Raw genomic sequence first — 57,671 nt, 5'->3', positions numbered from 1 at the left:
AGGGCTATCCGGTCGCCTATCCGCCCACGCACACCATCGCCGCCGCCCGGCGCACACCGCAGGGCACCACGGTGCGAGTCTGCGGACGACTGTTGCGGATTCGCGACTACGGCGGCGTCAGCTTCGCGCTGCTGCGCGACTGGTCCGGCGACATCCAGCTGCTCATCGACCGCGGCCGCGTCGGCGCGGCCCGCGGCGCCGAGTTCGACGAATTCTTCGACCTCGGCGACCTCGTCGAGGTCAGCGGGCAGATCGGGCGCAGCCGCCGCGGCGAACTGTCCCTGCTCGCCGCCGACTGGCGGATGATCGGCAAATGCCTGCACCCGCTGCCCGACAAGTGGAAGGGTCTGGCCGACCCGGAAGCGCGGGTGCGGCAGCGGTACGTCGACATGGCCATCAACACCGACATCCGCGAGATGATGGCCAAACGCAGCGCCGTGGTGCGGTCACTGCGCGACACCCTGCACGGCTGGGGCTTCCTGGAGGTGGAAACGCCGGTGCTGCAACAGGTGCACGGCGGCGCCAACGCGACCCCGTTCACCACCCACATCAATGCCTACGACCTCGACCTGTACCTGCGCATCGCCCCCGAGCTGTACCTGAAACGACTATGCGTGGGCGGCATGGAGAAGGTGTTCGAACTCGGCCGCGTCTTCCGCAACGAAGGCGTCGACTACAGCCACAACCCCGAGTTCACCGTGCTGGAAGCCTATGAGGCGCACAGTGATTACGAGCGCATGATGCACACCTGCCGTCAGCTCATCCAGGAGGCGGCGGTGGCCGCCAACGGGAAGATGGTCGTGCTGCGCCCGAATTCGGACGGCGGGCTGGACGAGGTCGACATCTCCGGGGAATGGCCGGTCAAGACCGTGCACGGCGCCATCTCCGCCGCCATCGGCGAAACCGTCACGCCCGGCACCGAGGTGGAACGACTGCGCATCCTCTGCGACAAGGAGGGCATCGGCTACCAGCCGGGCTGGGACGCCGGGCAGATCGTCCTCGAAATGTACGAGCACCTGGTGGAATCGGCGACCGAGGAACCCACCTTCTACATCGACTTCCCCACCTCGGTGTCGCCGTTGACCCGGCAGCACCGGCACATCCAGGGTGTCACCGAACGCTGGGACCTGGTCGCCTGGGGTGTCGAACTGGGCACCGCCTACAGCGAGCTGACCGATCCGGTGGAACAACGCAAACGTCTCACCGAACAGTCCATGCTCGCCGCGGGCGGCGATCCGGAAGCCATGGAACTCGACGAGGACTTCCTGCAGGCCCTCGAACACGCCATGCCGCCGACCGGTGGGCTCGGGGTCGGCGTCGACCGCGTGGTCATGCTCATCACCGGTCGCAGCATCCGCGAAACCCTGCCGTTCCCGCTGGTGAAACCCCGCACGGGACAGGGCGATTCGCGCTGAGCGGCAAGCGAACCCCCGGGATGCGGAACTCGCCATAGTGGATTCGGAGGGTGCCGTTAACAGCCTGAGCTGTGGGAACAGCCATGTTCACCGCCGAGCGCAACACGCTGTGCGGCACCGAATGTCGGGCTAATCTGATTTCTCCGGGCCCTGGGAGGAGGGCCGCCGAACGCTCTCGATTGGGGAATGCGATGTATCTCGACCTGCTGACTCAGGTTCCGCTGCTCGACCATCAGGTGTGGGCGAGCCAGGACACCTGGAACACCGCGCTGGATCTGGCCGCGAAGAAGAAGTCCAAGGGCAAGGGCGGCGGGTTCTGGATCTTCGCCGCGGTCTGCTGCATCGGCATCATCGTGCTGATCCTCGGCATTGTCTACCTGATGCGGAAGAAGAAGAGCCAGTAGTTCGGGACGGCCCACCCGGCGGGGTGGGCCCGTGGTGCGGCATTGTGGACGTGTGCAGTTGATTCTCGTCCGCCATGCCCAGCCCGAACGCGTCGCCGGAACCAGCGGTCCGGCCGATCCGGCGCTCACCGAGATCGGGGTGCAGCAGGCCGGGCGGGTACCGGCCGCGCTCGCGGCGCATCGCATCGCGCGGGTGGTGAGCAGCCCGCAGCGGCGGGCGCGCGAGACCGCGCGGCCCACCGCCGACAAGGCCGGGCTCGAGGTCGAGATCTTCGACGGGCTCGCCGAATACGATCGGGACCTGCCGGTCTACATCCCCATCGAGGATGCGAAGCAGGATTTCCAGGCCGTCTACGAGCGGATCAAAGCCGGGTGGCTGCCCGAGCAGATCGACGGGGACGCCTTCAAGGCCCGTGTGCTGGGCGATATCGCCACCATCGTCGCGGCCACCGAACCCGCCGACACCGTGGTGGTCTTCGCGCACGGCGGCGTGATCAACGTGCTGCTGCAGGATGTGCTCGGGCTGGAACGGCCGCTCACGTTTCCGATCGACTACTGCTCGATCACCCGGATCCTGTACTCGCGGACCGGGCGGCGGACCGCCGCGACCGTCAACGAGAACGGGCACGTCTGGGAATTGCTGCCGCGCAATCTCTGAAACAGTTCGAAAAGGCCGAAGGCCGCCCCCCGACTGGGAACGGCCTTCGGTGCGCCAACTGTCTCAGATGGAATTCGCGATGTAATTGTGCATCCAGGTGAGAGCCGTCTGACCGCCGCCCACCGAGTAGAAGCCGTAGCTGGTGTGCGTGCCCGTGCGGAAGAACTGCTCGAACTGCTGCGCCCGCTGCTCGTTCGCGCCCTCGGACAGCTGCGCCTGCAGGGTCGGGATGCCGCCCTGTGCCATCAGATCACTGATGATGGTGCCGACCTCGAGCTGGTAGCGCCACAGGTTCACCGGGTTGGGATCCGAAGCCTGCGCGAGGAATCCGGCGAAACGCGTGACGAAGTCGGAGTCCTCGGTGGAGCAGTACAGGTCGCCGATGGCGCAGATGGTGCGCACGCGATCACTGATGAAACCGAAGCCGCCGGTGCGTGCGCCGCCCGCACCCGCGCCGGGCGCGATCGGCCCGACCTGGATGTCGGTCGGGGAACGCCGCGGATCGGAGATGAGGGCGACGGCCGAAATACGGTCCGGCGGAACGACACCGAGGCCGGTGCCGATCTCGGCGGCCAGCTCGCCGGCCGCGTCCGCGCCCTGGCTGTAGCCGGTGATGGCGATCTTGGTGCCGGGGCAGGCCGCGCCCATGGCGGCGACGTAGCCGCGCGCGTGCTCGACCGCTTCCTTCTTGGAGGCGCCGTAAACGTCACCCTCCCAGGGGAATGCGGTCGCCGCGTAGGTCACATAGTCGACCCGGCCGGGTAGCCCGTCGGTAACCGTGGACAGCATGCCCGGCTTGGGATCCTTCTCGTGGCCGGTCTCCCAGGTGCCGGGGACGGCCACCGTGTAGAGGCTCGGGCACGCCGGGTCGGCCGAGGCCGTCGTAACGGAACCGCCGCCGAGGACGATTCCCGAGATGAGAACGCTCGCCGCTGCCCCCGCAGCCGCGACAACACTTTTCAACCGCATACTGCTCCAGTTCACGCCTGCCCGGGACGTGATCGTCCCGTTATTTCCGAAACTCATGGTGCGGTCGCCGGATGACGAACGGGGTGCACTCGTGGTTAACCGAAGTAACCAGCCCCTATGAGATGCGCGAACCGGACCACCTCGCCGAGATCGGCACCACACCGCCGATAAGGATAAAGGGGGCTTTCCGCCGCCGCCACGCGACTCCGGAATGACGTCCGATTCCCGATATTTATAGTTCGCGTGCCCCGTGATCATCCGGTGACCTACACAACATAGCCATTCAATAGCTATTCGTCACTACCTTCAGGGAAATTTGTCCCAGACAGAAGGTGATCTTCAGAAACGAGAGATGCCCACGGACCGTAGTCCGTGGGCATCCGCCGTCTTCGGGTCAGCGCGTCAACGCTGGGCGACCATGGTGGGGGTGATCGGGGACGGGAGTGCGGTCTCGCCCTCGAGGAACTTGTCCACGGCCGACGCCGCGGCGCGGCCCTCGGCGATGGCCCACACGATCAGGGACTGGCCGCGGCCCATGTCACCGGCGACGAAGACGCCGGGGACGGTGGTCTGCCAGTCGTTGTCGCGCTTGACGTTTCCGCGCTGGTCGTAACCGACGCCCAGACCCTCGAGCAGGCCGTTCTTCTGCGGGCCGACGAAGCCCATGGCCAGCAGCACCAGGTCGGCCTCGAGGGTGAAATCGGTGCCGTCGACCTTCTCGAAGCGGCCGTTCACCATCTTCACCTCGTGCGCCTGCAGGCCGGTGACCTTGCCGTTCTCGCCCACGAAACGCTCGGTGTTCACGGAGAAGACGCGCTCGCCGCCCTCTTCGTGCGCCGAGGAGACGCGGTACATGAGCGGGTAGGTCGGCCACGGGGTCGAGCCCGCGCGCTCCTCCGGCGGTCGCGGCATGATCTCGAACTGGTGGATCGACTCCGCACCCTGACGGTGCGAGGTGCCCAGGCAGTCCGCGCCGGTGTCACCGCCACCGATGATGACGACCTTCTTGCCGCGCGCGTTGATCGGCGGCAGCCCGTCCTCGTCGGTGATCTGATCGCCCAGCTGCACGCGGTTGGCCAGCGGCAGGAACTCCATGGCCTGGTGGATGCCGTCCAGGTCGCGACCCGGCACCGGCAGATCACGCGCGATGGTCGCGCCACCGGCCAGGACCACCGCGTCGAACTGCTCGCGCAGCTGCTCGGCGGTGATGTCCACGCCCACGTTCACGCCGGTCTTGAAGATGGTGCCCTCGGCCTCCATCTGCGCCAGACGGCGGTCGATGAAACGCTTCTCCATCTTGAATTCCGGGATGCCGTAGCGCAGCAGGCCGCCGATGCGGTCGTCACGCTCGAACACGGTCACGGTGTGACCGGCCCGGGTCAGCTGCTGGGCGGCCGCCAGACCGGCGGGGCCGGAGCCGACGACGGCGATGCGCTTGCCGGTGAGGCGGGTCGGGTAGACCGGGGTCACCCAGCCCTCGTCGAACCCGTTCTCGATGATCTCGACCTCGACCTGCTTGATCGTCACCGGATCCTGGTTGATGCCCAGGACGCAGGACGCCTCGCACGGAGCCGGGCACAGGCGGCCGGTGAACTCCGGGAAGTTGTTGGTCGCGTGCAGGCGGTCGAAGCCTTCCTTCCACGCGCCCTTGAACACCAGGTCGTTCCACTCGGGAATCAGGTTCCCGAGCGGGCAGCCGTTGTGGCAGAACGGGATACCGCAATCCATGCAGCGGCTGGCCTGCCGCTGCAGCGTCTTGTGGTCGAAGTTCTCCTCGTAGACCTCTTTCCAGTCCATGAGGCGAAGCGGAACCGGACGGCGCTTCGGCAGCTCCCGGGAGGTGTGCTTCAGGAAGCCTTGTGCGTCACCCATTTACGATCTCCTGACCAAAACAAACAGTCTGCGAAAGCATGTCAGGCACGAGCTGCCTCCATGATCGCCTCGTCCACGTTGCGGCCGCTCTTCTCCGCCTCGGAGATGGCCAGCAGGACCTTCTTGTAGTCGCGCGGCATGACCTTCACGAACTTGGCCGACTCGTTGGCCCAGTCGCCCAAGAGTCGTTCGGCCACAGCGGAACCGGTCTCGTCGCGGTGCTGCGTGATGGTGGACTGCAGCCAGGCCGCATCCTCGTCCGACAGCTTCTCCAGGTCGACCAGCTCGGTGTTGAGGTTCGACTCGAAGGTGCCGTTCGGGTTGTAGATGTAGGCCACACCGCCCGACATGCCGGCGCCGAAGTTGCGGCCGGTCTCGCCGAGGATGACCACGCGGCCACCGGTCATGTACTCGCAGCCGTGGTCGCCCACGCCTTCGACCACCGCGGTCGCGCCCGAGTTGCGGACGGCGAAGCGCTCGCCGACCACACCGCGCAGGAACGCCTGGCCGTTGGTGGCGCCGAACAGGATCACGTTGCCCGCGATGATGTTCTGCTCCGCGACGAACGACTCGGGGGCGTCGGCGGACGGGCGCACGGTGATGCGGCCACCCGAAAGTCCCTTGCCCACATAGTCGTTGGCGTCGCCGACCACACGCAGGGTGATACCGGCCGGGACGAAGGCACCGAACGAGTTACCGGCGGAGCCGGTGAACGTGATGTCGATGGTGTCGTCGGGCAGGCCGACGCCGCCGTACAGCTTGGTCACCTCGTGGCCGAGCATGGTGCCGACGGTGCGGTTCACATTGGTGATCTTGGTGTCGATCTTGACCGGCTTGCCGCGCTCCAGCGCGTCCGCGGACTTGGCGATCAGCTCGTTGTCCAGGGCCTTGTCCAGGCCGTGGTCCTGATCCTTGGTCCGGCGGCGATCCTGGAACATGAACGCCGTCTCGACATCGTCGAGGATGGGCGACAGGTCCAGCTTCGCGGCCTTCCAATGTGCCTTGGCGGCAGCGGTATCCAGCAGGTCGACGCGGCCGATGGCCTCGTCGAGCGTGCGCAGACCCAGCGACGCCAGCAGCTCACGCACCTCTTCGGCGATGTAGAGCATGAAGTTCTCGACGAACTCCGGCTTACCCGTGAAGCGTTCGCGCAGTACGGGATTCTGCGTGGCGACACCGACGGGGCAGGTGTCGAGGTGGCAGACGCGCATCATGATGCAGCCCGAAACCACCAGCGGGGCGGTGGCGAAGCCGTACTCTTCCGCGCCGAGCAGCGCGGCGATCATGACGTCGCGGCCGGTCTTCATCTGACCGTCCACCTGCACCACGATGCGGTCGCGCAGGCCGTTGAGCAGCAGGGTCTGCTGGGTCTCGGCGAGGCCGAGCTCCCAGGGGCCGCCCGCGTGCTTCAGCGAGGTCAGCGGCGAGGCACCCGTGCCACCGTCGTGACCGGAGATGAGCACGACATCCGCGTGCGCCTTGGACACACCCGCGGCGACGGTGCCGACGCCCGGTTCCGCGACCAGTTTCACGTGAATCCGCGCCTGCGGGTTCGCGTTCTTCAGGTCGTGGATCAGCTGCGCCAGATCCTCGATCGAGTAGATGTCGTGGTGCGGCGGCGGCGAGATCAGGCCCACGCCCGGCGTCGAATGCCGGACCTCGGCGACCCACGGGTACACCTTGTGCGCCGGAAGCTGGCCGCCCTCACCGGGCTTCGCGCCCTGCGCCATCTTGATCTGGATGTCGGTGCAGTTGGTCAGGTAGTGCGCGGTCACGCCGAAGCGGCCGGAGGCCACCTGCTTGATCGCCGAGCGCCGCCAGTCGCCGTTGTCCTCGACCTCGAAGCGGGCGATGTCCTCGCCGCCCTCACCCGAGTTGGAGCGACCGCCGAGCCGGTTCATGGCGATGGCGAGGGTCTCGTGCGCCTCGGCCGAGATGGAGCCGTAGCTCATCGCGCCGGTCGAGAACCGCTTCACGATCTCGCTCGCGGGCTCGACTTCCTCGATCGGAATCGGGTTGCGGCCCTTGGACTTGAACTTGAACAGGCCGCGCAGCGACGCCAGGCGCTCCGACTGATCGTCGACGAGCTTGGTGTACTCCTTGAAGACCTTGTACTGGCCCGAGCGGGTGGCGTGCTGCAGCTTGAACACCGTGTCCGGGTTGAACAGGTGGTACTCGCCCTCACGCCGCCACTGGTACTCGCCGCCGACCTCGAGCTCGCGGTGCGCGCGCTCGTTGCGGTTCTCCAGGAACGCGACCTTGTGCCGCTCGGCGACCTCACCCGCGAGATCGTCGAGGCCGATACCGTCCAGCGGCGAACGCAGACCGGTGAAGTACTCGTCCACCAGCTCCTGCGCCAGGCCGATGACCTGGAACAGCTGCGCGCCCCGGTAGGAGGCGATGGTGGAGATGCCCATCTTGGACATCACCTTCAGCACGCCCTTGCCGGCCGCCTTGTTGTAGTTGTAGACGGCCTTCTTGAAGTCAGCCGCGTGATCGCCGGTGGAACCCGGCATGGTCAGCTGACCGCGCTCCAGCATGTCCTCGATGGACTCGAACGCCATGTACGGGTTGATCGCGGCCGCGCCGAAACCGACCAGCAGGGCCATGTGGTGCACCTCACGGGCGTCACCGGCCTCCACGACCAGGCCGACCTTGGTGCGGGTGCGCTCGCGCACCAGGTGGTGGTGCACGGCGGCGGTGAGCAGCAGCGACGGGATCGGCGCCAGCTTCTCGTTGGACTCGCGGTCGGACAGGATGATGATCCGCGCGCCACCGTCGATGGCCGCCGACACCTGCTTCTGCACGGCCTCGATGGCCTTGCGAAGTCCCTTGCCGCCCTTCTTGACCGGGTACAGGCCGTGGACCACGACCGAACGCAGGTCGGGACGCGACCCGTCGTCGTTGATGTGGACCAGCTTGGCCAGCTCGTCGTTGTCCAGGATGGGCTGGGTCAGGGTGATCTGACCGCAGGACTCCGGTCCCGGGTTCAGCAGATCGGCCTCGGGACCGACCATGCTGCGCAGCGAGGTGACGACCTCTTCGCGGATGGCGTCCAGCGGCGGGTTGGTGACCTGCGCGAACAGCTGCGAGAAGTAGTCGAACAGCAGCCGCGGCCGCGAGGACAGCACCGCGATCGGGGTGTCGGTGCCCATCGAGCCGAGCGCTTCACCGCCGGTCTGCGCCATCGGCGAGACCAGCAGGTTCAGTTCCTCGGTGGTGTATCCGAAGATCTGCTGGCGGATCAGCACGCGGTCGTGCGACATGTGCACGTGCGGACGGTCCGGCAGGTCCGACAGCTTGGTCGGGCCGTTGTCCAGCCACTGCTGGTACGGGAACTGTTCCGCGAGAGACTGTTTCACCTCCTCGTCGGAGATGATGCGGCCCTGCGAGGTGTCCACCAGGAACATGTGGCCGGGCTGCAGGCGCTTCTTGTACACGACCGTCGCGGGGTCGATGTCGAGCACGCCGACCTCGGAGGCCAGCACACACAGGCCGTCCTCGGTGACCCAGATGCGGCCGGGGCGCAGACCGTTGCGGTCCAGCACCGCGCCGACGACGGTGCCGTCGGTGAAGCAGACCGAGGCCGGTCCGTCCCACGGCTCCATCAGGAACGAGTGGTAGCGGTAGAACGCGCGCTGCTCGGGCGTCATGTTCTCGTTGCGTTCCCACGCCTCGGGAATCATCATGAGCACCGCGTGCGGCAGGCTGCGCCCGCCCAGGTGCAGGAGCTCGAGCACCTCGTCGAAACGAGCGGTGTCCGAGGCCCCCGGGGTACAGACGGGGAAGATCTTCTCCAGGCGGTTGTTGCCCTCGGAGTCGGTGCCGAACACGTCCGAGTTCAGCAGCGCCTCACGCGCCCGCATCCAGTTCTCGTTACCGGAGACGGTGTTGATCTCGCCGTTGTGGGCGACGCGCCGGAACGGGTGCGCCAGCGGCCACGACGGGAAGGTGTTGGTGGAGAAGCGGGAGTGCACGATACCCAGCGCCGACTCCACGCGATCGTCCTGGAGGTCCAGGTAGAAGGCGCGCAGCTGCGGCGTGGTGAACATGCCCTTGTAGACGAAGGTCTCGCCGGACAGGCTCGGGAAGTAGACCGATTCCTTGCCGGTCGCGCCTTCACCCGCGCCCGCCTTGCCGAGCTCGTGCTCGATGCGCTTGCGGACGACGTAGGCGCGACGCTCCAGGTCCAGGCCGGAGAGCTGCTCGGCACTGTCCTTGGGCGAGGCGATGAAGATCTGCCGGAAGGTCGGCATGGCGTCGCGGGCCAGCGCGCCCAGCGACGACTCGTCGATCGGGACCTCACGCCAGCCGAGGACCTCGAGGCCCTCCTCGCGCACGATCTTCTCGACGCGGTACCCGGCACGGGCCGCCTCACGGCGGGCCTGCGGGAGGAAGGCGATGCCGGTGGCGTAGGAGCCCTCGGCAGGCAGCTCGAAGTCCACGATGGCCCGGAAGAACTTGTCCGGGAGCTGGATCAGGATGCCCGCGCCGTCACCCGAGTTGGGTTCGGCGCCGGCTGCGCCACGGTGCTCCAGGTTGAGCAGCGCCGTAATAGCCTTGTCGACGATGTCGCGGCTGCGGCGGCCGTGCATATCCACGACGAATGCGACACCACAGGCGTCGTGTTCATTCGCCGGGTCGTACAGCCCGCGGGGTCCAGGGGACCTGTGGCCAGGAAGTTGCGTCATGCCTCTGCCTTCACAAAAAACAGGCCTTCGAAGAATTGCGGCCTTCTCGAACGCCTCCGTCTAGACTGCGCCCGGACGTTTCGGAGACCAGCTGCGCTGATGGTCCTCCCGTGCAGTCGCTCTCCAGTTGTCCACCCGCTCTGGTTAGGTAGTCGGGTGCTCGGTGGTAACTCAACCCTCACAAGTTGGTCACCTACCGCGCCTTGTCGCCCGCTAGGCTGAGCGCCTGGTGGGCCTCTGACCGTATGGGGAGATATGCCGAGCTTGTCGAGTTCGGCGTTAAGAGCAAACGATAAGTCAGGACGAAAGCCCAACCAACTTAGGTTGCACTAATAACAGCTTCTAGCTGGGCTTCTTCATCGGTCCTCCACTACCTGCGCGTTCTCCAGTGTAAAGCAGGGGTGCAGAGCTGTTTCAGTTGAGTTCACCACTGAACGCGTGTTGAACGGTCACGATTCGATGCCGCCTCGATCGAACGTTGACATGCCCTCTCACCTGCAATGAAACAGATTTCCCCGCAAGGGGTTCCGGCAAACCGGGCGAAAGACGGCTAACTTTCCGGACTTGGCGAACTCACACCGCGAGCGTCCTGGGCGTGCGGGACGTCAACCTGCCGACCGTACGGAATCTTTCCTGGTTGTGGACTCGAGCACACCCGCAGCAAACGCTCGGTATGCGCTGGATCACCGAAAATCCCGATATCCGCGCCGGTCCGGGCGTGATCAAAGCCACGTCACACGCCGGAAACAAGCCACTGTGAGGCTGGCCACATCCCAGCCGCCGCAGTCGGTGGAAACCGGCTCGGAGTGTCACGCTGGGACAACGAACAAGCGACGGTTTCGGCAGGGGGAACCACACCATGCCCACCGGTGGAATCGGAGATCTGCTGCCCTGGCTCGGCGGCGCCCACCCAGAACTCGTTGACCCGCACGAACGCGGGGGTTATTCGGTCACCGGCGCGATTGTGGCGCTGTTCGCGGCCATATCCGGAGTGATCACGGCACTCGCCACGAGCGCCGCCGACTGGCCGCTGCTCGCGGTCGTCGTCGCCGCGCTCCTCACAACAGTGTTGGTAGGGGCAGTATCTCGCGCCATCGCGACGGCGTCGACACCCGCCCGCGATGAATCCCGGCGTGCGCGAGCCGAATTCGGCGGACGCATCGCCGTGGCCGTCGCCGTCGGCGTGCTCGTCGCCGAATTGGCCTGCACCGTACTGTTCAGCGGCACCATCGACCGGCTGCTCGACGAAACCGCCCAGCGCGGAGCCGAATCCGCGCCCGGCGTCGTCACCGCGCGCACCGAACTCGACCAGGCGAAGAACAATCGCACCGCGCTCGATCAGGCAATCGCCAAGGCGCAGACCGACGTCGACGAAGCACTGATCATCGCGCGCTGCGAATTCAGCGCCGCCGCCGAATGCGCGCGGCAGCCGATAACCGGCGTACCCGGACGCGGCCCCGAGGAACGCACCGCCAACCAGATGTTCGAGGACGCCCGCACCCTGCTGGCCGCCGAACGTGCCAAGATCGGCGGACTCGACCAGGCCGTCACCGACAAGGACCAGGCCCTCACCGCCGCCCGCGCCGCCGCCTACACCGACGGCGACCGCGGACTCGGCGCCCGCTGGGTGGCCATGAACGGTTACACCACAGACCATTTCGGTGCGTTCGCCCTGCGACTCGCGACCGCGCTGCTGATGATCGTGCTGGCCCTGCTGCCCCTGCTGCTGCGGTTCTGGCGCGGCGAGACCTCCTTCGACCGCGCGGTCGCCACCCGCACCGCCACCGGCCGCATCGACCAGGCCGCCACCACCGCCATCGCCGTCAAAGCGGCCGAGGTCCGCGTCGAAACCGAAGCGGTACGAGCCGAACAGCAGCTCACCGCGGTGAAACTCGAAGCGCACGCCGACACCGCCATCGAAGGGGAACGGCAGCGCAAACGCATCATCGCGTCGATCGGCAACTTCGAGATCGGCGTCACCGAACCCGCACAGCGCGCGGTCGCCGAATTCGACCGCGCCGCACAGCATGAACTACCCGCCGGCGCTTCGGCCGGCGGACAGTCTCAGGAGGGGAACTTGACTCAGTCGCCGAACCTGCCCGCCCAGCTCATGCCCGGGGTCGTCACCCCGGTCACCGCGGGCGGCGCCCTCGTTCCGGCACCCGCGCCCGCTCCGGCGGCCGCCCAGCAGGTACCCGCCCAGAAATCCGGTGGCGGCCTGGAACTCCCGATCATCGGCACGGTCCCGTTCACCGATACCGCCGCCCGCTGGATCCGCCCCCTGGTGCCGTCCTTCGTCGCGAACGCCATCGACACGGCGACGCATCCCCTGCGCACCGTCCGCCAGGCTTTCGAAGAGGCCGAGGAGATCACCTTCACCCTGCGCCGCACCCGCAAGGTGACCGTCGACTCCGAGGATTCCGCCCAGCCCCAGCAACAGCAGCAGGTCTACGCGCAGCCCCAGCAGGTCTACGCCACCCAGCCCCAACTCGGTTACCAGCTCCCCCCGGGCGCACAGCACGTCTACTCCGAGCGCGTCCCCACCCCGGCCCACCCCCAGCCGGGCTACTACTCGCCGCAGTACTACCAGCAGCTCCCCCAGGCCCCCGTGGTCGACCACGGCTACGGCCTCCCCCAGCCCCCGTCTCAGGACGAACTGACCGCCCGGCAACAGCAGGAACTGGGCCGCCGCGCCCAGCGCGAACTCCCCCCGGGCAAGCCCCAGAACTGACCCCGGACACGACTGCGGCCCGGCATGTTTCACGTAGAACACGGAAACTGCCGGGCCACAGCGGTTTTCAGGGGCCGCCGCGCGTCCCGATCGCCCGATTCAGGCCGCTATATACGTATACGAGTACGTACCCTGGAAGCATGCTCGATCCGATCAGCCTCGTCGTAGGCGCCGGACTCGTCGGCCTGGGCTGGGCCGCCGGACGATTCGGCCGCCGCTCGAACCAGCCCACCCCGGCCCCCGCCGTGTGCGGCTGCGGCCACGACCTCTCCCTGCACGATCGCAAAGCCGGGGAATGCCACTTCGAATCCCCGCGCAAGACCGGATGGGGAATGACCGTGTGGGCCCGGTGCGGTTGCCGCACCTACACCGGACCCACCCCGCTGGAGGACCTGCTCACTCCTCCGGTGCTGCCGCCGCTGCACGACGACCGCTAGCCGCGCGGTACACCACATAGGCGGTGACCAGCAGGATCGCCGTCGTGCCGGTCGCCGCGAGATGGACGCCCTCGACGAAGGCGGTGTGCGCCGCCTCCAGCAGGGTCGTGGCCGCGGGTTCGTGCAGGGTGCGGGCTGTTTCGACCGCGCCGCCCAGGGATTCGCGGGCCGCGTCCAGTTGGCCGGACGGGATCGAGGCCGGGTCGAGGCCGTGGCGGTAGGTGGCCATGACGGCGCTGCCGAGGGTGGCGACGCCCAGGGCCACACCGGCTTCGAGGGCCGTTTCGGAGATGGCGGCGGCATTGCCCGCGCGTTCGGCGGGGGCGGTGCTGACGATCATGTCGGACGAAACCGTCAGGGCCACACCGACGCCCAGGCCGATCAGCAGGAAGCCGATGATGAACGGGAGCACGGGGGAACCGGGGTTGGCGCCCAGCATCCAGAACATCAGGGCGCCGAGGGCGGCCGTCACCAGGGCGCCGGCCAGGACCGAGACCGGACGCCAGTGCCGGACCAGCCACGCCGCGAACAGCGCGCCCGCCATCGAGCCGATGGTGCCGGGGATCAGCAGCAGACCCGCCGCGAGCGGGGCCTTGCCGAGGACCAGCTGGAGGTATTGGGAGCCGAAGAACAGCACTCCCGCCAGGGCGAAGACCGACAGCAGGTTGGCCAGGACCGCTGCCCGGAAGGGCGGCAGGCGGAACAGTTCCAGGTCGATCAGCGGGGCTGCGAGGGTGCGCTGACGGCGGATGAACACGACACCGGCCAGCACACCGACGATGGCGGCGATCAGCGGCGTCACGGCCGGGCCGTGCGCGGCGAATTCCTTGACCGCGTACACGATCGGGATCAGCGCCAGCATGGACAGACCGGCCGAGACCAGGTCGAAGCGGCCCGGGTTCGGGTCACGCGACTCCGGCACCAGGAACGGCGCGAGCACGATCAGCAGCGCCATCACGGGCAGGTTCACCAGGAACACCGAGCCCCACCAGAAGTGCTCGAGCAGCCAGCCGCCCAGCAGGGGACCGACCGCCGCGCCGGAACCGGCCATCGCGCCCCACACCGAGATGGCGAGGGTGCGCTCGCGCGCGTTCTGGAACATGGAGCGGATCAGGCCGAGGGTGGCGGGCATGAGGGTCGCGCCGGCGACACCCTGCAGCACGCGTGCGGCGATGAGCATTTCGGGGCTCACCGACCAGGCGGCCACGGCGGAGGCGATGCCGAATCCGGCCGCGCCGATGATCAGCAGGCGGCGGCGGCCGATGCGGTCGCCGAGGGTGCCCATGGTCACCAGCAGGCCGGCGAGGACGAACGAGTAGACGTCGATGATCCACAGCAGCTGCGGTGTGGTGGGCGCGAGGTGGCTGCTGATGGAGGGTACGGCGAGGTCGAGCACGGTGGCGTCGACGGACACGAGGAGCAGTGCCAGCGCGAGCACACCCAGTCCGGCCCAGTCACGCGGGCGTGCCTTGGGCGCGGCGACGTTCGAGGTCGAAGCGATCGAGTGGGTGGTCATGAGGTTTCTCTTCCAGGGGTTCTTGAACCGTCCAGACGGTACAGTAACAGACCAACCGTCCAGACGGTACAGTAATTCCCGTGACCACCCGTGATCCGTCCGGAACCCGCGACCGGATACTCGACGCCCTCGAAACCCTGCTCCTCGACAAGGGCCTCTCCCAGGTGACCCTCGAGGCCGTCGCCGCCACCGCCGGCGTCTCCAAAGGCGGACTGCTCTACCACTTCAAGAGCAAGGACGCCCTGCTCGCCGGACTCGTCCGCAGACTCGAATCCCGTACCACCGAACAGCTGAACACCGCAGTCTCCCAAGGCAAATCCGTCGCCGAGTGGTACCTGCAGACCCCCCACCCCGGCGACGAATCCGACGCCGTGGAACTGGCCCTGTACCGATCGATGCTCGCCGCCATGCGCACCGTCGACGGCCCCCACGACACCGACGCCGACGAAGTCGACCGCGCCCTCAACGAGGCCTTCGACGCCTACCGCACCGCCCTCGACAACGAAATCCCCGACCCCGTCCAGGCCGAGATCGTCCGCCTCGTCGGCGACGGCGTCTACCTGCGAGCACTGCTCGGCATGCCACCCACCGACCCCGACCTCTACCGCCGAGTCGTCGCCCGGCTGCTCGGGCAAGCGACCGGAGATCGGTAGCGGGCAGTACAGCGACGGAAGGCTGAACTGCGATTACACTCGGCCACGTGTTGCCAGCCGCCGCCGACAATGTCGGCAAGGCGACCGGTGCGGTGGGGGAGACACTGCTTTCCGAACCGTCGCCGGTGCCGATCCGTCCGATGCAGTTCCGGGAACTGCTCGATCTGCCGTTCGCGCTGATCCAGCCACGGGTCAAGACCTTCGGCGCGGTATTCGGGGTCGGCGTGCTGGTCGCCTCGGCGATCGCCGTGGGGATCACCGTCGTGGGTTCGCTGGCCACCGGAGACGACAAGGACGGCACCCGCTGGTCGGCCGTCATCGGCACCCTCGTCTGCGCCTGGCTGCTGCGACTGCTCGTGCGCGGCGTGACCGTGTCCATGGGCTTGGCCGCCGTGCGGCAGCAGGCCGTGACCTGGCGATGGGCGCTGCGGCAGATGTCCTCGGAAGCCGCTCCCCTGCTGGGGTATTCGGCCATGTTCACCCTCATCGGCATCGGGGTGCTGGCGCTGGGGACGCCGCTGATCATCACACTGCCGCTCGCCGCGATCTGGCTGGCCTGGCTGCGGGCGCGACGGTTCACCACCGTGCCGATCATCTTCGACGAATCCGCCACCTATCGGACCGCGACCGCACGCGCGAAAATGCTCGTGCAGGGCACGGAATGGCAGATCGTCGGGGTCTGGCTGTATCTGCGCGGGCTGATGCTGGTGCTCATGGTTCCGCTGCTCGCCGTCCCCGGATTCCTCAGCGGCATCACCGGAACCCGGCGATGGACCGTCACGGTACTGCTCATCTCGGTATCGCTGCTCATGATCGCGTTCGCGGAAATGGTGGAATCCTCCGCGCAGGTCGTCGCCTACGTGGACCGCCGGTGCCGCCGTGAGGCCTGGGATATCCGCGTGCCCCCGGCCGGAGGACAGCGATGACACAGCCACCCGCACCACCGCGGGAAAACCCGGCCACCGGCCCGGGCGGCCACGGAACCGTGCCGCCCACACCGGATCTCGGCCCCGCCGCCACCCACCGCGCCGCCGCCGAATTCGCCGCGCAACGGCACGACTTCGCGACCGCGCTGCGCGAGCGATACCGCGCCGTCACCCGCGGACTCGAACAGCACGGCGTCCTCGAGGAACAGCGCGGCCGCACCGCCCGCGAAACCGCGCGGGCCGCCACCACCGCGCTACCGGCCGACGCCGGTGAACTGCCCTCGGCGGCACACAGTTTCGACGAAATCGTCTACGGCGGACGAACCGCCACCGAGGACGAATACCGCCGACTCGAGCAGGCCGACCGTTTCTCGGTCGCGCCCGCCCCCAAGGACGCCCCCACCGAGATCGCCGAAAAACGCCGCAAGACACGGCAACCCAGAAAGAAGCGGGAAAAGCGCGAGCGCGGACCCGTGGAAATGCCCGCCTTCCTGAGCGATTGGCGATTCTGGGCGGCCGTCGGCGGCGCCATCGGCGTCATCCTCGTCGTGTGGCTGCTCATCAAACTCGGCACGCCCACCGTGCCCGACCCGCCCGATAAGCCCGACCTGCCCGACAGCCCGCCCGACGCTCCCGACATCGACGAACCCGACTACGGCGCGGGCGACGACTCCATCTTCGCCAACGGCGGCTGGGCCGTCTTCGGCGGATTGCAAGCCTTCATCGCGTGGCTGATCATCCTCGGCTGGCGCGGTCGCCGGCGCGGCACGGTCGTCGCCGAACCCCATCCGGTCGAGGCCCCCGCCAACGAACTGCTCGACGGACAGGCCGGGCTCTACCGCAAATCCCGCGACTACGACCACATCGCGGCCAAACTGCGGGCGGCGACCCTGCGACGGCTGCGGCCCGTCCTCAACGTCACCGCCGACACCACACCCGACGTGGTGACCCTCGCGGTCAGCACCCGCACCGGAGCCGATCCGGCGCAGGTGCACGCCGCCCTCTACGACCCGGTCGCCGACCGGGTCACCCTGGAAATCGTGGCCGCACAACTCGAATGGATCGAATCGGAGGTCTTGTGACCACAGTGGACACCAACCACGACGCCCCGACCGCCGAACAGGCCCAGCAGGCGCTGCTCGCGCTGCGCGCCGAAATCGGCAAAGCGGTCGTCGGCAACGATCAGGCGGTCCTGTACCTGGTACTCGGACTGCTCTGCCGCGGCCACGTCCTGCTCGAAGGCGTTCCCGGCGTGGCCAAGACACTGCTGGTCCGGGCGCTGGCCACCGCCCTGGCCCTGGAGCACAGCCGCATCCAGTTCACACCGGACCTGATGCCCGGCGACGTCACCGGCTCGCAGATCTACGACCCGCACTCGGCGGAGTTCACCTTCCGGCGCGGACCGGTGTTCACCAATCTGCTGCTCGCCGACGAAATCAACCGCACCCCACCGAAAACCCAGTCCGCGCTGCTGGAATCCATGGAGGAGCGGCAGGTTTCGGTGGACGGCGTACCGCAGCCGCTGCCCGACCCGTTCATCGTCATCGCCACCCAGAACCCCATCGAGCAGGAGGGCACCTACCCGCTGCCGGAGGCGCAGCTGGACCGGTTCCTGTTCAAGGTCGACGTCCAATTGCCCGGGCGGGACGACGAATTCCGGATTCTGCAGCGGCATGCCGCCGGATTCGATCCGCGCGACCTGACCGCGGCGGGGCTGCGGCCGGTGGCCGGACCCGCGCACATCGCGGCCGCCCGGCAGGCCATCACGCAGGTGGCCATCAGCCCGGAGGTGCTGGCGTACACGGTGGACCTGTGCCGCGCCACCCGGACCTCCCCCGCCGTCGCGCACGGCGCGTCCACGCGCGGCGCGACCGCGCTCATGGCGGCGTCGCGGGCCTTCGCCTGGCTGAACGGGCGTGGCTACGTCACCCCCGACGATGTGAAAGCCGTTGCGGTGGCAGTACTCCGGCACCGCCTGCACCTGCGGCCCGAACACGAGGTGGAGGGCGTCACCGCCGAGGGCGTGCTGACCTCGTTGCTGATGTCCGTCCCCGTCCCGGTGTAGCCGTGGTCGTCACCGGCCGGCTGGCCGTTCTGGCGGGGCTCGCGGCGCTGTTCGTCGCCCTGGTCATGCCGTCGTGGGCGGGCGTGGGCCTCGCGAGCGGAGTCCTGCTGGCGCTGGTCGCGGCGGATCTGCTCGCCCTGGGTTCGCTTGCGGCGGTGGAGCTCTCGCGGGAGCCGCTCACCACCGTCCGCACCGGACGCAGCGCCGAGGTGGAATTGACGGTGCTCAACGCGGGCGCGCGCACGCTGCGCGCCACGCTGTGGGACGACTGGCCGCCCAGCGCGCACGCCCGGCATCGCACGCACACGCTGAATCTGCCCGCCAACACCAAGATTCGCCTGCATACCGAACTCACTCCGGCCTACCGCGGCGACCGCGCCGCCGGACCGGTGACCATCCGGGTGACCGGACCGCTCGGCCTGGCCGGACGCCAGGTGCGGCGCGCCGTGCCGGGACGCCTGCGCGCACTGCCGCCGTTCCGCAGTGAACGCCTGCTGGCCTCGAAGGTGAAGCAGCTGCAGCACCTGGAAGGCCGCAACACCACCACGATTCGCGGCCAGGGCACCGAATTCGATTCCTTCCGTGAATATGTGGCGGGCGACGACGTGCGCACCATCGACTGGCGGGCCACCGCCCGCGCCAGTGACGTCCTGGTGCGCACCTGGCGGCCGGAACGCAACCGGCACGTGGTCATGCTGCTCGACACCGGCCGGGTGAGCGCGGGCCGCGTCGGCGACGGCACCCGCCTGGACGCCACCATCGAGGCGGCCCTGCTGCTGGGCGGCCTCGCCGCGGCGGGCGGCGATTCGGTGGACCTGCTCGCCTACGACCGCCAGGTCCGCACCGAGGTGCGCGGCATCGGCGGAAAACGCCTGCAGCTCAAGCTCATGCACGCACTGGCGGGCGTCTCCCCCGCTCTGGTGGACACCGACTACCAGGGCCTGATGCGGGCCACCCTGCAGCGCGCCCGCCGCCGCAGCCTGGTCGTCTGGTTCACGCACATGGACGCGGCCACTGTGCAGGAGGGCCTGCTGCCCGTGCTCCCGGTGCTGACCGAACGCCACCGCGTGCTGGTCGTCTCGGTCACCGATCCCGAGGTGGCCGCCGCGGTCACCCGCCGCTCCGGCCTCGAGGACCTCTACCACGCGGCCGCCGCCGAGAACGTGATCGCCGAACACGCGGTGGCCCGGGAGATCCTGCGCCGCAGGGGTGTTCGCGTGATCACTGCCGCGCCCGATCAACTCCCCGGCGCGCTCGCCGACGAGTATCTCGAGCTCAAGCGCACGGGCGCACTGTAATTCGCGTCGCCGATTCCACAATCGGCCGCGTCGTCTACCGGGCTCCGCGAGTTACCGGGCCAGGGCCTGTGGGCGGATGTTCGGCAGCCCCGGCTGCGGCTGGGGTAGCGGCGGGAGCGCGCGGCGCTGTCGTTCGGCCAGGACCGCACCGAGGATGTGGTACGGCGGGTAACCAGTGGGCGGGGTGATGGCGAGGCGGGCGCTGACGGCGGCGAGCAGTTCGCGGCCGAGTTGATCCTGCACCGACGGGGTGAGGGTGCGCAGGCGAATCAGATAGCGGCGCACCGCGAGCGCGAGATCGTCGGGCAGGCCGGACAGATCCAGTTGCCGCGACCAGTCCATGAGCCACGGCGGCGGCACCGCGAAGGAGGGCCACGGCAGGCGGCTACGGTCGTGGACGACGACGGTGCCGGCCAGTACGTCGCCGACGCGGCGGCCGTTGGGTGAGCACAGCGAGGTCACCACGGCGATGAAGCCGGTGCCCATGGACCAGAAGTCCACGATGCCGGACAGCCCGCGCGTGACGGCGTGCCGGAAGTCGATGGGCCCGCCGTCGGCCCGCACCACGCGCAGGCCGAACATCATCTTGCCGATGGACCGCCCGCCCGTGAGCGTCTCCATCGCGACCGGATATCCGATGAACGTGATCACCAGCAGCGCCACGAATACGGCTTCCGCCCAGGCGATATCGGCGTCGGCCTCTTCGAGCGCCACGAACGTGAGGAAGGCGAGCGTCAGCCCGAGGATGATCTGCATGATCAGGTCGACCAGGAACGCCGCCGCGCGGGTGGGTATTCGCGCGATGGGGAGTTCGACGGCGACAGCCTCGCCCGTGGTGAACAGAGCCATGGTCCCCCCGATTCTTCCCAGCTCCGGCGGCACTGGCAACCGCTGCGCCGGTTCTCGCACCCCCGGTATCCGTCGGTCCGGACGGAAGTCGGTGCCGGTGGCTAGCATTCACAGTAGTCGCACGATGGGGAGGGCTTGATGGATCTCGACGCGTACACCTTCCTGCACAAACGGGCCTGGGATCGGCTGGAGCAGCTGGCGAGCCCGGGTAAGCGCCTGACGGGCGCGGAGGCCGACGAGCTGGTGCGGCTGTACCGGCTCACCTCGCAGCAGCTGGCGCGCCTGCAGAGCCGCAACGCCGATCCGGAGACCATCGCGGGCCTGTCGGCGGTGCTCACCCGGGCGCGGGGCAAGGTGCTGGGTGCGCAGGTCGACAATATCGGCGAGATCGGCCGCTTCTTCTCGCACCGCTTCCCGGCCGCCGTGTACCGGGCCTGGCCGTGGTGGGTGTCGGTGGCGGCCCTGTTCCTGCTGGTGTCGACGGCGCTGGCGACCTGGGTGGCCGAATCGGAGGACGCGCGCCGCAAGCTGGGCCTGGACACCGATACCGAGGCGCTCACCAAGCCGGGCGGCGCGTTCGAGACCTACTACTTCGAGCATCCGAACGACGCGTTCGCCGCCCAGGTGTGGACCAACAATGCCCGTGTCGCGGCCATCGCCCTGTTCACCGGCGTCCTGATCCTGCCCGCCGTGTGGGTGATGGTGATGAACGCGCTGAATCTGGGTGTGAGTGCGGGCCTGATGGCCGATGCCGACCGTCTGGACTCGTTCTTCGGCTTCATCCTGCCGCACGGAATGATCGAGCTCACCGCGATTTTCATCGCCGGTGGCGCGGGTATCAAGCTGGGCTGGACGCTGATCGATCCGGGCCGCGAATCCCGTCCGCAGGCCCTGGCCCGGCAGGGCCGGGCGACCGCGGTGGTCGCGATCGGCCTGGCGCTGACCCTGCTGGTGGCCGGTCTGCTGGAGGGTTTCGTCACGCCGAGCGGGATGCCCACCCCCGTGCGCATCGGTATCGGCGCGCTCGTCGAACTGGGTTTCCTGGCCTATGTTTTCGTGCGTGGCCGCCGGGTGGCGCTGGACGAAGACGCACAGGCGGCGTTGGCGGCCGGTGAGCACATGCCGGGCTATTCGGTGGGAAGTGACCTGGAACCTGTTGCGGGAGCGGCGGCTTCGAAGGCGCCGGCAACGGCCGGGATTTGATTTCCACTGGCCGCAGCGAGTCCTGCTCAGCTGCGGCCAGCGTTGCCGATGACTCTACACAATCGTTATGGCTACGCAACCTCCGACTTGCCCCGCGGGCGTATAAGTCGACCAGGCGAAATGTCCGTTCCCAGAAGGCAACCCGCCAAGATCGCTATTTTCCAGCTTCCCCTTTGCGGGCGGTCTGCGGAGGCGGTCGAAACCTTCCACGTGGTACCGATTTCGACCCCGTTTCGACCCCTCGCGCGCGATGCTCCGCCGGCCCGGTCGAGAGGTTTGCCGAAAACTCGCGCGACCACCGGGAATCGACGGTTCAACCCCCGTTAACCTGGTGTTTCGCCCCTGGTCGCAGCCATAGCCCGGCGGTCGCCCATTCTGAAACAAACTCGAAGTTTGTTTACCTTAGTTTTGACTAAACGGACATCAGGCATAACTCGATGAAAATCGGGCGCATACCCGATGCGATACCTTCCGGCAATCGAATTTCAAGCCCGGAAGACCACTTCCGGGACACCCGGCAACGCCCCGGCCGAAGGGTTCGCCACCCCCGGTGCGATCTTCGTCACAATGCGCCGCGACCTGCGTTTCCATCGGCGCGGCGGTGTCCCGCTGAGTGGACCGGACACGCTGCCCCGCAACGACTTCGGGAAAACGACGAAGGCCCCATCCGATTGGATGGGGCCTTCGTCTTGGTGGGCGAGGGGGGACTTGAACCCCCACGTCCTTACGGACACTGGCACCTGAAGCCAGCGCGTCTGCCATTCCGCCACTCGCCCTGAGCGACGTGAAAGAACGTATCACGGGGTATGCGCCAAAAAGAAATCGCCTGGTTATCGAGGGTGGGCGCAGGTCGGCGCGGTCGAGCACACCTCGGGAACCCAGGCTCGTCGTCAAGAGTTACAGGTGTGGACGTTCGTGGATATCATGCAATCACCGTGTCCCTACGCAGACACGCCCTGACGCGTGCCGCTGTTCCGGAACGCGCCACGGCGTCAACACCACGACACGAGAGGAGGGGCGAATGGGGATCGTTTCTCGATTCGAACGCCGGCTCCAAGGTGCTGTCGGTGATGTTTTCGCCCGCGTCTTCGGCGGCAGCGTCGTCCCCCAGGAGGTCGAGGCCGCGCTGCAGCGCGAGGCCACCGACAATCTCCAGGAGTTGGACGGCGGCCATCTGCTGGCTCCCAACAGCTATGTCATCACCATCAACGAGTCGGATCTCGGCCAGCTCGTGCAGGGTGAGGGACAGGCGGACCACGACCTCATGGTGCGAGCTTTCGCCAAACACTTACAGGACTACATCCGCGAGCAAGGATGGCAGACCTACGGCGAAGTGCACGTCGAATTCGAGGCATCCCCTACGCTGCACACCGGACAGTTCAGGACGGCCGGCCGGGTGGACCCGGACGCCGGAACCTCCGGTGCTGCCCGACGGGCGGGTCCCGCGCCGGGACCTGAACGCCCACAACGACCCAACCCGCAACCAGGAGCTGGCCCCATGACGCAGAACTCAGGCTACGACCCAAGCCGTGAGCCCGCGGAGTCCGATCCGCGGAACCGCGGGTACGCGCCCCCGCCTGCCGGACGTGGTCAGCAGGGCTACGACCAGGGGTACGGCCAGGGTGGTGGTGGCCAGTACCCCGATCAGGGCGGCTACGGCCAGTCCGAGCAGGGCTACGGCGACTATCAGAACGGCTACGACTACCAGCAGCAGGGCGGTGGCGCCGGGTACGGGCAGCAGCCGGGCTACGACCAGGGGTACGGCCAGCAGGGCGGCTACTCCGATCAGGCGTACGGCCAGCAGCCGGGCTACGACCAGGCGTACGGCCAGCAGGGCGGCTACTCCGATCAGGCCTACGCCGACCAGGGCTACGGTCAGCAGCAGGGTTACGACCAGGGCTACGGCCAGCAGGGCGGCGGCTACGGCCAGCAGCCCGGCTACGACCAGGGCTACGGCCAGCAGGGCGGCGCGTACGGCCAGCAGGGGTACGGCCAGCAGCAGGGTTACGACCAGGGCTATGGCCAGCAGCCGGGCTACGACCAGGGCTACGGCGATCAGGCCGGCTACGGCGACGATCAGCAGGGCTACGGGCAGCAGGGCGGCTACGGCCAGCCCGCGCGCGGCGCCTCGAGCTATTCGGCGACGCTGCAGCTGGACGACGGCTCGGGCCGCACCTACCAGTTGCGTGAGGGTTCCAACATCATCGGCCGCGGCCAGGACGCACACTTCCGGCTGCCCGACACCGGGGTCTCGCGGCGGCACATCGAGGTGCGCTGGGACGGCCAGACGGCCATGCTGTCGGACCTCGGTTCGACCAATGGAACGCTGGTCAACGGCTCGCCCGTACAGGACTGGCAGCTCGCCGACGGGGATGTCATCCGCGCCGGGCATTCCGAGATCCTGATCCGCATCGTCTGATCCCGTAAGCTCGCGTTGCAGGTCACGATATGGCACGGATTTTCCCGGTCGTATCGTGATCGCAACCGGTCTACGGCCCTATGATGCTGCCAACAAATTCGGCGGCAGCCGGGGTCGCGCTGACCAACAGCACTCACCGGTTGGGGGTCGACGATCCGTACCTACGACACGGTCGAAACAGGAGGTGGAGCACCGTGCAGGGATTGATCCTGCAATTGACGCGCGCGGGGTTCCTGCTGCTGTTGTGGCTTTTCGTGTGGGCCGTGCTCCGGACCTTGCGCAGCGATATCTACGCGGCATCCGGCCTCCGGGTCGCGCCGCGGGCCGCAGGCGGTTCCGCGGTGCTCCCATCATTTCGCCGGGGCCAGAAGGGCGCCAAATATCTCGTGGTGACTCAGGGTTCACTCGCCGGCACCCGCATCTCACTCGGCTCGCAGCCGGTGCTGATCGGGCGCGCGGACGATTCCACGCTGGTCCTCACCGACGACTACGCCTCCACCCGGCATGCGCGCCTGTCGCAGCGGGGTGAGGACTGGTACGTCGAGGATCTCGGGTCCACGAACGGGACCTACCTCGACCGATCGAAGGTCACCACGCCGGTGCGGGTTCCGCTCGGCACCCCTGTCCGTGTCGGCAAGACAGTGATCGAGCTGCGATCGTGACACTTGTTCTCCGCTACGCAGCGCGCAGCGACCGCGGTCTCGTACGAGCCAACAACGAGGATTCCGTCTACGCGGGTGCGCGCTTGCTCGCGCTCGCGGACGGCATGGGCGGCCACGCCGCCGGTGAAGTCGCCTCCCAGTTGATGATCGCCGCGCTGGCGCATCTCGACGACGACGAGCCCGGTCCCGACCTGCTCGGCAAACTGGATCGCGCGGTGCGCGAAGGCAATGCCTCCATCGCCGATCAGGTCGAGGAGGAACCCGAACTCGACGGCATGGGCACCACGCTCACCGCCATCCTGTTCGCGGGTTCCAAACTCGGCCTGGCGCATATCGGCGACTCCCGCGCCTACATGCTGCGCGGGGGTGAGCTGACCCAGATCACCCGGGACGACACCTTCGTGCAGTCGCTGGTGGACGAGGGCCGGATCACGCCGGAGCAGGCGCACACCCATCCGCAGCGGTCGCTGATCATGCGGGCGCTCACCGGCAACGAGATCGAGCCCACCCTGGTGGTGCGCGAGGCTCGGGCCGGGGATCGCTACCTACTGTGCTCGGACGGTCTGTCCGATGTGGTGAGTGACGAGACCATCGCCAACACCATGCGCGAGGGCACCACCGACGAGTCGGCGGACCGGCTCATCGAATTGGCTTTGCGCAGTGGCGGTCCCGACAACGTGACGGTCGTCGTCGCGGATGTGATCGATCTGGACTACGGCCAGTCGCATCCCATCGTGGCGGGTGCGGCGTCGGGTCAGGACGAGGACACTCCCGCGCCGAACACGGCCGCCGGACGCGCCGCCGCGCTGCGGCCGCCGCGGGCGACTCCGCGCAGAGCGGTGTCCGCGCCGGAGCCGGAACCGCCGAAGAAGGGTCACAAATTCCGCTGGATCGCGCTGTCCATGGCGCTGGTGATAGCGGTCGGCGCGGGACTCGCCATCGGCTACAACATGGTTCGCAGCAACTACTACGTGGGAGCCGAGAACGGGCGGGTGGTGATCCTGCGGGGTCTGCCCGGATCGGTGCTCGGCTTCACGATCCGGGATGTCGATCAGATTGCCTGCGCCACGCGCAGCGGTGAGATCCAATTGGCCGATCCCGGTGCGGCTTTCCCGCCCGGATGCCGGGAGCTGACCCTCCCCGATCTCAAGTCGACCGTCCAGGATTCCGTGCAGAAGGGACTCCCCGGCGTCAACCGGGACGAGGCCGTCAAGCAGATGCAGAACCTCTCCGGAGACAAGGGCCTGCTGCCGCCGTGCGAGAAGCCGGTCTCCCCGCCGGTCACCACACCGCCGCCCGGCGACCCCACCCAGTCCGGCGCCGCCACCACCACTCCGGCGCCGCCGACCACCACCGGGGTACCGCCCACCAGCGGCGAGAACAACACCCTCGAACCACGCCAGCCCGAGCCGACCACGACCGCACCGGTCACCACCACCACGGCTCCCAAGGCTGAGCCGAGCTGCAGGGTCGCGGACTGATGTCCGCTCCGGCCCCACCGTCCGCTGGGTCCTTTCCCAGTCCGCCGGGCGGATTCGCGCCCGCGCCGCCGCCGACCACGCGGCGGAACGTGGAACTCATGCTGCTGGCGCTGGCGGCCGTCATCACCACGGTGTCGCTGATCCTGGTGGAGGCCTCCCAGGAACAGTCGATCACCCTCGACATCGCCAAACTCGGCCTGTCCTACCTGGCCCTGTTCGGCGTCGCGCACCTCGCGGTGCGCCGGTTCGCGCCCTTCGCCGACCCCTTGCTACTACCGATCGTGGCCCTGCTCAACGGACTCGGCCTGGTGCTCATCCACCGCCTCGATCTAGCCGAGGCACAGGACGCCGAATTCGCCTCCAAGGCCATCCCCTCCCCCGACGCCAACCAGCAGGTGCTGTGGACGGGGCTGGGGATGGTGGTGTTCATGGGCCTGTTGATCGTGCTGCGCGACTACCGCACCCTGGCCCGCTACGCCTACACCCTCGGCCTGGTCGGCCTGGTCGCGCTCGCCATCCCCGCGCTGCTGCCGTCCCGCTTCTCCGAGGTGAACGGCGCGAAGATCTGGATCCGGTTGCCCGGCTTCAGCGTTCAGCCCGGTGAGTTCGCGAAGATCCTGCTGATCATATTTTTCGCGGGCGTACTCGTCGCCAAGCGCGACCTGTTCATGGCCGCGGGCAAGCACGTCTTCGGCATGGACCTGCCGCGCGCCCGCGACCTCGGGCCCATCCTGGTGGTCTGGGTGGTCTGCCTGGGCGTGCTCGTGCTGGAGAAGGACCTCGGCACCTCGCTGCTCATCTTCGCGACCGTGCTGGTGATGCTCTACATCGCCACCGAGCGGGTGGGCTGGCTGGTCATCGGCGGCGGCCTGCTGGCCATCGGATTCGTGATCGCCTACAACGCTTTCGGGCATGTGCGGGTGCGCGTGAACACCTGGCTGCACCCCTTCGAGGACTACTCGAACACCGGCTACCAGATCTCGCAGTCGCTGTTCGGGCTCGCCACCGGCGGCCTGGCCGGCACCGGGCTCGGCAGTGGCCGGCCCACCGAGGTGCCGTTCGCCAAGACCGACTTCATCATCACCACCATCGGCGAGGAACTGGGCCTCATCGGCCTGGCCGCGGTGCTGATGCTGTTCTGCATCTTCGTGATCCGCGGTCTGCGCACCGCGCTGGCCGTGCGCGACAGCTTCGGCAAGCTGCTCGCGGCGGGCCTGGCGTTCACCATCGCGATCCAGGTGTTCGTGGTGGTCGGCGGTGTCACCAAACTGATTCCGCTGACCGGTCTGACCACGCCGTTCGTCTCCTACGGCGGTTCCTCGCTGCTGGCCAACTACGCGCTGCTGGCGCTGCTGATCAAGGTGTCCGACGCGGCCCGCGCGCCCGCCCCGGTGCGCAAGCGGGCCCCCGAACCGATCGCTGACGCGCCCACCGAGCTCGTGCGGCGGCCGAAGGGGGGTGCCGCGTGAACACACCCCTGCGCCGGGTCGCGCTCGCGGTCATGGTGATGATCGTGGCGCTGCTCGCCAATGCCACCTACGTGCAGGTCTGGAAGGCCGACAGCCTGCGCACCGACACCCGCAACCGCCGCGTGCTGCTCGACGAGTACGCCCGGCAGCGCGGCCAGATCTCGGCGGGCGGAACGGTTCTCGCGAGCTCCATCGCCACCGACGACCGGTACAAGTACCTGCGCATCTACCCGACCGACCCGCAGGCGTACGCGCCCGTGACCGGTTTCTACACGCTGACCAACGGCAGCGGCGGCATCGAGAACGCGGAGGACTCGGTGCTCAACGGCTCCGACAATCAGCTGTTCGGCCGCCGGCTGGTGGACATGATCTCGGGCCGGGATCCGCGCGGCGGCAATGTGATCACCACGCTGAACCCGGCCATGCAGAAGGTCGCCTACGACCAGCTGACCGCGAAGGGGTACACCGGTTCGGTGGTGGCCATCGAACCGAGCACCGGGCGCATCCTCACCATGGTGTCGACGCCGTCCTACGATCCGAACCAGCTGTCGGTGCACGACGGCGCGCAGGCGGCCGAGGCGCGCAAGGCGCTGGATCAGGATCCGGATCAGCCGATGCTGAATCGCGCTGTGTCGCAGACCTATCCGCCGGGGTCCACGTTCAAGGTGGTGACCACGGCGGCCGCGCTGGCCAACGGGATCGCCAAACCGGACGATCAGTTCACCGCGGCCTCGCGAATCACGTTGCCGGACACCACGACCACACTCGAGAACTACAACGGCAACCACTGCGGACCGGGCGACGGTTCCACGGTGTCGCTCACCGAGGCCTTCAAGTACTCGTGTAACACGGCCTTCGTGGAGCTCGGTATCAAGGTGGGGGCCGCCAAACTCAAGGACGAGGCGGCGGCGTTCGGTATCGGCGAGCATCCCAGCATCCCGATCCCGTGGGCGGACAGCTCGGTCGGCACCATCGCGGACGGGGCGGCGCTGGGCCAGTCCAGCATCGGGCAGCGGGATGTCGCGCTCACACCGCTCGACAACGCGGTCATCGCGGCGACCATCGCCAACGGGGGCGTGCGGATGCAACCGCATCTGGTGGATCAGCTGCAGGCCCCCGACCTGACCACCCTCAAGAACATCAACGCGATGTCGGTCGGCCAGGCGGTGTCCGCTCAGGTGGCCTCCCAGGTGACCGCCATGATGATCGAATCGGAGAAGAACACGCAGGGCGGTTCGCAGAACCGCGGCTACACGATCGCCTCCAAGACCGGAACCGCCGAACACGGCAGCGATCCTCGCAACACCCCGCCGCACGCCTGGTACATCGCCTTCGCGCCGGCGCAGAACCCGAAGATCGCGATCGCGGTGATCGTCGAGAACGGCGGCGACCGGGCACTGGCCGCGACCGGCGGATCGGTGGCGGCACCGGTCGCCCGCGCGGTGCTCGACGCCGGATTGCAGGGGGGCTGAACGAATGACAGGGCAAGGTAGACAGGGTCTGGAATGCTGAACAACGGTGCGTTGATCGCGGACCGGTACCGGCTGCAGCGGCTGATCGCCACCGGTGGCATGGGCCAGGTCTGGGAAGCTCTCGACACGCGGCTGGATCGCCGGGTGGCGGTGAAGGTGCTCAAGGCGGAGTTCTCCACCGATCCCACCTTCCGGCACCGGTTCCGCGCGGAGGCGCGCACGACCGCGCAGTTGAATCATCCGGGTATCGCGAGCATCTACGACTACGGCGAGACCATGGACCCGTCGGGCGGCGAGATCGCCTATCTGGTCATGGAATTCGTGCAGGGCGAACCGTTGAACGCGGTGCTCAATCGGATGAACCGGCTGTCGGTGGCCCAGGGTCTGGACATGCTGGAGCAGACCGCCCGCGCGCTGCAGATCGCGCACGCGGCCGGTGTCGTGCATCGGGATGTGAAGCCGGGCAACATCCTGGTGACGCCGACCGGTCAGGTGAAGATCACCGACTTCGGCATCGCCAAGGCCGTGGACGCGTCCCCGGTGACCAAGACCGGCATGGTGATGGGCACCGCCCAGTACATCGCGCCGGAGCAGGCCACCGGTGAGGACGCCACGGCGGCGTCGGATGTGTACTCGCTCGGTGTGGTCGGCTACGAGGCGCTCGCCGGGCAGCGGCCGTTCACCGGTGAGGGCGCGCTGACGGTCGCCATGAAGCATGTGCGGGAGACCCCGCCGCCGCTGCCCGCGGATCTGCCGCCGAATGTGCGCGAGCTGATCGAGATCACCATGGCCAAGGATCCGCAGCAGCGGTATTCGACCGGTGGCGAGTTCGCCGACGCGGTGGCCGCGGTGCGCTCGGGTCGGCGGCCGACGCCGCCGGGCGGGATTCCGGTCACGCCCGCGTTTCCGACGGGCGCCACCCGGATCCTGCCGCCCGGACCGACCATGATCATTCCGGGGCAGCGGGCGGATCAGCCGACCACGCGCTATCCGACGCCGCCGCAGCCCATGCAGTCCGCTTCGGCCACGGGGGCGACCGCGTTGCTCTCGGGTCCGCAGCCACCGGCCACCCGGCCGCCGGGTACCGGCGCGCGCCCCGTCGACGACGGACATTCCGGACGTTTCACCAATAGTCAGAAGGCCCTCGCCGGACTCGGCGTCGGCGCGCTGATCCTCGGCGCCGCAGCCGCTTTCGTCCTGCTGTCCGGCGATCCGCCGGAACCGACGCCGCCCACCCGCACCAGCGCCGTGGTCGCGCCGCCGGTCACCACCGTGCCCCCGACCACCACCACGGTGCCGCCGACCACCACGCGGGAGCGACCGGTACCGCCCCCGGTCACCACCTACGAACCGCCGCCGACGACCTACGAACCGCCGGTGACGACCACTCCCCCGCCGGTCACCACCACGACCAAGCCGCCGGTCACGACCACCACCAAACCGCCGGTCACCACGACGACGACCAGCAAGGACGAGGAACCCACCACCGCACCCCCGACCACCACCGCGCGCAGACCGCAGCCGGGTGTGGACCTACCATCGTTGCCAGTGATCCCTGGTGTCGGAGGCATCCGCACCGACACCAGCGCCCAGGACGACATTGACCTCCAGCAAGGACAATCATGACGACCCCGAAGAATCTCTCGTCTCGCTACGAGCTGGGCGAGATCATCGGGTTCGGCGGCATGTCCGAGGTGCACAAGGCCCGGGATCTGCGGCTCGGCCGCGATGTGGCGATCAAGGTGCTGCGCGCCGACCTGGCCCGTGACCCCACGTTCTATCTGCGGTTCAAGCGGGAGGCGCAGAACGCGGCCGCGCTGAACCATCCGGCCATCGTCGCGGTGTACGACACCGGCGAGGCCGAGGTCGACGGCGGCCCGCTGCCCTACATCGTCATGGAGTACGTGGACGGCGACACCCTGCGCGACATCGTGCGCGGCAAGGGTCCGCTGCCGCCGCGGCGCGCCATGGAGGTCATCGCGGATGTGTGTGCGGCGCTGGACTTCTCGCACCGCAACGGCATCGTGCACCGCGATATGAAGCCCGCCAACATCATGATCAACCGGGCCGGCGCGGTGAAGGTGATGGACTTCGGCATCGCCCGCGCCATCGCCGACAGCTCCAACCCCATGACCCAGACGGCGGCCGTCATCGGTACCGCCCAATACCTTTCGCCCGAACAGGCCCGCGGCGAACAGGTCGACGCCCGCTCCGACGTGTACTCGGTCGGCTGCGTGCTCTACGAAATCCTCACCGGCGAACCGCCTTTCACCGGCGACTCGCCCGTCGCCGTCGCCTACCAGCACGTCCGCGAGGATCCGCGGCTGCCCTCGCACGTCTACCAGGGCGTGCCGCGCGAACTCGACTCCGTCGTGCTCAAGGCCATGAGCAAGAACCCCGCCAACCGGTACCAGACCGCCGCCGAGATGCGCGCCGACCTGATCCGCGTGCTCGGCGGGCAGAAGCCCACCGCCCCCATGGTCATGACCGACGAGGACCGCACCAGCTTCCTCGACGACGAACTCCCGCCGCCGCGCTCCTACCGCACCATGGAACGCCGCGACGACACCACCGAACAGGAAGCCGTCGAACCCCCCGGCGGCGGTGGCCGCCGCACCGCCCTCATCGCCGCCTCGGCCGCCGCGGCCGTCGCCGTGATCGCCGCACTGCTGTGGGTGCTCGTCGGCCCCGGCGCCCGCCCCGATCAGGTCACCATCCCCGATCTGGCGGGCAAGTCCGAGCAGCAGGCCCAGCAGCAACTCACGGACCTGGGCTTCCACGTGGCTACCCAGCAGAAACCGGACAGCAAAATCGCGGTCGGCAATGTGATCTCCACGCAACCGCTGGGCGGTTCCCGGATCGACAAGGGCAGCACCGTCACCCTGGTGATCTCGCGCGGCCCGGAACAGGTCGCCATACCCAAGCTGATCGGCCTCACCCAGCAGGAGGCCGAGAAGAACCTGACCAACGTGAACCTGCAGCTGGATCCGCAGATCCAGCAGGACTGGTCGAGCGCCGCCGAGAAGGGCAAGGTCATCCGGTCCGACCCGCGCGAGGGCACTCGCGTCGACTCGGGCAGTTCGGTCCAGATCACCCTCGGCAAGGGTCCGGAGCAGGTCGCCGTCCCGTACGTGGTGGGCCAGTCCATCGATGTCGCGGAACAGACCCTGACCAAGAGCGCCGGCCTGCAGATCGTCAAGCAGGAGGTGCCGAACGCGCAGCCCAAGGGCACGGTGATCGCCACCGACCCGGCCGCGGGCACCATGGTCGACAAGGGTTCCTCGGTCACCGTGCAGATCTCCCAGGGCGACGAGATCACCATGCCGGACCTGCGCGGCAAGACCCCCGCCGAGGCCGTCACCCTGCTGCGGCAGCGCGGCTGGAACGGTCAGATCAGCCAGAACACGGTGAGCACCCTCAATACCGGTGACGTCGGCCGGATCATCTCGCAGCAGCCGTCGGCGGGCTCCTCGCTCGCCAAGGACGGCACGGTCACCATCACGACCGGCGTGATCACCATCGGACCGCCCTGATCGACGGCCCCCGGCTCACAACTTCAGATGGCGATTCATGGACATGGCTTCGTCGGCCAGATCGGGTAGCTCCACCACCTCGACACCGTGCTGACGGAGCTTTTCCACGCCCACACAGTTCGCCACGAAGGTGCCCGGCTCCCGCCACGCGATGACGACCCGGCGGATACCGGACGCGAGAATCCGGTCGGTGCACGGGGTTCGGTCCTGACTGGCTCGCGCCGAACAGGGTTCGAGGGTGCTGTAGAGGGTGGCGTGCGGCAGCCGCGGATCGGCGGGATCCATCTTGTCCAGGGCGGATTCCTCGGCATGCACCTTGTCGTCGGTTTCACGGGACCAGCCGTGCATGATCTCCACGCCGTCCGCGCCGACGATGACCGCACCCACCGAGAAGGCGGACGCGCTGGGCGGGCAGAGCCGGGCCAGGCCGATGGCGTGCCGCATCCAGCCGCGATCGGAACGAGCCTCATCCGACATCGGAATCCTCCTTCGGCAGATAGCGGAGCAGGGCGATATCGCCGATCCGGCTGACATCGGCCAGCTGCATGCGATGGTGCGGGCCGCCCGGGAAATCGGCCGGTCCGAGGAAACGCGGGGCCGCCGGATCACCGACCACGAGGGGTGCGACGGCCATGCGGATCTCGTCGACCAGCCCCGCCGCGAGGAACGCGGTGTGGATGGAGCCGCCGCCCTCGACCATGAGGCGTTCCAGGCCGCGTTTGCCCAGATCGTCCAGCAGCGACGGGAAATCGACCGTGCCGCCGAGGGATACGACCTCGGCCCGGCCGTGCAGCGTGTCGCCGATCCGGTGCAGGCCGGAATCGGTTGTGTAGACGAGTCTTTCACCGCCGAAACGCCAGAAGTTCAGCCGCGGGTCGAGATCGCCTGTCGCCGTGACGATCACACGGACCGGATACTCGGGCCGACCGGCCGCGATCCGGTGCAGCCGGCGTTCCGCACTGTTGACCAGCAGGCGCGGATTGTCGCGGCGCAGGGTTTGCGCGCCGATCAGCACGGCGTCGGACTCGGCACGCAGGGCATCGACGCGATCGAAGTCGGCCGCGTTGGAGAGCAGCAGCCGATCGGGGCTCGCGTCGTCGATGTAGCCGTCGATGCTCACGGCTACCGACAGCAGCACATGCGGCCTCGTCATACCAACGCCGCGACCTCCGCCTCGAGCTGCGCGACCAGGCCCTCCGCGGGACGCTCACCGCAGACGCCCAGCCAGTTGGCGAGCATCCGGTGACCACCCTGTGTGAGCACCGATTCGGGATGGAACTGCACGCCATGGATCGGCAGCGTGCGATGCCGCATGGCCATGACCAGCCCGGATTCGGTGCGGCCCAGCACTTCCAGCTCCGGCGGCATGGTCTCTTCGAGCACGGTCAGCGAGTGGTAGCGGGTGGCGGTGAACGGATCCGGCAGCCCGGCCAGCACGCCCGCGCCGATGTGGAAGACGTCGCTGGTCTTGCCGTGCAGCAGTTCGGGAGCGCGGGTGACGGTCGCGCCGAACGCGGAACCGATGGCCTGATGGCCCAGGCACACGCCGAGCAGCGGCGTCTCGTGCCGGGCGCAGGCGTGCACCAGATCGATGCTCGCGCCCGCCCGCTCGGGGGTGCCGGGGCCTGGACTGATCAGGACGCCGTCGTATTCCTGCACGACTTTGTCCACATCCGCGAGCATTTCGTCGTCGTTGCGCCAGACGGTCGCGTCCACACCCAGCTGTCCGAGATACTGGACGAGGTTGAACACGAAGCTGTCGTAGTTGTCGACGACCAGAACACGCATGCTTCGAGAGTAGTGGGCGACAAGCCGACGATCACAGGCAATACCTACTATGGATGTACTCACCGTGAGCGTTTGCGGAGGCGACGACTGATTTCGCAACGGTCGGGGTAACTCCTGGGGCACGCCCAGAATCGGGTCGGCACCCACCGCCGGCACGCATGCGAGAATATCGACGGCACTCTGCCGTGCGCTGAAGGCACGGGGAGGCGGAACAGAGGATGTCATGCCTAAGTCCAAGGTCCGGAAGAAGACCGATTACAGCATCAACCCGGCCAGCCGTACCCCGGTGAAGGTGAAGGCCGCGGGGCCGTCGCCGGTGTGGTACGTCACCATCATGCTGGGCTTCATGCTCGCGGGCCTGGTCTGGCTGCTGGTCTACTACCTGGCCGGAGATCAGATCTCCTGGATGAACGACCTCAACGCCTGGAACTTCCTGATCGGGTTCGGCCTGATGGTGGTGGGCCTGATCATGACGATGCGCTGGCGGTAATCTGCCGTTCCGCCGGTAACTCACAGCGTGTCTGTGACCCGCATCGCCTTACAAACATGTTATTCATGCACATCTGTGGATGACCTTGTGGACAACTCGAGGAAGGGCTGGGGACGATGACGACGGATTCGGTATCCCGGCTCTCCTGGTCCACACCTCCCGCTGCCCTGGCCGTGTGCGGTGTGGGCGGTGTCGTGCTGGCCGCGGCGGCCGTGCTCGCGAACGACGCACCGGCCCGGCTGCTCATCGGTCTCGCCGCGTTCGGCCTGCTCTGCCTGGCCGGACTGGGGCTGCGGCAGCGGCCGCGACTATCCGTCGAACCCGGTGATCCCGCCTACCTGGTGGTGCGCGGCGTGGCCGGGCCGCAGCGCTACAGCTCGAAGCAGATCACCCGGGCCCGCGTGGTCAACTACCGCAGGCTCGGCCGCCGGATGCCCATGCTGGAGATCGACGTCCAGCACGAGGGCGACGAGAAACTCCTGATCTTCGGCCGCTGGGATCTGGGCGCGAGCCCGGACGACGTCCTCGACTCGTTGCGCGCCCACCTCTGATCCGGGCCGCCAGCCGCAGGCTCCGAATCACACGCGGTACAGACTGTCCATCAGCGACGGCGCACCGAATACCGTGACCGCGAGCGCGATCACCACGACCACCGCCACCGCACCCCAGCCGATCAGCGATGCCGCCTTCGGGGTGCGCGCGTGCAACCAGCGCGGGCCGAACAGAATGCCGGTGGTCGCCACCGTGCCCGCGAGCAGACCACCCAGATGTCCCCAGATGGAGATGCTCGGCACCGAGAACGTGATGATCAGGTTGATCACCAGCAGCACCAGGATCTGCGTGAGGTTCTGCCTGGTGCGCAGCATGATCACCGCGACCGTTCCGAACAGGCCGAAGATCGCGCCGGACGCGCCCGCGGTGGCGGTCATGGGCTGCGACAGCAGGGTCACCGCCGCGGCACCGCCCAGCAGCGAGGCGAGATACACGGCCACGAAGCGGGCGCGGCCGAGCGCCACCTCCGCGTACGGGCCGAGCACGTACAGCGCGAACATGTTGACCAGCAGGTGGATCAGCCCGTAGTGCAGGAAGCCGGAGCCCAGGACCCGTATCCACTGTCCGTCGCCGACGAAGGCCGGTACCAGCACCCAGTCGTAGAACAGCTCCGAACGCTGGTTGTCCATGACGCTGCGCGCCTGGGCGGCGGTGACCGCGAAGACGAGCACGTTGAGCGCGATCAGCGTGAAGGTGACGTACGGGCGGGTCTGTGTGGTCGCCGTCAGGCCGGCGGCGTTGCGCACCGGCCGCACGTCCTGCTGTCCCTGGCGGACGCATTCCACGCAGTGCTGCCCGACCGCGGCCGGGGTGAGGCATTCCGGGCAGGCCGGACGCCCGCACCGGGTACAGCCCAGCCCGGTCACGCGATCGGGATGCCGGAAACAGGTGGGGGCGGGCTGCTGGTGCGGGTTCATCGCGAATGTCCTCGGTCTGCTGCCTGAATCAGGAGATGGTGATCCCCGAGATCACGACCTCGTCCTTGGGCCGGTCGTTGCGGTCGGTGGGCACGCTGCCGATGGTATCGACCACCTTGCGCGAATCCGGGTCGAGCACTTCACCGAAGATGGAGTGCTTGCGGTTCAGATGCGGCTGCGGGCCGAGGGTGATGAAGAACTGGGAGCCGTTCGAATGCGGCCCGGAGTTCGCCATGGCGACCAGGTAGGCGCGATCGAACCGCAGCTCGGGATGGAATTCGTCCTTGAAGTCGTATCCCGGACCGCCGCGGCCGGTGCCGAGCGGGTCGCCACCCTGGATCATGAATCCCTCCATCACCCGGTGGAAGGTGGTGCCGTCGTAGAACGGTCCGGAGTCGGTGCCCCGGGCGTTCCTGGTGGTGTAGGGGGCGGTGCCGTCGGCCAGGGTCTCGAAGTTGCGGACGGTGCGGGGTGCGTGGTTACCGAAAAGCGCGATCTTGATATCGCCATGGTTCGTGTGCAGCGTTGCCACGGCCGTCTGATTCGGTGAGGTCACGCCGCCAAGAATAGGTGGTGGTCCTGGCACACCCGGGACACGGCACACAATCAGACACCCGGATCACCGTTTCCCGCGCTTCCCTGCCCGAAATCGGGCAGGCGAGTGGACGAAAGCCGCTTGCTATGGCAAGTTCGGTCGAGTGAATGACGGGACCCCGGCCGATCTGGTGCGCCACGTAGCGGCCTCCACCGGTCTGCCGGCCACGGTCGCGGCCCGTGTGGTGGCCGACGTCGTCGGCTACTTCGACGAGACCGCCGAGGACTTCGTCCGGCGACGACATGCCGAGCTGCAGCGCCGGCAGGTGCGCAATGCCGAGATCTGGCAGGTGCTCGCGGACGAACTCGCGCAGCGACCGGTCGCCGCCCCCGTATTCACCGAACGACAGCTGCGCCGAATCGTGTACGGATAGAGGAGTCAGTCGCGTATGTGTGGAATCGTCGGATACATCGGCCATCGTGAAGCCGTTCCGGTACTGCTGGAGGGCCTGCACCGGCTGGAGTACCGCGGCTACGACTCGGCCGGCCTGGCGGTCCCGCACCGCGGCCGCCTGCGCATCACCAAAACCCAGGGGCGCGTGCAGGATCTGCGCAACAGGGTGGACGCCGACGCGGCCCGGCTGCGCGGCAACACCGGCATCGCGCACACCCGCTGGGCCACGCACGGCGAACCCAGCGACGCCAACGCGCACCCGCACACCGACGGCAGCGGCCGGATCGCCGTGGTGCACAACGGCATCGTGGAGAACGCCGAGGAACTGCGCGCGGCGCTCACCGCCGAGGGCGTGGAATTCGTCTCCGACACCGACACCGAGGCCATCGCGCATCTGATCGCCGCCGCGCTCGACGACAGCGAAACCCTGGAAGACGCGGTCCGCAGCGCGCTGTACCGGGTGCAGGGCACCTACGGTCTGCTGGTGCTGGATTCGCGGCGGCCCGAGGAACTCGTAGTGGCCCGCAACGGCAGCCCGATCGTGCTCGGTGTGGGCGACGGCGAGATGTTCATCGCCTCCGATGTGGCCGCGCTGGTGCACCACACCCAGCGCGTGGTGTTCCTCGACGACGGCGAGCTGGCCACCGTGCGGGCTCGCGAATTCCGCACCAGCACACTGGGACTCGAGGCCCGGCGCACCGACAAGATCCCCACCACCATCGATATGGCGGCCGAGGACTACGCGCTCGGCGGCTACCCGGACTTCATGCGCAAGGAGATGGCCGAGCAGCCGGACGCGGTGCGGCGCGCGCTGCGCGGACGCCTGGACGAGCGGTTCGCCACCGCGCACCTGGGCGGGCTCAATATGGACGCGCGCGAGTTGCGCGGCATCAGCAAGGTCGTGTTCCTGGGTTGTGGTTCGGCCTACTACGCCGGGCAGCTCGGCGCGCAGATCGTGGAGGAGCTGGCGCGCATTCCGGCGACGGCCGAACCGGCCTCGGAGTTCCGGTACCGCAATCCGGTGGTGGATCCGGATGCCCTGTATGTCGCGATCAGCCAGTCCGGCGAGACGCTGGATACCCTTGCGGCCGTTCAGGAATTGCAGCGCAAGGGCGGCCGGGTCATCGGCGCGGTGAACGTGGTCGGCAGCGCCATCGCGCGCGAATGCGGTGCGGGCGTCTTCCTGCACGCGGGCCCGGAGGTGTCGGTGGCCTCCACCAAGGCGCTCACCAATATGACCGTCTCCTTCGCCATGCTGGCCCTGCTGCTCGGCCGGGTGCGCGATCTGTCCACCGCGGCGGGTGAGCGCATGGTGGCCGGGCTGCGCGCACTACCCGAGGCCATCGAATCGGTTCTCGCCGACGATGCCGCCATCGCCGATATCGCGGCCCGCTACGCCAAGGCGCGCAGCATGTTCTTCATCGGCCGGGTGCGGGCCTGGCCGGTCGCCCGCGAGGGTGCGCAGAAATTGAAGGAGATCTCCTACATTCACGCCGAGGCGTATCAGGGTTCCGAACTCAAGCACGGCCCGCTCGCCTTGATCGAGCCCGAAATGCCCAGTGTCGTCCTCGTTCCCGATGACGAACTGGTGGCCAAGAACATCACCACCATCGAGCAGATCAAGGCGCGGGGCGGGCCGGTCATCGCCATCACCAATACCGATCTTCCGGATGGCCTGGCGGACGCGGTGATTCGAGTTCCGGCCGTCGCCCCGGAACTCGACCCGATCATTCTGACGATTCCGCTACAGCTGCTGGCCTATCACACGGCCATGGCATTGGGCCGCGATGTCGACAAGCCCCGCAATCTGGCGAAGAGCGTAACCGTGGAGTAATAGTGGTCGCATGGGCCTGGGACGTTCTCGCAATCGGATCATTGTCGCCGCGCTACTCGCAGCCGCGGGCGGTGTCGTTGCGTACCTGGTCGGCAAACGTCCCCAGCCACCCGCTCCGGCCGCGGAGCCGCCGCGCCTGGGTTATTCGCGCAACGGCTCCGCGCCCTCGCCGGATTTCTCGGCGGCGCACTGACTTCTAGCGGCTCACCGACCGCTTGTACTGCCGCACCGCCAGCGGTACGAAGATCACCAGGATCACGAGCACCCACACCAGCGTGGTCGCCACCGGATGCCGCATGGGCAGGGTGTCCGGCGGCGGGAACGCCGGGCTGGTGTTGCCGAACAGCACGCGGGTGGCCTCGGTGAGCGCCGACACCGGATTCCATTCCGCGAACACCTTCAGCGGGCCGGGTAGGTCGTTCAGCGGCACGAAGGTGTTGGCCAGGAAGGTGAGCGGGAAGATCACCATGAACACCGCGTTGTTGAACACCTCCGGGGCGCGCACGATCAGGCCGATGACGGCCATGATCCAGGATACCGCGTAGGCGAACAGCAGCAGCAGGATGTAGGCGACGACCGCGTCCAGGAACGAGCCGCGGATGCGCCAGCCGACCAGCAGACCGGTCAGCGACATGACCACGAGGCTGACCACGTTGATCACCACATCGGCCGCGGTGCGGCCGATCAGCACGGCGGCGGGTGACATGGGCAGTGACCGGAACCGGTCGATGATGCCCTTCTGCATGTCCTCGGCCAGGCTCAGACCGGTGAAGGTGCCGCCGAAGACGACGGTCTGGGCGAAGATGCCCGCGATCAGGAATTCGCGATAGCCGCCCTCCATGCCCGGCACCTTGATGGCATTGCCGAAGACGAAGGCGAACAGCAGCACGAACATGATCGGCGACAGCGTCGAGAAGATGAGCACGTCCGGAACGCGCTTGATCTTGATGACATTGCGCTTGGTGATGGTGATGCTGTCATTGACCAGCATCGACAAACGCTCTGCGGAGGAAGGCTTTTCGGCTACGGCGAAGGTCGCGCTCATCGGGCCGCACCTCCCACCGGCTCCTCGGCCTCGCGGGCCCCGTTGACCAGCTCCTCGGCCTCGTGACCGGTGAGCGTGAGGAACACATCGTCCAGCGAGGGCCGGCGCAGACCCACATCGTGCACCGTCACCTCGTGTTTGGTGAGCTGCCCGATGGCGTCTACCAGCGCCTGCGAACCGTCGTTCACCGGCACGATGATCCGGCGCAGACCCGGTTCGGTGCGGATCTCGCCCTGCGCCAACCCTTCCAGGGCCCGCAGCGCGATCGGCAGATGATCGACGTGCTCCACGACCAGCTCGATGCGGTCGCCGCCCACCAGGGCCTTCAGTTCGTCGGAGGTGCCCTCGGCGATGACCTTGCCGTGGTCGATGACGGCGATGGAATCGGCGAGGCGGTCGGCCTCCTCCATGTACTGGGTGGTCAGCAGCAGCGTGGTGCCGCCGGCGACCAGCTCCTCGATCACGTCCCAGAGATCGAGGCGCGCACGGGGATCCAGGCCGGTGGTGGGTTCGTCGAGGAACAGCACCGGCGGGTTCGCGACCAGCGCGCCCGCCAGGTCGAGGCGGCGGCGCATACCGCCGGAGTACCCTTTGACCGGCCGGTCGGCGGCGTCGGTGAGCCGGAAGCGCTCGAGCAGCTCCCGCGCGCGCTCCTTACTGCGCTGCACGCCCATGTGGTAGAGGCGGCCGACCATCTCCAGGTTCTCGAAACCGGTGAGGTATTCGTCGACGGCCGCGTACTGGCCGGAGGCGCCGATGCGCGAGCGCAGCAGCTGTGGATCCTTCAGGACGTCGACCCCGGCGACGGTGGCACTGCCCTCGTCGGGGATCAGCAGGGTGGTGAGCACCCGGACCGTGGTGGTCTTACCTGCACCGTTGGGGCCGAGCAGGGCGGTGACGGTGCCTTCCGGTACCGACAGGTCGAGGCCGTCGAGGGCGACCAGCTTGCCGTACCGTTTCACCAACCCTTCGGCGACTATTGCGTCGGGCATGATTCTCCTGGTGTCTCGTGGTGTTTCGAGCAGCAGTGCTCTGATCTGCATAAACGCTGCGAACAAGACCGGACTAGGCGCCAGTATTGCCCATTTCGGGCGGAAAAGTCATCCGAAATACCGGATGTGAAAGAGCTGTGACTCGGGAGGCGGCAGGCAAAAGGCCGCATCCCGTTGGGGGTCCGGCGGTGCTCGGGGGTGCCGGTACGGGATGCGGCCGATTCGATGATCCGCCCGCGGGGACGCCCGAATCGCGAGTAGCGCACTACTCGAATTCGCCCGTCTGACACCGCTTTTTCCAGCACGAACACATGCTCGCACCCGGGTACGACATCTTTTCGATAAAAAATCTTGGAACGCGGGCACACGATGGCCACACAATCGGCGAGCTTCGCGTAGGATCGTTCCCGTCGGCCCCTCCCCCCCGGGCCGACCTTACGCGGGCCTCGGCTAACTCCCCCCCTTCGCCGAGGCCCGCTCCTATTCCCGGACAAAGTTCCGGGGGCGCCCTCAGACCAGCGGTCGAATCTCGTTGCGGCGCAGCACATGCCCGCGCAACCGGTTGATGCCGCGCACCCGCACACCACGCAGATGCCGCATATCGAACTGCGGATCCCCGGCGATGGCCATGGCCGCGCCGTCGTCGATCAGCACCGTGCCCGGCCGCGCCACACCGGTGAGCCGCGCGGCCACGTTCACGACCGACCCGTAAAGGTCCCCGAACCGCTGCAGCACCTCCCCGTAGGCCAGACCCACCCGCAACTCCTGGGTGACGCCGTGCGACGCCGTGGCGGCCTCCTGGACGGCCAGCGCGATCCGCGCGCCCTCCGCCGCGGTATTGGCCGCGAACATGACCTCGTCGCCCACGTTCTTGATGACCCAGCCACCGTTGGCGATGATCGCGTTACTGGTGGCGGTCTCGAATGCCTCCAGCAGAGAAGACAATTCGTCCGGTTCCAGATGTCGCGTGAGCCGCGTGTAGCCGACCATGTCGGCGAATCCGACCGCCAGCACCCGCAGCGTGTCCCCCGCCACCGACCCCTGATCCAGCGACCGCGCCAGCGCGGCGTCCAGATGCCGCCGGAACGCATAGGTCATGAGCGCTTCGATCTCGGTCATCACCTCGGCGGTGGCGGAACGCGCCACCTCCTCCGGATCCGCCTCCGGATCGGCCTTCGTGCGGGTGGCGATCCGGTGCAGGATCTCCTCGGTGATCAGATCCACCTGCCATTCGGCCAGCCGCGCCATAGACCGCCCGAGCGTCCGCGCGGCCGTGGTCTGCCGGTGAATATCCGCCCCCGCCAGCACTTTCAGCCGCCCGAACCCCTTGGCGGCCGCGATATCCGCCTCGGAGTATTCGATGGCGTCGTCATCGGGATGCGCCGGGAAACCCATGGCGATCCACAGCCGCCGAGTCAGCGAAGTCGGCGCGCCACTCTTGGCCGCCACCTCACGCCGGTTGTATTTGCGCTCCCCGTTCAGCAGATACGGCTCCACCACCGACTGAACGAGTTTCGAGATCTCGGGGGACGCCATGATCGCCACCTTACGTGGTGATCAGGCCAGAATTCGCGGAGAGTTCCCGTGTCAGACGGAGATCGGGAGATGTCACAGCGACCAGCAAGAAATTTGTGGAGCCTAGGGGAATCGAACCCCTAACCCCTGCCTTGCAAAGGCAGTGCTCTGCCAATTGAGCTAAGGCCCCGGCCGGGGAGAATTTCCCCGAGGTTTTATCAGCGGGTGGTGACCTCGTGCCAGAGATCGGCGTCGTTGCGCTGACGCAGTTTGCTGATTCCGAAGATCACAGCGGCGACCAGGCCGATCGTGAGGAGAAATTTCATGAATCCCACCCTACGTTGATTCTCGGGAGTGGGCCTAGGAGGACTTGAACCTCCGACCTCTTCGTTATCAGCGAAGCGCTCTAACCGCCTGAGCTATAGGCCCTCATCTCGGTTCCGAGTGTGTCACCCGAACCGAGGCCAAAGATTACCGTACGCATCGACCCAGTACCAAAACGGCTGGTCAGAGCGAGAAAATGGGAAGGGGCGCGAGCTGTGCCCGCGCCCCTCCGCCAACACTCACAGCTAGTCCGGATCGGCCAGGGTCACCTGGATGCCGCCGACCAGATCACAGCACTGGTTGTAGACGAACACGCCCACGGTCGACAGCGCGGTCAGCAGGACCACGTTGATGAGACCGATGACACCCGCGTACCCGAACACCGTGCCGGCGTCCACCAGCGCGGAAGACGAACTGTCCGAGACCATTTCGGTGAAGGTGCTGTTGAGCCGCTCCCACACGCCCATGCCCTCGAGCACGAGGTAGAGCAGACCGACCGCCAGCATCCACACGAAGAACATGGCGACCGAGATCACCAGCGAGACCTTGAGCGTGGACCACGGATCGATATGGCGCAGCTGCACCGTGGCGCGCAGCGGCTCGCCGGTAGCCGCGGCCTGTGCCACCGCCGCGGGGGCGGACGGCGAGACCGGGCCGGTCGGCGCGATGGGCTCCGGCGGCGGCAGCGGGTGGCGGATCTCCGACAGGTCGGGCAGATCCTTCACCAGCTCCGGGCGCGCGATGCTGCGGGTGGGCCCGTCGATGCCGACGGACTTCACCATGGCGGCCTCCTTGCGCGCCGCCTTGGCCGCCAGGTCGGCGGTGGTGCGCGCGTTGGAGACGCCGGCGTTCAGGCCCACTCCCCCGGCCGGGCGGCCCGTGGTGGGCGCCTGGCCGGGGCGATACAGGTTGGACTGCGGTTCCCGCTGCGGCAGCTGCGACCAGCCCCCATCCTGATAGGGGGAGCCGGACTGATCCGGCTGGGGTGCGGCGCCCTCGGCCGAATTCTGTGCACCATCCACGAATTCGCCGGACTGGTCCGGTGTTTCGGGGGTGATGGGCACACCCGAATCGTTCTGGGCACCGGGCCGCGGAATGGGCCGCGGCGGAATCGGGGACGGGGCGATCCTCTCGGTCACGCCGTTGGCGTGACCCCGCTGGTCATTCGGCTGATTCGTGGTCAATGGTGAATCCTTCGATTCGTTCTGCCGCCGCTGCTGTGGTGAAACTACTGCTTCGCCGAACCGCTGGTGTCGTCTTCGGCAACCTGGTCGGGTTCATCCGCGTTCCGAGCGATCGCGAGCAACGTATCGCCCTCGCCCAGGTTCATCAACCGAACGCCCTTTGTTTGACGTCCAGCTTTGCGAACCTGATTCGCCGCGGTGCGAATGACACCCCCACCGGAAGTAATCGCGTACAACTCGTCGTCGTCGTTGACGATGAGCGCCCCGACCAGACTGCCACGTTTGATGTCGTACTGAATAGTCAAGACGCCCTTGCCGCCTCGGCCCTGAGCCGTGTACTCCTCGATGGCCGTGCGCTTGGAGTACCCGCCCGCCGTGGCGACAAGCAGATAGTTCTGATCGTCGCCCTCGTGAACGACATTGAGCGACAACAATTCGTCGTCGGTGTTGAACCGCATGCCCTGCACGCCGGAGGTGGCGCGGCCCATCGGGCGCAGCACCTCGTCGTTGGCGGCGAAGCGGATCGACTGACCGTGCGCCGACACCAGCAGCAGGTCGTCATCGGCGGAACACAGTGCCGCACCGACCAATTCGTCACCGTCGCGCAGATTGACCGCCACGATGCCGCCGGACCGGTTCGAATCGAAATCGGTCAGCTTGGACTTCTTCACCAGGCCGTTGCGGGTGGCCAGCACCAGGTACGGCGAATCCTCGTACGACTTGATCTGGATGACCTGGGCGATCTTCTCCTCCGGCTGGAACGCCAGCAGGTTCGCCACATGCTGACCGCGCGCGGTGCGGTTGGCCTCGGGCAGCTCGTACGCCTTGGCCCGGTACACGCGGCCGAGGTTGGTGAAGAACAGCAGCCAGTCGTGCGTCGAGGTGACGAAGAAGTGCCGGACGATGTCGTCCTGCTTGAGACCCGCGCCCTGCACGCCCTTGCCGCCGCGCTTCTGCGAACGGTAGAGGTCGGTCTTGGTGCGCTTGGCGTAGCCGGTCTCGGTGATGGTGACGACCACGTCCTCGCGGGCGATCAGATCCTCGTCCTGGACGTCGCCGTCCGAGGCGATGATCTTCGTGCGGCGGTCGTCGCCGTGCTTGTCGACGATCTCGGCCAGCTCGTCGCGCACGATGGCGCGCTGCCGCTCCGGCTTGAGCAGGATGTCCTTCAGGTCGGCGATCTCGGCCTCGATCTTGGCCAATTCGTCGAGGATCTTCTGCCGTTCCAGGGCGGACAGGCGGCGCAGCTGCATATCGAGAATGGCCGTGGCCTGGATCTCGTCGATATCGAGCAGCTGCATCAGGCCGGTGCGCGCGGTCTCGGTGTCGGCCGAGCGGCGGATCAGGGCGATGACGGCGTCGAGCTGATCGAGCGCCTTCACCAGACCACGCAGGATGTGGGCGCGCTCCTCGGCCTTGCGCAGCAGGTACTTGGTGCGCCGGATGATGACGTCCAACTGGTGGTTCACGTACAGCCGGATCATCTGATCCAGGCGCAGCGTGCGCGGCACCCCGTCGACGATCGACAGCATGTTCGCGCCGAAGCTGGTCTGCAGCTGGGTGTGCTTGTACAGGTTGTTCAGCACGACCTTGGCGACCGCGTCGCGCTTGACCGTGACCACGATGCGCATGCCCACACGGTCGGAGGACTCGTCGTGGATGTCGGAGACGCCGGCGATCTTGGCGTCCTTCACCTGCTCGGCGATCGAGTTGATGAAGTTGTCCGTGTTCACCTGGTACGGCAGCTCGGTGATGACGATCGTGGTGCGACCACGATTGTCCTCCTCGATCTCCACGACACCGCGCATCTTGATCGAGCCGCGGCCGGTCGTGTACGCGTCGTGGATGCCCTGGGTGCCGACGATCAGGCCGGAGGTCGGGAAGTCCGGGCCCTTCACACGTTCCATGCACGCCGCGAGGGTGGATTCCTCGTCGGCCTCGTGATTGTCGAGCGCCCAGTAGATTGCCTCGGCCAGTTCCGTCAGGTTGTGCGGCGGAATATTGGTGGCCATACCGACGGCGATGCCGTTGGAGCCGTTCATCAGCAGCACCGGCACGCGCGCCGGGAGCACCACCGGCTCCTGCGTCTTGCCGTCGTAGTTCGGGATGAAATCGACCGTCTCGTGGTCGATTTCGCGCAGCAGCTCCATGGCCAGCGGCGTCAGGCGGCACTCCGTGTAACGCATGGCGGCCGCGCCGTCGTTGCCGCGGGAACCGAAGTTGCCCTGACCGTCGACCAGCGGATACCGCAGCGACCACGGCTGCGCCATACGCACGAGGGTGTCGTAGATGGCGGTGTCACCGTGCGGGTGGTAGTTACCCATGGTGTCGGCGACCGGGCGCGCGGACTTCACGTAACCGCGGTCGGGCCGATACCCGTTGTCGTACATCGCGTACATGATCCGGCGGTGCACCGGCTTGAGGCCGTCACGGACCTCCGGCAGCGCACGGCCGACGATCACGCTCATGGCGTAGTCGATGTAGGAGTTCTGCATCTCCTGCTGGATGTCGACCGGCTCGATGCGGTCGCCACCCGAAGGGGGAAGAGAAGTCTCAGTCATGAATTGGTCTCCGTAGGAAGTCTTGTGGGTGGTCCTCGCAGGTCAACAGCTCACCCGCCGTGAATGGGGGTCCGGGGGCGAAGCCCCCGATTCCCCTTTTTTCGGGGGGGGTTCGGGGGCGGAGCCCCCGGAAGCCGTCGGCTACACGTCGAGGAACCGCACGTCCTTGGCGTTGCGGGTGATGAAGCTGCGGCGCGCCTCCACGTCCTCGCCCATGAGGACGGAGAACAGTTCGTCGGCAGCGGCGGCGTCATCGAGAGTGACCAGGCGCAGGACTCGGACAGCCGGGTCCATGGTGGTCTCCCACAGCTCCTTCGGGTTCATCTCGCCGAGACCCTTGTAGCGCTGCACGCCGTCGTCCTTGTTGATCTTCTTGCCGGCGGCCAGGCCGCGCTCCAGCAGCCCGTCGCGCTCACGATCGGAGTAGGCGAACTCCGGCTCGGACCGCTGCCACTTGAGCTTGTACAGCGGCGGCTGCGCGAGGTACACGTGCCCGTGCTCGACCAGCGGCCGCATGAAGCGGAACAGCAGGGTCAGCAGCAGGGTCGAGATGTGCTGGCCGTCCACGTCGGCGTCGGCCATCAGCACGATCTTGTGATACCGCAGCTTGGCGATATCGAACTCGTCGTGGATGCCGGTGCCGAAGGCCGTGATGATCGACTGGACCTCGTTGTTCTTGAGCACCTTGTCGATTCGCGACTTCTCGACGTTGATGATCTTGCCGCGCAGCGGCAGGATCGCCTGGTACATCGAATCGCGGCCGGACTTGGCCGAGCCACCGGCGGAGTCGCCCTCCACGATGTAGATCTCGGACTTGCTCGGATCCTTGGAGCGGCAGTCGGCCAGCTTGCCGGGGAGACCACCGATATCGGTCGCGCTCTTGCGCCGCACCAGCTCGCGCGCCTTGCGCGCGGCGACACGCGCCTGCGCCGACGAAACCGCCTTGGTGACAATGGTCTTCGCATCGGCCGGGTTGGCCTCGAACCAGTGCGTCAGATGCTCGTTGCAGGTGCGCTGCACGAAGGACTTGACCTCGGTGTTGCCGAGCTTGGTCTTGGTCTGGCCCTCGAACTGCGGATCGGCGATCTTCACGCTCACGATGGCGGCGAGACCCTCACGGATGTCGTCACCGGTGAGGTTGCCGTCCTTCTCCTTGATGAGCTTCTTGTCCTTCGCGTACTTGTTCACCACCGTGGTGAGCGCGGCGCGGAAACCCTCTTCGTGCGTGCCGCCCTCGTGCGTGTTGATGGTGTTGGCGAAGGTGTGCACCGACTCGGAGTAGCCCGAGTTCCACTGCATGGCGACCTCGAGCTCGTGCCCGGTGCCCTTGCCCTGGAACGAGACGATCGTGTTGTGGATCGCCTGCTTGGTGCGGTTGATGTGCTTGACGAAGTCCTCCAGGCCGCCCGGGTAGTGGTAGGTCCGGGTCTTGACCTTCGGCTCGGCCGGCGCCTCGCCCTCCTCGGCGTGCTTGGGCGCCTCGGCGGTATCGGAGACCACCTCGTCGGTGACCTCGTTCGCCGCCACCCGCTCGTCGGTGAGGGTGATGGTGAGGCCCTTGTTCAGGAACGCCATCTCCTGCAGGCGGCGCGCCACCGTCTCGAAGTTGAAGGTTGTGGTCTCGAAGATCTCGGCGTCCGGCCAGAACCGGATGGTGGTGCCGGTGCGCTTGGTGGCCTCGCCCTGGATCAGCTTGCCGGGCTTGGAGTCCTTGTACTCCTGGGTCCAGTGGAAACCATCGGTGTCCACGTCGGCCTCGAGGCGGGTGGACAGCGCGTTCACCACCGAGATGCCGACACCGTGCAGACCACCGGAGACGGCGTAGGCGTCGGAGTCGAACTTGCCGCCCGCGTGCAGCTGGGTCATGACCACCTCGATGGTGGGCACACCCTGCGCGTGCATGGCGACCGGGATGCCACGGCCGTCGTCGATGACCTCGACGCCGCCGTCGGCCAGCAACTTCACATCGACCCGGCTGGCGTAACCCGCCATCGCCTCGTCGACCGAGTTGTCCACAACCTCCCAGATCAGGTGATGCAGACCCCGCTCGCCGGTGGAGCCGATGTACATACCCGGCCGTTTGCGGACCGCTTCGAGGCCCTCGAGGACGGTGATGGATTCGGCACCGTAACCGTTGCCCGACTTGGGCTGAGTCGAGCCGTCTGCGTTGGAGTCCATGGCAGCCACTGGTCGGTAGCTCTCCTTACTTGCTGATCCTCCTGGCACAGGCACAGGCACACACGTGGGGCCCTCGGGGACATGGTCAGCCATGTCTGCTCGAGAATTACGGACCCACGCGCGCGCTGTCGCGAGACGCGCCGGGAGGTATCGCCGCTAGTTACTCCCCCATCCTACTGGTAGGACCGACAAGGAATGCATCTCTGACACTCCTGAATGCGTCGTACGTGCGTGAAATCGACCATCGGCGGGTCCGGTCATGGGCGACAGGGGTTCCGGGGGCTTCAGCGGGCGATCCGCACGCGGCCCCGGACGAGTTTGCGAAAGAGTTCGCCGCGATCTAGCCGGAGACGTTCCACGTGAAACGTGCGGGCGTCACCGTGACGGATCAGGAACGGCCCCAACCCGTCCCGAACACACCCGCTCCGGACTACCCGTAGGTGTCACGCGGGCCCCGGCCCTTGACGTGGCGATCACCGTGCCGCCAGCTCGGGGCCGTCGGGCCGTTGATGCGCAGCGACTTCACCGTGCCGTGGCCGACGGCCGCATTGATCTTCGCGAGAATCTGCGACTGCATGAGCCGCAGCTGCGTGGCCCAGGCCGTGGACTCGGCCTGAATGCTCAGGATGCCGTTCTCGAGCGTGACCGGCTGCGCGTGCGAGGCGATGTCCTCCCCCACCACCGCGGGCCAGCGCCCGAACACCGTGCCCTCGGCGACCTTGCCGGACCAGCCCCGGCCCTTGGCCAGCGCCATGGCCAGCGAGGACAGCGTTTGGGGATCACGATCGTCCGGACCCGCCCCCGACCAGCCGGTGCGACGGCGGCGCAGCGCGCGCACCCCGCCCTTGCGCGGCGAGGCCCGCCCCTGCCCCACGTTCTGCCCCCGGGCGCGAGCGGCCGCGCGGGCCTCCTCGAGCGCCTTGCGGGCCAGGTCGACCCCGCGCAGTTCGCCCTCCGGCCCCTTGGCCCCGGGGGTCGGATCCTGTGGTTCCGGCTGATCAGCCATCCGCAACATCCTCTCCCGCGTGGCTGTGGTCCCCGCCGATTGTGCCGCATGCCTCCGACACCCGGGAGGTACGACGGTCGGCTTCGCCGGTGGTTTCGACCCGCAGGGGATTCGCGTCGAGCTCCGGCGGGACGTCCTCGGGGACAGCGGCGGTGATGAGCACCTGCTCGGCGGTGGCGGCCACCGCGGCCAGCGCGGTGCGCCGGCGACGATCCAGTTCGGCGAACACATCGTCGAGGATGAGCACCGGATCGGTGCCCGCGGTGCGCAGCAGTTCGAACGCGCCGAGCCGCAAAGCCAGTGCGAAGGACCAGGATTCGCCGTGACTCGCGAACCCCTTCGCGGGTGCGGAGCCCAGCATCAGTTCCAGATCGTCCCGGTGCGGCCCGATCAGGCAGACCCCTCGCTCCAGCTCCTTCTGCCGCGCATTCCCCAACTCGCGCAACAGGATCGCCTCCAGCTGCTCCTCGTCGTCAGGCTGTGGAGAACGCGCGGGATCCTGGAATTCCATGGGGAGATAACCGCTTCGATACGCGATAGACGCAGGTCGCGACTCCGGAGCGATCGATCCATAGGCCTGTGCGAGATGTGGATAAAGTTCGTGCACCAGCCGCAGCCGCTGCGCCAGCAGCACCGCGCCGTGCGCCGCGAGATGCCCGTCCCACACGTCCAGCGTGCTCAGCTCGGTACCGCGCGAACTCGAACGGGCATTGCGCCCAGCGGTTTTCAACAGGGCCGAACGCTGCCGCAGCACCTTGTCGTAATCCGCGCGCACCCCCGCCAGCCGGGGCAGCCGCGCGGTGGCCAGCTCGTCCAGGAACCGCCGGCGCTCCGACGGGTCGCCGCGCACCAGCGACAGATCCTCCGGCGCGAACAGGACCGTGTGCAGAATCCCCAGGATCTCCCGCGGCCGCCGCACCGGCGACCGGTTGATCTGCGCCTTGTTCGCGGTGCCCTGATTGAGCTCCATATCGATGCGCAGCTCGCGCCCGGTGTTCACCACCGTCGCGCCGATCCGGGCGCGCTGTGCGCCCATGCGAATGAGCGGCGCGTCCGCCGACACCCGGTGTGAACCGAGTGTGGACAGATAGCCGATGGCCTCGACCAGATTGGTCTTGCCGTTGCCATTGGAACCCAGGAAAGTGGTTCGCCCCGGCGGTAATTCGAGTTCAGCGCGCTCCCAGGAGCGGAAGTCGAGCAGCGACAGCGCCCGGACGTACATCTACGGCACCATGCCCATCGCGCGGCGTGGGATAACCCTGTGCAATTGTGGATCGACCTGCGGGATTTCTCCGGAATCCGGCGAAATCCCCTGTCGCACCGACTTTTTCACAGGGTTGTCAACAGTGTGCACAGACTGCCGGCTCGCGGGGCTAGCCCGGGAGCCGGACCGGCATCAACAGGTAGATGTAGTTACCCGAAAGCGCCTCGAACGCACCGGAATCCAGCTGCGCGGGCTCCTCCTCCGGCGCGGGCAGCAGCACGGCCGGGCGGCTCGGGGTGGTGAAGCCGAAGATGGCGCGATCCGAATGCAGCGCGGACAGGCCGTCGACCAGGTAGCCGGGGTTGAAGGCGATGGTCAGCGGCTCACCGCGGAACTCGGCCTCCAGCCACTCCTCCGCGCGGCCGGCGTCGTCGCCACCGGCGGACAGCAGCAGGCCCTGATCGGAGAACTCCATGCGCACCTGGGCGCCGCGCTCGGCCACCAGGGCCACACGCTTGATGGCCTCGGCCAGCGAGCTCACGCTCAGGGTGGCGATGGAGGTGTGCTCCTTGGGGAGCAACTGGCGGAACTTGGGGAATTCGGCGTCGAGCAGACGGGTGGTGGTGCGGCGGCCGCCGTTCACGATGCCCAGCAGCCCGTCGGTGCCGGTGCCGAACGCCAATTGCACGGGCTGATCGGACGCACCGAGGGTTTTCGCGGACTCGGACAGGGTGCGGGCGGGGACCAGTACCGCGGTCTCCACATCGGCGCGTCCGGGCTGCCATTCCAGCTCGCGCACGGCCAGACGGAAACGGTCGGTGGCCGCGAGCACGACCTTGGGACCCTCGATCTCGACCCGGATGCCGGTGAGCATGGGGAGGGTGTCGTCCCGCCCCGCGGCGACGGCCACCTGGCCGACAGCGGCGGAGAACACGTCCACGCCGAGTTCACCGGTCTGGGGCGGAAGTTCGGGAAGCTGGGGATAGTCCTCGACCGGCATGGTGGGCAGGGAGAACTTGGCGCTGCCGCACTGGATCAGCACGCGGGTGCCGTCGACGGAGACATCCACCGGCTTGTTGGACAGCGCCTTGGTGATGTCGGCCAGTAGGCGGCCCGACACCAGCACCTGGCCCGGTCCGGCTACCTCGGCTGCGACGCGCATCTGCGCGGAGACCTCGTAGTCGAATCCGGAGACCGTCAGGCCATCCTCGTCAGCCACGAGAAGTACGCCACCCAGCACGGGGACCGGAGGCCGCGACGGCAGGCTACGGGCCACCCAGGCTACGGATTCGGCGAAGTCCTCGCGGGCGACCCGAAACTTCATGCTTGCAAGCTCCATCGCCCGGTCTGTCCTCTCCAGTGTCTCGATCAATCGGATCTGAGTAATCGGCAGTCTCGCACACGGGGCCGACACCAAACCGTACCCGCGCGGGGCCGATGCGCCTACTCCGACCCTCCGGGCGCATCGGACGGCCGGGACTGCTCTCCCTTCTCCTCCCTGCCGCGTTCGAGTCGGGCGGAGCTACCCATCGATCCGTTCACTCCCAGACCCGGTTTCCACACAGCCTGTTTTAGAAGAAGTAATTCAAAGAAGAGAAATGAAGTAGTAGTAGGTCCTGTTAGTTCTGTGGACTCCGCCCGTTTGCGCAGGTCCGGGGGTGTGGCGGCGTGGGGATGTCCGTTGGGTGTCTCGAGGATGAACCGGGAGTGGCTGTGGAGGCAACGGCTTACTCCACATCTGTCCTCGAGCCATCCTCGAGTTGCTCCCCGTTTTTCGCCCACCCTGCGCACATCTGAGTGAATCGGGGGACAACTCGAGGATTCCTCGAGGAGTCGACAGGGACTCCTCGAGGAATCCACAGGGCACAAATCGCATCCGGGCAGGTCAGCCCTCGAGGATGAAGCAACCTGTGGGAACTGTGCACTACCGGTTGTGCACCCCTGTTAGTAGCCACCTGTGGGCAAACCGGTGGACAACAGTGGGAATCCTCGAGGAGTCCACAGGCATTCCTCGAGGACTCCTCGAGGAATCCACAACCCCGAAAACAGAAGACCCCCACGTCATCCGACGTGGGGGCCTGTTAGCTGTGGACTACCGCGATCTCTGCTTGATCCGGGCTGTGAGTTCTTGAACCTGGTCGTACACCCGCCGGCGCTCGGTCATCTCCTTGCGCACCTTCTTCTCGGCGTACATGACCGTCGTGTGATCGCGGCCGAAGGCCTGACCGATCTTGGGTAGCGATAGGTCGGTCAGCTCACGGCACAGGTACATGGCGATCTGCCGGGCCTGCGCGAGCGGCCGGGCCTTACCGGGACCGGTCAGCTCTTCCAGCGTGGTGTTGAAGTACTCCGCGGTCACGGCCATGATCGTGGCCGCCGTGATCTCCATGGTGGCGGTGTCCGGCATGAGATCGCGCAGCACCACCTCGGCCAGCGACAGATCCAGCGGCTGCCCGTTCAGCGAGGCGAAGGCCGTCACGCGGATGAGCGCGCCCTCCAGCTCCCGGATATTGCGCTCCACCCGGCTCGCGATGAGCTCGAGCACGTCGTGCGGGGCGTCGAGGCGGTCCATCCGCGCCTTCTTGCGCAGGATGGCGATGCGGGTCTCCAGCTCGGGCGGCTGCACATCGGTGATGAGACCCCACTCGAACCGGGTGCGCAGCCGCTCCTCCAGGGTGGCCAGCTGCTTGGGCGGCCGGTCCGAGGACACCACGATCTGCTTGTTCGCGTTGTGCAGGGTGTTGAAGGTGTGGAAGAACTCCTCCTGGATGCCTTCCTTGCCTTCGATGAACTGGATGTCGTCCACCAGCAGGATGTCGGTCTCCCGGTAGCGGCGTTTGAACGCCACCTTCCGGTCGTCGCGCAGCGAGTTGATGAAGTCGTTGGTGAATTCCTCGGTGGACACGTACTTCACCCGCATGCCCGGGAACAGCCGCTGCGCGTAGTGCCCGGCCGCGTGCAACAGGTGCGTCTTGCCCAAACCCGAAGCGCCCCAGACGAACAGCGGGTTGTAGGCGCGCGCCGGCGCTTCCGCGATGGCCACCGCCGCGGCGTGCGCGAACCGGTTGGACGCGCCGATGACGAAGGTCTCGAAGGTGTACTTGGCGTTCAGGCTGGCCGAGGAGGACGGCGCGGGCGTCTCGCGCTCGGGCGGCTTGTTGAAGTAGGTGGGCCAGTTGTTGCGGACGTTGACCACCGGCTCCTCGTCGGCGTGGTGGTCGTCGTCCACCGGCCGCCGCGCGGGGGCGGGCATGGGCGCGGGTTCGGGATCCGGTTCCGGGGAGAACAGGGATTCCTGTCCGGGCGGCATGGCCTGGGTCCGGTGCGATTCGCGTCGCCGGGGGGCTGCCGCAGGCTCGGGTGCGGGGACCGGCAACTCTTCGGCCATCGGCGGCTGCCCGAATTCCACAGGTGGATAAGATTCCCGCTCGCCGTACTCCGGCGGGTAGTCCGAAGGCGGCAGGTAGCGGGGCTGTGCATACTCCTGCTGCGCCTGGTAGTGCTGCTCCTGCGGCGGCTGGTAGTGCTGCTGGGGACGTTCGACGGGCTGCGGCGCGGGCTGCGGCTGGTATACGGGTGCGGCGTGATCGGTCTCACGCGGGCGTTCGGGCCGGGAGGTCATGCGGGCGTGCCGGGGGGCTGCGGCGGCGCGGTCACCGGAGTTGTTCTGCGCGGCGCGAATTCGCACGCCGAGGCCCTCGACCTGGAGGCCGCGCCGGGCGAGACTGCGGAGAATGGGTTCACGCAGATCGCGTTCGACAACCTCTTGCGCCATCGTGCCGGGGACCGACAGCAGCGCGAAGCCCTGCAGGAAGGTGATGGGTTCGATGATGCCGAGCCACGCCTTGTGCGCTTTACTGACCGGCTGTATCTCCCCGTCGGCGCTGCCGCTCGCGAGCTCGGCGATCACCTCGGGCCATACAGCGGTCAGCACATTCTGCTCGTCGTCCACGAACTTTGTCCTCCCCGGAGCTAGGCGATCGGCCCTACGAATATGCCACTCCAGGGGTCTTTCCACACAATTATCCACAGATGTGGAAAACCTGGGGATGCGCGGTACATCGCGTCGAATCCCCCGAATCGGGCGCGGACCTGCGGTTCTACAGCTAACAGCTGGCAACAGTTCCGGGCGGGGCTCGCGAGCACTGCTCAGCGGCCCGGCAAGGACCATACACACAATCCGCCCACCGACACGAACCCGCAGCTGACGTGTCCCGAACGGCCCCTGACCCCCGAGTTTGACCCTCGTTCAGGTGGTAAGTACCCTTCTACAGTCACCCTATGGTGCGGTGGCGGCTGTCTGCTGCCCTGCCCGATCGGGTATTGCGCCGGAGGATCTTCCGATCCACCGAGAGCACGTATCACCGAACAAACTTCGGGCGTCACCGGACGCCCACCACTTAGAGGAGTGTTGACCGTGGCCAAGGGCAAGCGGACGTTCCAGCCGAACAACCGTCGTCGGGCGCGCGTCCACGGCTTCCGTCTCCGGATGCGCACCCGTGCGGGCCGCGCCATCGTGTCGGCGCGCCGTGGCAAGGGCCGCGCCAAGCTGACCGCCTGATTCGGTTATCCCGGATGCGGCGCCAGACTCACGGCACGCCGTGTAGTCGAAACGGCTCGCCGTACTACCGGTTTCCTATCCCTCCGCTGATCGCCGGACGCTCAGGTGCTGCCTGAGCCGTTCCGGCTGCATCGGCGTACCGACTTCTCCCGGACGGTGCGCCAGGGCCGGCGGATCGGGAGACGGGATCTCGTTGTGCACGTACTGCTACACGACGATCACCAGTCCACGGACGTAGGTTCGCCCGTCATACGGGTGGGCGGTCCGCGGTTCGGTTTGATCGTCAGCAAGGCGGTGGGTCCGGCGGTGGTTCGCCACCGGGTGGCCCGCCGCCTGCGTCATATCTGCGCGAGTCTGGCGGCCGAACTGCCGGACGGCGCCGATGTGGTGATCCGCGCGCTGCCGGGCGCGGCGCAAGCCCCCACTGCCGAGCTGCATCGGCAGATGTCGAGCGGGCTGCGCAAACTCGGCACCACCACCGTGAGCCGTGAAGTGGATTCAGCCGGTACCGAGTCATGAGCGCTCTCCGCGCGGCTGCCCGCATACCGGCCAAAGCTCTGATATTCCTCATCGAGCTGTATCGGACCTACATCTCCCCCACCCGCATGCCGGTGTGCCGCTTCACGCCCACCTGCAGCGAGTACGCGGTGACAGCGCTGCGCACCCGCGGACTGGTCGTCGGTCTCGGACTGACGGCCGTCCGTCTGGCCAAATGTGCGCCCTGGCACCCTGGTGGGTGGGACCCCGTACCGGAACGCAAGTCCGCACGCAAGGAACAGCTCCGGGACGGGGCATCAGCTTATGAAGGGTCATCGTCCGCGGTGACCGGCGATACGAACGACGGGAGTGCATAGAGCCGTGCTCGACTTCATTTATTACCCGGTGTCGTGGATCCTCTGGTTCTGGCACCGAGCATTCGGGTTCGTGCTGGGCAAGGACAATGGCTTCGCCTGGGCCCTGGCCGTGGTGTTCCTGGTGTTCACGCTGCGGCTCGTGCTGTACAAGCCGTTCGTGAAGCAGGTCCGCACCACCAAGCAGATGCAGGAGCTGCAGCCGCAGATCAAGGAACTGCAGAAGAAGTACAAGAACGATCGTCAGCAGATGACGATCGAGATGCAGAAGCTGCAGAAGGACCACGGCTTCAACCCGCTCATGGGCTGCCTGCCCGTGCTGCTGCAGGTGCCGGTGTTCCTCGGTCTGTTCCATGTGCTCCGGTCGTTCAACCGCACCGGCCACGGATTCGGCCAGCTGGGCCTGAGCCCGGAGCTGAACGCGCAGACGCCGAACTACGTCTTCAACGCGGCCGACGTCCAGTCCTTCCTCACCGCACGGCTTTTCGGCGCTCCGCTCTCGGCGTACATCACCGAGCCGCAGGCGGTGCTGGATTCCTTCGCGCACTACGGCGGCATCCCCTCGAAGGTGGCCATCGCGGCCGTCTCCATCCCGCTGATGATCATCGCCGGTCTGGCGACCCACTTCAACGCGCGCGCCTCCGTGGCCCGGCAGTCGCCCGAGGCTCTCGCCAACCCGCAGGCCGCCATGATGAACAAGCTGGCGCTGTGGGTGTTCCCGCTCGGCGTGCTCGTCGGTGGCCCGTTCCTGCCGATCGCCATCCTGATCTACTGGGTGTCCAACAACATCTGGACCTACGCGCAGCAGCATCTCGTCTTCGGCCGCATGGAGAAGGAAGAAGAGGAGAAGAAGGCCGCAGCGCTCGAGCGCCGCGCGGCCAATGCTCCCAAGCCGGGCGCGAAGCCGGTCGATACTCGGAAGAAGCCGGCGACGGATACCGCGGTGGACGGCGAGTCC

48 protein-coding genes and 3 tRNA genes (2 of these 51 cut by a window edge) are annotated in these 57,671 nt (G+C 67.5%); 27 read left to right on the top strand and 24 right to left on the bottom strand.

Annotated features, from left to right (window positions below):
- The 3 genes from lysX to JK358_RS02615 all read left to right on the top strand — a co-directional run.
- Positions 1 to 1,415, top strand: the end of a protein-coding gene (gene lysX / locus JK358_RS02625; RefSeq protein ID WP_201943063.1) for a bifunctional lysylphosphatidylglycerol synthetase/lysine--tRNA ligase LysX. 1,930 nt of this gene lie to the left of the window's left edge; the window shows 1,415 of its 3,345 coding nt (coding positions 1,931-3,345); its start codon lies off the left edge, out of view; the stop codon is at positions 1,413 to 1,415.
- Between the two features lie 191 nt (positions 1,416 to 1,606).
- On the top strand, positions 1,607 to 1,819 hold the full coding sequence (locus tag JK358_RS02620; RefSeq protein ID WP_201943060.1) for a hypothetical protein: 213 nt from the start codon (positions 1,607 to 1,609) through the stop codon (positions 1,817 to 1,819).
- A 52-nt stretch (positions 1,820 to 1,871) separates the two neighbouring features.
- Positions 1,872 to 2,477, top strand: a complete 606-nt coding sequence (locus JK358_RS02615; protein WP_201943057.1) for a histidine phosphatase family protein — start codon at positions 1,872 to 1,874, stop codon at positions 2,475 to 2,477.
- Positions 2,478 to 2,540: 63 nt separating this feature from the next.
- Here the strand turns inward: JK358_RS02615 and JK358_RS02610 are convergent, their stop codons facing one another.
- The 3 genes from JK358_RS02610 to gltB all read right to left on the bottom strand — a co-directional run bounded on the left by JK358_RS02610 (position 2,541) and on the right by gltB (position 10,009).
- The gene (locus JK358_RS02610) at positions 2,541 to 3,446 is read right to left on the bottom strand and encodes a cutinase family protein (protein ID WP_201943054.1); all 906 of its coding nucleotides are present in this window, start codon (positions 3,444 to 3,446) and stop codon (positions 2,541 to 2,543) included.
- A gap of 402 nt (positions 3,447 to 3,848) precedes the next feature.
- Positions 3,849 to 5,318 (bottom strand): glutamate synthase subunit beta, encoded by a 1,470-nt coding sequence (locus tag JK358_RS02605; RefSeq protein ID WP_201943051.1) that lies wholly within the window; start codon positions 5,316 to 5,318, stop codon positions 3,849 to 3,851.
- A 41-nt stretch (positions 5,319 to 5,359) separates the two neighbouring features.
- Positions 5,360 to 10,009, bottom strand: a complete 4,650-nt coding sequence (gene gltB, locus JK358_RS02600; protein WP_201943049.1) for a glutamate synthase large subunit — start codon at positions 10,007 to 10,009, stop codon at positions 5,360 to 5,362.
- 859 nt (positions 10,010 to 10,868) lie between these two features.
- Here gltB and JK358_RS02595 point away from each other — a divergent pair.
- Both JK358_RS02595 and JK358_RS02590 read left to right on the top strand, forming a co-directional pair.
- Positions 10,869 to 12,740 (top strand): DUF4407 domain-containing protein, encoded by a 1,872-nt coding sequence (locus tag JK358_RS02595; RefSeq protein ID WP_201943046.1) that lies wholly within the window; start codon positions 10,869 to 10,871, stop codon positions 12,738 to 12,740.
- Positions 12,741 to 12,880: 140 nt separating this feature from the next.
- Positions 12,881 to 13,177, top strand: coding sequence for a hypothetical protein (locus JK358_RS02590; protein WP_201943043.1), 297 nt, complete (start codon positions 12,881 to 12,883; stop codon positions 13,175 to 13,177).
- Here JK358_RS02590 and JK358_RS02585 read toward each other — a convergent pair.
- Positions 13,137 to 14,693, bottom strand: a complete 1,557-nt coding sequence (locus JK358_RS02585; RefSeq protein WP_201943038.1) for an MFS transporter — start codon at positions 14,691 to 14,693, stop codon at positions 13,137 to 13,139. The genes JK358_RS02590 and JK358_RS02585 overlap by 41 nt on opposite strands.
- Before the next feature lie 80 nt (positions 14,694 to 14,773).
- On the opposite strand from JK358_RS02585, the gene JK358_RS02580 reads away from it, so the two are divergent.
- Genes JK358_RS02580 through JK358_RS02560 form a run of 5 tightly spaced genes read left to right on the top strand, consistent with a single transcriptional unit; the run spans position 14,774 to position 19,635 of the window.
- On the top strand, positions 14,774 to 15,346 hold the full coding sequence (locus JK358_RS02580; protein ID WP_201943035.1) for a TetR/AcrR family transcriptional regulator: 573 nt from the start codon (positions 14,774 to 14,776) through the stop codon (positions 15,344 to 15,346).
- A gap of 47 nt (positions 15,347 to 15,393) precedes the next feature.
- Entirely contained in the window at positions 15,394 to 16,272 is an 879-nt protein-coding gene (locus JK358_RS02575) for a hypothetical protein (protein WP_201943032.1), read from the top strand.
- Positions 16,269 to 17,354 (top strand): DUF4129 domain-containing protein, encoded by a 1,086-nt coding sequence (locus JK358_RS02570; RefSeq protein WP_201943029.1) that lies wholly within the window; start codon positions 16,269 to 16,271, stop codon positions 17,352 to 17,354. Before JK358_RS02575 ends, JK358_RS02570 begins: the two co-directional genes overlap by 4 nt.
- Positions 17,330 to 18,337, top strand: coding sequence for an AAA family ATPase (locus tag JK358_RS02565; RefSeq protein WP_201943026.1), 1,008 nt, complete (start codon positions 17,330 to 17,332; stop codon positions 18,335 to 18,337). Before JK358_RS02570 ends, JK358_RS02565 begins: the two co-directional genes overlap by 25 nt.
- Before the next feature lie 2 nt (positions 18,338 to 18,339).
- On the top strand, positions 18,340 to 19,635 hold the full coding sequence (locus tag JK358_RS02560) for a DUF58 domain-containing protein (protein ID WP_201943023.1): 1,296 nt from the start codon (positions 18,340 to 18,342) through the stop codon (positions 19,633 to 19,635).
- A gap of 51 nt (positions 19,636 to 19,686) precedes the next feature.
- Here the strand turns inward: JK358_RS02560 and JK358_RS02555 are convergent, their stop codons facing one another.
- A complete protein-coding gene (locus tag JK358_RS02555; RefSeq protein WP_201943020.1) occupies positions 19,687 to 20,484 on the bottom strand; it encodes an RDD family protein in 798 nt (265 codons plus the stop codon).
- A 138-nt stretch (positions 20,485 to 20,622) separates the two neighbouring features.
- Between JK358_RS02555 and JK358_RS02550 the strand changes: the two genes are divergently transcribed.
- The gene (locus JK358_RS02550; RefSeq protein ID WP_201943017.1) at positions 20,623 to 21,687 is read left to right on the top strand and encodes a stage II sporulation protein M; all 1,065 of its coding nucleotides are present in this window, start codon (positions 20,623 to 20,625) and stop codon (positions 21,685 to 21,687) included.
- A 690-nt stretch (positions 21,688 to 22,377) separates the two neighbouring features.
- Here the strand turns inward: JK358_RS02550 and JK358_RS02545 are convergent.
- Positions 22,378 to 22,463: transfer RNA gene (locus JK358_RS02545), tRNA-Leu, on the bottom strand.
- Positions 22,464 to 22,708: 245 nt separating this feature from the next.
- On the opposite strand from JK358_RS02545, the gene JK358_RS02540 reads away from it, so the two are divergent.
- The 7 genes from JK358_RS02540 to pknB all read left to right on the top strand — a co-directional run bounded on the left by JK358_RS02540 (position 22,709) and on the right by pknB (position 32,723).
- Positions 22,709 to 24,106 carry an FHA domain-containing protein gene (locus tag JK358_RS02540; protein ID WP_201943013.1) on the top strand — a complete coding sequence of 466 codons (1,398 nt, stop codon included), beginning with the start codon at positions 22,709 to 22,711 and terminating at the stop codon, positions 24,104 to 24,106.
- A 194-nt stretch (positions 24,107 to 24,300) separates the two neighbouring features.
- Complete coding sequence (locus JK358_RS02535) at positions 24,301 to 24,768, top strand: FHA domain-containing protein FhaB/FipA (RefSeq protein ID WP_181582282.1); 468 nt, start codon at positions 24,301 to 24,303, stop codon at positions 24,766 to 24,768.
- Positions 24,765 to 26,249, top strand: a complete 1,485-nt coding sequence (locus tag JK358_RS02530) for a protein phosphatase 2C domain-containing protein (RefSeq protein ID WP_201943009.1) — start codon at positions 24,765 to 24,767, stop codon at positions 26,247 to 26,249. Before JK358_RS02535 ends, JK358_RS02530 begins: the two co-directional genes overlap by 4 nt.
- Positions 26,249 to 27,718, top strand: coding sequence for an FtsW/RodA/SpoVE family cell cycle protein (locus tag JK358_RS02525; RefSeq protein ID WP_201943006.1), 1,470 nt, complete (start codon positions 26,249 to 26,251; stop codon positions 27,716 to 27,718). The genes JK358_RS02530 and JK358_RS02525 overlap by 1 nt, the downstream gene beginning before the upstream one ends.
- Complete coding sequence (locus JK358_RS02520; protein ID WP_201943003.1) at positions 27,715 to 29,190, top strand: peptidoglycan D,D-transpeptidase FtsI family protein; 1,476 nt, start codon at positions 27,715 to 27,717, stop codon at positions 29,188 to 29,190. The genes JK358_RS02525 and JK358_RS02520 overlap by 4 nt, the downstream gene beginning before the upstream one ends.
- Before the next feature lie 33 nt (positions 29,191 to 29,223).
- Entirely contained in the window at positions 29,224 to 30,816 is a 1,593-nt protein-coding gene (locus JK358_RS02515; RefSeq protein ID WP_201943000.1) for a protein kinase domain-containing protein, read from the top strand.
- Positions 30,813 to 32,723, top strand: a complete 1,911-nt coding sequence (pknB, locus tag JK358_RS02510) for a Stk1 family PASTA domain-containing Ser/Thr kinase (RefSeq protein ID WP_201942997.1) — start codon at positions 30,813 to 30,815, stop codon at positions 32,721 to 32,723. Before JK358_RS02515 ends, pknB begins: the two co-directional genes overlap by 4 nt.
- A 15-nt stretch (positions 32,724 to 32,738) precedes the next feature.
- Here the strand turns inward: pknB and JK358_RS02505 are convergent, their stop codons facing one another.
- The 3 genes from JK358_RS02505 to JK358_RS02495 are packed head-to-tail and all read right to left on the bottom strand — an operon-like array spanning position 32,739 to position 34,511.
- Entirely contained in the window at positions 32,739 to 33,200 is a 462-nt protein-coding gene (locus tag JK358_RS02505) for a dCMP deaminase (protein ID WP_201942995.1), read from the bottom strand.
- Positions 33,190 to 33,876: a RibD family protein gene (locus tag JK358_RS02500; protein ID WP_201942992.1), complete on the bottom strand. Its 687-nt coding sequence runs from the start codon at positions 33,874 to 33,876 to the stop codon at positions 33,190 to 33,192. The genes JK358_RS02505 and JK358_RS02500 overlap by 11 nt, the downstream gene beginning before the upstream one ends.
- Positions 33,873 to 34,511 carry an aminodeoxychorismate/anthranilate synthase component II gene (locus JK358_RS02495; protein ID WP_201942989.1) on the bottom strand — a complete coding sequence of 213 codons (639 nt, stop codon included), beginning with the start codon at positions 34,509 to 34,511 and terminating at the stop codon, positions 33,873 to 33,875. The genes JK358_RS02500 and JK358_RS02495 overlap by 4 nt, the downstream gene beginning before the upstream one ends.
- A 223-nt stretch (positions 34,512 to 34,734) precedes the next feature.
- Between JK358_RS02495 and crgA the strand changes: the two genes are divergently transcribed.
- Together crgA and JK358_RS02485 are read left to right on the top strand one after the other, a co-directional pair.
- Positions 34,735 to 35,001 carry a cell division protein CrgA gene (crgA, locus tag JK358_RS02490; RefSeq protein ID WP_201942986.1) on the top strand — a complete coding sequence of 89 codons (267 nt, stop codon included), beginning with the start codon at positions 34,735 to 34,737 and terminating at the stop codon, positions 34,999 to 35,001.
- A 116-nt stretch (positions 35,002 to 35,117) separates the two neighbouring features.
- Complete coding sequence (locus tag JK358_RS02485) at positions 35,118 to 35,552, top strand: PH domain-containing protein (protein WP_201942968.1); 435 nt, start codon at positions 35,118 to 35,120, stop codon at positions 35,550 to 35,552.
- A 27-nt stretch (positions 35,553 to 35,579) separates the two neighbouring features.
- On the opposite strand, the gene JK358_RS02480 is transcribed toward JK358_RS02485, so the two are convergent.
- Positions 35,580 to 36,470, bottom strand: coding sequence for a rhomboid family intramembrane serine protease (locus JK358_RS02480; RefSeq protein ID WP_201942965.1), 891 nt, complete (start codon positions 36,468 to 36,470; stop codon positions 35,580 to 35,582).
- A 28-nt stretch (positions 36,471 to 36,498) separates the two neighbouring features.
- The gene (locus JK358_RS02475) at positions 36,499 to 37,026 is read right to left on the bottom strand and encodes a peptidylprolyl isomerase (protein ID WP_201942962.1); all 528 of its coding nucleotides are present in this window, start codon (positions 37,024 to 37,026) and stop codon (positions 36,499 to 36,501) included.
- Between the two features lie 142 nt (positions 37,027 to 37,168).
- Here JK358_RS02475 and JK358_RS02470 point away from each other — a divergent pair, with 142 nt between their 5' ends.
- The 3 genes from JK358_RS02470 to JK358_RS02460 are packed head-to-tail and all read left to right on the top strand — an operon-like array spanning position 37,169 to position 39,485.
- On the top strand, positions 37,169 to 37,438 hold the full coding sequence (locus JK358_RS02470) for a hypothetical protein (protein WP_201942959.1): 270 nt from the start codon (positions 37,169 to 37,171) through the stop codon (positions 37,436 to 37,438).
- A gap of 15 nt (positions 37,439 to 37,453) precedes the next feature.
- On the top strand, positions 37,454 to 39,292 hold the full coding sequence (gene glmS, locus JK358_RS02465; protein ID WP_201942956.1) for a glutamine--fructose-6-phosphate transaminase (isomerizing): 1,839 nt from the start codon (positions 37,454 to 37,456) through the stop codon (positions 39,290 to 39,292).
- A gap of 10 nt (positions 39,293 to 39,302) precedes the next feature.
- The gene (locus JK358_RS02460; RefSeq protein WP_201942953.1) at positions 39,303 to 39,485 is read left to right on the top strand and encodes a hypothetical protein; all 183 of its coding nucleotides are present in this window, start codon (positions 39,303 to 39,305) and stop codon (positions 39,483 to 39,485) included.
- Between the two features lie 3 nt (positions 39,486 to 39,488).
- Here the strand turns inward: JK358_RS02460 and JK358_RS02455 are convergent, their stop codons facing one another.
- From JK358_RS02455 to dnaA, 13 genes are all read right to left on the bottom strand, one after another.
- Positions 39,489 to 40,283, bottom strand: coding sequence for an ABC transporter permease (locus JK358_RS02455; protein WP_232850701.1), 795 nt, complete (start codon positions 40,281 to 40,283; stop codon positions 39,489 to 39,491).
- 50 nt (positions 40,284 to 40,333) lie between these two features.
- Positions 40,334 to 41,329 carry an ATP-binding cassette domain-containing protein gene (locus JK358_RS02450; protein WP_201942948.1) on the bottom strand — a complete coding sequence of 332 codons (996 nt, stop codon included), beginning with the start codon at positions 41,327 to 41,329 and terminating at the stop codon, positions 40,334 to 40,336.
- Between the two features lie 510 nt (positions 41,330 to 41,839).
- A complete protein-coding gene (locus JK358_RS02445) occupies positions 41,840 to 42,865 on the bottom strand; it encodes an adenylate/guanylate cyclase domain-containing protein (RefSeq protein WP_232850584.1) in 1,026 nt (341 codons plus the stop codon).
- Positions 42,866 to 42,961: 96 nt separating this feature from the next.
- Positions 42,962 to 43,034 (bottom strand) — tRNA-Ala (locus JK358_RS02440).
- 28 nt (positions 43,035 to 43,062) lie between these two features.
- Positions 43,063 to 43,170 carry a DLW-39 family protein gene (locus JK358_RS38905; RefSeq protein WP_218007277.1) on the bottom strand — a complete coding sequence of 36 codons (108 nt, stop codon included), beginning with the start codon at positions 43,168 to 43,170 and terminating at the stop codon, positions 43,063 to 43,065.
- Between the two features lie 29 nt (positions 43,171 to 43,199).
- Positions 43,200 to 43,273: transfer RNA gene (locus JK358_RS02435), tRNA-Ile, on the bottom strand.
- A gap of 140 nt (positions 43,274 to 43,413) precedes the next feature.
- Positions 43,414 to 44,352, bottom strand: a complete 939-nt coding sequence (locus JK358_RS02430; protein WP_232850583.1) for a DUF3566 domain-containing protein — start codon at positions 44,350 to 44,352, stop codon at positions 43,414 to 43,416.
- 44 nt (positions 44,353 to 44,396) lie between these two features.
- Positions 44,397 to 46,913 (bottom strand): DNA gyrase subunit A, encoded by a 2,517-nt coding sequence (gene gyrA, locus JK358_RS02425; protein ID WP_201942946.1) that lies wholly within the window; start codon positions 46,911 to 46,913, stop codon positions 44,397 to 44,399.
- Between the two features lie 141 nt (positions 46,914 to 47,054).
- Entirely contained in the window at positions 47,055 to 49,091 is a 2,037-nt protein-coding gene (gyrB, locus tag JK358_RS02420; RefSeq protein WP_201942943.1) for a DNA topoisomerase (ATP-hydrolyzing) subunit B, read from the bottom strand.
- A gap of 430 nt (positions 49,092 to 49,521) precedes the next feature.
- Positions 49,522 to 50,097, bottom strand: a complete 576-nt coding sequence (locus JK358_RS02415) for a DUF721 family protein (protein WP_201942941.1) — start codon at positions 50,095 to 50,097, stop codon at positions 49,522 to 49,524.
- Positions 50,090 to 51,319, bottom strand: a complete 1,230-nt coding sequence (recF, locus tag JK358_RS02410) for a DNA replication/repair protein RecF (protein WP_201942939.1) — start codon at positions 51,317 to 51,319, stop codon at positions 50,090 to 50,092. Before recF ends, JK358_RS02415 begins: the two co-directional genes overlap by 8 nt.
- A gap of 151 nt (positions 51,320 to 51,470) precedes the next feature.
- Positions 51,471 to 52,640: a DNA polymerase III subunit beta gene (dnaN, locus tag JK358_RS02405; protein WP_201942936.1), complete on the bottom strand. Its 1,170-nt coding sequence runs from the start codon at positions 52,638 to 52,640 to the stop codon at positions 51,471 to 51,473.
- 753 nt (positions 52,641 to 53,393) lie between these two features.
- Positions 53,394 to 55,253, bottom strand: a complete 1,860-nt coding sequence (gene dnaA, locus JK358_RS02400; protein WP_201942935.1) for a chromosomal replication initiator protein DnaA — start codon at positions 55,251 to 55,253, stop codon at positions 53,394 to 53,396.
- A gap of 465 nt (positions 55,254 to 55,718) precedes the next feature.
- Here dnaA and rpmH point away from each other — a divergent pair, with 465 nt between their 5' ends.
- The 4 genes from rpmH to yidC all read left to right on the top strand — a co-directional run.
- Positions 55,719 to 55,862, top strand: a complete 144-nt coding sequence (gene rpmH, locus JK358_RS02395) for a 50S ribosomal protein L34 (protein WP_033085250.1) — start codon at positions 55,719 to 55,721, stop codon at positions 55,860 to 55,862.
- Positions 55,863 to 55,967: 105 nt separating this feature from the next.
- A complete protein-coding gene (gene rnpA / locus JK358_RS02390) occupies positions 55,968 to 56,381 on the top strand; it encodes a ribonuclease P protein component (protein ID WP_201942932.1) in 414 nt (137 codons plus the stop codon).
- Positions 56,378 to 56,716, top strand: coding sequence for a membrane protein insertion efficiency factor YidD (yidD, locus tag JK358_RS02385; RefSeq protein ID WP_201942930.1), 339 nt, complete (start codon positions 56,378 to 56,380; stop codon positions 56,714 to 56,716). The genes rnpA and yidD overlap by 4 nt, the downstream gene beginning before the upstream one ends.
- 4 nt (positions 56,717 to 56,720) lie before the next feature.
- Positions 56,721 to 57,671: the 5' portion of a membrane protein insertase YidC gene (yidC, locus tag JK358_RS02380; RefSeq protein ID WP_201942928.1), read on the top strand. It continues 117 nt past the right edge of the window; 951 of the gene's 1,068 nt are visible here — the first part of the coding sequence; it begins with the start codon at positions 56,721 to 56,723; its stop codon lies off the right edge, out of view.

Source organism: Nocardia acididurans (assembly GCF_016741815.1).
In the GTDB taxonomy this organism is placed as follows: domain Bacteria; phylum Actinomycetota; class Actinomycetes; order Mycobacteriales; family Mycobacteriaceae; genus Nocardia; species Nocardia acididurans.
This window is presented reverse-complemented; position numbering and strand designations above follow the sequence as displayed.

Bases quoted from the DNA above. Each gene is read 5' to 3' on its own strand.
- JK358_RS02620 (WP_201943060.1), top strand. From the start codon at position 1,607: ATGTATCTCGACCTGCTGACTCAGGTTCCGCTGCTCGACCATCAGGTG.
- JK358_RS02500 (WP_201942992.1), bottom strand. From the start codon at position 33,876: ATGACGAGGCCGCATGTGCTGCTGTCGGTAGCCGTGAGCATCGACGGC.
- JK358_RS02455 (WP_232850701.1), bottom strand. From the start codon at position 40,283: ATGCTGGTCAATGACAGCATCACCATCACCAAGCGCAATGTCATCAAG.
- glmS (WP_201942956.1), top strand. From the start codon at position 37,454: ATGTGTGGAATCGTCGGATACATCGGCCATCGTGAAGCCGTTCCGGTA.
- recF (WP_201942939.1), bottom strand. From the start codon at position 51,319: ATGTACGTCCGGGCGCTGTCGCTGCTCGACTTCCGCTCCTGGGAGCGC.
- JK358_RS02550 (WP_201943017.1), top strand. From the start codon at position 20,623: ATGGATCTCGACGCGTACACCTTCCTGCACAAACGGGCCTGGGATCGG.
- JK358_RS02540 (WP_201943013.1), top strand. From the start codon at position 22,709: ATGGGGATCGTTTCTCGATTCGAACGCCGGCTCCAAGGTGCTGTCGGT.
- JK358_RS38905 (WP_218007277.1), bottom strand. From the start codon at position 43,170: ATGAAATTTCTCCTCACGATCGGCCTGGTCGCCGCTGTGATCTTCGGA.
- JK358_RS02590 (WP_201943043.1), top strand. From the start codon at position 12,881: ATGCTCGATCCGATCAGCCTCGTCGTAGGCGCCGGACTCGTCGGCCTG.
- JK358_RS02460 (WP_201942953.1), top strand. From the start codon at position 39,303: ATGGGCCTGGGACGTTCTCGCAATCGGATCATTGTCGCCGCGCTACTC.
- gltB (WP_201943049.1), bottom strand. From the start codon at position 10,009: ATGACGCAACTTCCTGGCCACAGGTCCCCTGGACCCCGCGGGCTGTAC.
- JK358_RS02485 (WP_201942968.1), top strand. From the start codon at position 35,118: ATGACGACGGATTCGGTATCCCGGCTCTCCTGGTCCACACCTCCCGCT.
- JK358_RS02595 (WP_201943046.1), top strand. From the start codon at position 10,869: ATGCCCACCGGTGGAATCGGAGATCTGCTGCCCTGGCTCGGCGGCGCC.
- dnaN (WP_201942936.1), bottom strand. From the start codon at position 52,640: ATGGAGCTTGCAAGCATGAAGTTTCGGGTCGCCCGCGAGGACTTCGCC.
- JK358_RS02415 (WP_201942941.1), bottom strand. From the start codon at position 50,097: ATGGCTGATCAGCCGGAACCACAGGATCCGACCCCCGGGGCCAAGGGG.
- JK358_RS02565 (WP_201943026.1), top strand. From the start codon at position 17,330: ATGGATCGAATCGGAGGTCTTGTGACCACAGTGGACACCAACCACGAC.
- pknB (WP_201942997.1), top strand. From the start codon at position 30,813: ATGACGACCCCGAAGAATCTCTCGTCTCGCTACGAGCTGGGCGAGATC.
- JK358_RS02525 (WP_201943006.1), top strand. From the start codon at position 26,249: ATGTCCGCTCCGGCCCCACCGTCCGCTGGGTCCTTTCCCAGTCCGCCG.
- JK358_RS02555 (WP_201943020.1), bottom strand. From the start codon at position 20,484: ATGGCTCTGTTCACCACGGGCGAGGCTGTCGCCGTCGAACTCCCCATC.
- JK358_RS02570 (WP_201943029.1), top strand. From the start codon at position 16,269: ATGACACAGCCACCCGCACCACCGCGGGAAAACCCGGCCACCGGCCCG.
- JK358_RS02585 (WP_201943038.1), bottom strand. From the start codon at position 14,693: ATGACCACCCACTCGATCGCTTCGACCTCGAACGTCGCCGCGCCCAAG.
- gyrB (WP_201942943.1), bottom strand. From the start codon at position 49,091: ATGGACTCCAACGCAGACGGCTCGACTCAGCCCAAGTCGGGCAACGGT.
- JK358_RS02605 (WP_201943051.1), bottom strand. From the start codon at position 5,318: ATGGGTGACGCACAAGGCTTCCTGAAGCACACCTCCCGGGAGCTGCCG.
- JK358_RS02610 (WP_201943054.1), bottom strand. From the start codon at position 3,446: ATGCGGTTGAAAAGTGTTGTCGCGGCTGCGGGGGCAGCGGCGAGCGTT.
- JK358_RS02505 (WP_201942995.1), bottom strand. From the start codon at position 33,200: ATGTCGGATGAGGCTCGTTCCGATCGCGGCTGGATGCGGCACGCCATC.
- JK358_RS02495 (WP_201942989.1), bottom strand. From the start codon at position 34,511: ATGCGTGTTCTGGTCGTCGACAACTACGACAGCTTCGTGTTCAACCTC.
- JK358_RS02445 (WP_232850584.1), bottom strand. From the start codon at position 42,865: ATGGCGTCCCCCGAGATCTCGAAACTCGTTCAGTCGGTGGTGGAGCCG.
- gyrA (WP_201942946.1), bottom strand. From the start codon at position 46,913: ATGACTGAGACTTCTCTTCCCCCTTCGGGTGGCGACCGCATCGAGCCG.
- JK358_RS02515 (WP_201943000.1), top strand. From the start codon at position 29,224: ATGCTGAACAACGGTGCGTTGATCGCGGACCGGTACCGGCTGCAGCGG.
- JK358_RS02480 (WP_201942965.1), bottom strand. From the start codon at position 36,470: ATGAACCCGCACCAGCAGCCCGCCCCCACCTGTTTCCGGCATCCCGAT.
- crgA (WP_201942986.1), top strand. From the start codon at position 34,735: ATGCCTAAGTCCAAGGTCCGGAAGAAGACCGATTACAGCATCAACCCG.
- yidD (WP_201942930.1), top strand. From the start codon at position 56,378: ATGAGCGCTCTCCGCGCGGCTGCCCGCATACCGGCCAAAGCTCTGATA.
- JK358_RS02450 (WP_201942948.1), bottom strand. From the start codon at position 41,329: ATGCCCGACGCAATAGTCGCCGAAGGGTTGGTGAAACGGTACGGCAAG.